Annotated in this window: 42 protein-coding genes and 1 riboswitch; of the genes, 22 read left to right on the forward strand and 20 right to left on the reverse strand. The window is 74.0% G+C overall.

Annotation, left to right across the window (positions count from 1 at the left end; genetic code table 11):
- On the reverse strand, positions 1–2,399 hold a 2,399-nt coding region (locus A949_RS34745; RefSeq protein WP_019359221.1), incomplete at its 3' end, for a SpoIIE family protein phosphatase.
- A gap of 267 nt (positions 2,400–2,666) precedes the next feature.
- Here A949_RS34745 and A949_RS0127245 point away from each other — a divergent pair.
- From A949_RS0127245 to A949_RS0127255, 3 genes are read left to right on the forward strand one after another with little or no spacing between them, the layout of a single operon-like run.
- Positions 2,667–3,188, forward strand: a complete 522-nt coding sequence (locus A949_RS0127245; protein WP_019359222.1) for a (2Fe-2S)-binding protein — start codon at positions 2,667–2,669, stop codon at positions 3,186–3,188.
- Positions 3,189–3,199: 11 nt separating this feature from the next.
- Positions 3,200–4,213 (forward strand): FAD binding domain-containing protein, encoded by a 1,014-nt coding sequence (locus tag A949_RS0127250; protein ID WP_019359223.1) that lies wholly within the window; start codon positions 3,200–3,202, stop codon positions 4,211–4,213.
- Entirely contained in the window at positions 4,210–6,450 is a 2,241-nt protein-coding gene (locus A949_RS0127255; protein WP_019359224.1) for a xanthine dehydrogenase family protein molybdopterin-binding subunit, read from the forward strand. The genes A949_RS0127250 and A949_RS0127255 overlap by 4 nt, the downstream gene beginning before the upstream one ends.
- On the opposite strand, the gene A949_RS0127260 is transcribed toward A949_RS0127255, so the two are convergent.
- Positions 6,428–7,123 carry an ABC transporter ATP-binding protein gene (locus A949_RS0127260; RefSeq protein WP_019359225.1) on the reverse strand — a complete coding sequence of 232 codons (696 nt, stop codon included), beginning with the start codon at positions 7,121–7,123 and terminating at the stop codon, positions 6,428–6,430. The two genes, A949_RS0127255 and A949_RS0127260, sit on opposite strands and share 23 nt — an antisense overlap.
- Positions 7,120–8,211 carry an ABC transporter permease gene (locus A949_RS0127265; protein WP_019359226.1) on the reverse strand — a complete coding sequence of 364 codons (1,092 nt, stop codon included), beginning with the start codon at positions 8,209–8,211 and terminating at the stop codon, positions 7,120–7,122. The genes A949_RS0127260 and A949_RS0127265 overlap by 4 nt, the downstream gene beginning before the upstream one ends.
- A gap of 170 nt (positions 8,212–8,381) precedes the next feature.
- Between A949_RS0127265 and A949_RS0127270 the strand changes: the two genes are divergently transcribed.
- A complete protein-coding gene (locus tag A949_RS0127270) occupies positions 8,382–9,590 on the forward strand; it encodes a sensor histidine kinase (RefSeq protein ID WP_019359227.1) in 1,209 nt (402 codons plus the stop codon).
- Entirely contained in the window at positions 9,587–10,222 is a 636-nt protein-coding gene (locus A949_RS0127275) for a response regulator (RefSeq protein ID WP_019359228.1), read from the forward strand. Before A949_RS0127270 ends, A949_RS0127275 begins: the two co-directional genes overlap by 4 nt.
- Before the next feature lie 96 nt (positions 10,223–10,318).
- On the opposite strand, the gene A949_RS0127280 is transcribed toward A949_RS0127275, so the two are convergent.
- Complete coding sequence (locus A949_RS0127280) at positions 10,319–11,209, reverse strand: LysR family transcriptional regulator (RefSeq protein ID WP_019359229.1); 891 nt, start codon at positions 11,207–11,209, stop codon at positions 10,319–10,321.
- A gap of 112 nt (positions 11,210–11,321) precedes the next feature.
- On the opposite strand from A949_RS0127280, the gene A949_RS0127285 reads away from it, so the two are divergent.
- From A949_RS0127285 to A949_RS0127295, 3 genes are all read left to right on the forward strand, one after another.
- Positions 11,322–12,698, forward strand: a complete 1,377-nt coding sequence (locus A949_RS0127285; RefSeq protein WP_019359230.1) for an MFS transporter — start codon at positions 11,322–11,324, stop codon at positions 12,696–12,698.
- Positions 12,699–12,884: 186 nt separating this feature from the next.
- Complete coding sequence (locus A949_RS34750) at positions 12,885–13,457, forward strand: DUF2165 domain-containing protein (protein ID WP_019359231.1); 573 nt, start codon at positions 12,885–12,887, stop codon at positions 13,455–13,457.
- Between the two features lie 281 nt (positions 13,458–13,738).
- Positions 13,739–14,992, forward strand: coding sequence for a glycosyltransferase family 4 protein (locus A949_RS0127295; RefSeq protein ID WP_019359232.1), 1,254 nt, complete (start codon positions 13,739–13,741; stop codon positions 14,990–14,992).
- 61 nt (positions 14,993–15,053) lie between these two features.
- Here A949_RS0127295 and A949_RS0127300 read toward each other — a convergent pair whose 3' ends face one another.
- The 3 genes from A949_RS0127300 to A949_RS0127310 form a co-directional block, all read right to left on the reverse strand.
- Positions 15,054–15,713 carry a glyoxalase gene (locus tag A949_RS0127300; RefSeq protein WP_175488491.1) on the reverse strand — a complete coding sequence of 220 codons (660 nt, stop codon included), beginning with the start codon at positions 15,711–15,713 and terminating at the stop codon, positions 15,054–15,056.
- 125 nt (positions 15,714–15,838) lie between these two features.
- Positions 15,839–16,222 (reverse strand): winged helix-turn-helix transcriptional regulator, encoded by a 384-nt coding sequence (locus A949_RS0127305; RefSeq protein WP_019359234.1) that lies wholly within the window; start codon positions 16,220–16,222, stop codon positions 15,839–15,841.
- Between the two features lie 148 nt (positions 16,223–16,370).
- Complete coding sequence (locus A949_RS0127310; RefSeq protein ID WP_063826284.1) at positions 16,371–17,129, reverse strand: LysR family substrate-binding domain-containing protein; 759 nt, start codon at positions 17,127–17,129, stop codon at positions 16,371–16,373.
- 58 nt (positions 17,130–17,187) lie between these two features.
- Here A949_RS0127310 and A949_RS0127315 point away from each other — a divergent pair, with 58 nt between their 5' ends.
- The 4 genes from A949_RS0127315 to A949_RS0127330 all read left to right on the forward strand — a co-directional run bounded on the left by A949_RS0127315 (position 17,188) and on the right by A949_RS0127330 (position 20,141).
- Positions 17,188–17,592: a DUF5997 family protein gene (locus tag A949_RS0127315; RefSeq protein WP_175488492.1), complete on the forward strand. Its 405-nt coding sequence runs from the start codon at positions 17,188–17,190 to the stop codon at positions 17,590–17,592.
- Between the two features lie 220 nt (positions 17,593–17,812).
- The gene (locus tag A949_RS34755) at positions 17,813–18,940 is read left to right on the forward strand and encodes a slipin family protein (RefSeq protein ID WP_037707887.1); all 1,128 of its coding nucleotides are present in this window, start codon (positions 17,813–17,815) and stop codon (positions 18,938–18,940) included.
- Between the two features lie 129 nt (positions 18,941–19,069).
- Entirely contained in the window at positions 19,070–19,522 is a 453-nt protein-coding gene (locus A949_RS39675; RefSeq protein WP_019359238.1) for an SGM_3592 family protein, read from the forward strand.
- Between the two features lie 79 nt (positions 19,523–19,601).
- Positions 19,602–20,141 (forward strand): DUF1697 domain-containing protein, encoded by a 540-nt coding sequence (locus A949_RS0127330; RefSeq protein ID WP_019359239.1) that lies wholly within the window; start codon positions 19,602–19,604, stop codon positions 20,139–20,141.
- A 124-nt stretch (positions 20,142–20,265) separates the two neighbouring features.
- Here A949_RS0127330 and A949_RS0127335 read toward each other — a convergent pair whose 3' ends face one another.
- Both A949_RS0127335 and A949_RS0127340 read right to left on the reverse strand, forming a co-directional pair.
- Entirely contained in the window at positions 20,266–21,099 is an 834-nt protein-coding gene (locus A949_RS0127335; RefSeq protein WP_019359240.1) for an MOSC domain-containing protein, read from the reverse strand.
- A gap of 96 nt (positions 21,100–21,195) precedes the next feature.
- A complete protein-coding gene (locus A949_RS0127340) occupies positions 21,196–21,795 on the reverse strand; it encodes a TetR/AcrR family transcriptional regulator (protein ID WP_019359241.1) in 600 nt (199 codons plus the stop codon).
- A gap of 77 nt (positions 21,796–21,872) precedes the next feature.
- On the opposite strand from A949_RS0127340, the gene A949_RS0127345 reads away from it, so the two are divergent.
- Positions 21,873–22,700, forward strand: coding sequence for a class I SAM-dependent methyltransferase (locus A949_RS0127345; RefSeq protein ID WP_019359242.1), 828 nt, complete (start codon positions 21,873–21,875; stop codon positions 22,698–22,700).
- Between the two features lie 163 nt (positions 22,701–22,863).
- On the opposite strand, the gene A949_RS0127350 is transcribed toward A949_RS0127345, so the two are convergent.
- Together A949_RS0127350 and A949_RS0127355 are read right to left on the reverse strand one after the other, a co-directional pair.
- The gene (locus tag A949_RS0127350) at positions 22,864–25,344 is read right to left on the reverse strand and encodes an FtsX-like permease family protein (RefSeq protein ID WP_019359243.1); all 2,481 of its coding nucleotides are present in this window, start codon (positions 25,342–25,344) and stop codon (positions 22,864–22,866) included.
- Entirely contained in the window at positions 25,338–26,075 is a 738-nt protein-coding gene (locus A949_RS0127355; protein WP_019359244.1) for an ABC transporter ATP-binding protein, read from the reverse strand. Before A949_RS0127355 ends, A949_RS0127350 begins: the two co-directional genes overlap by 7 nt.
- Before the next feature lie 199 nt (positions 26,076–26,274).
- Here A949_RS0127355 and A949_RS0127360 point away from each other — a divergent pair, with 199 nt between their 5' ends.
- The 3 genes from A949_RS0127360 (at position 26,275) to A949_RS35770 (ending at position 30,591) form a co-directional block, all read left to right on the forward strand.
- Positions 26,275–26,871 carry a helix-turn-helix domain-containing protein gene (locus tag A949_RS0127360; RefSeq protein ID WP_019359245.1) on the forward strand — a complete coding sequence of 199 codons (597 nt, stop codon included), beginning with the start codon at positions 26,275–26,277 and terminating at the stop codon, positions 26,869–26,871.
- A 531-nt stretch (positions 26,872–27,402) separates the two neighbouring features.
- Positions 27,403–27,579, forward strand: a riboswitch (cyclic di-AMP (ydaO/yuaA leader).
- A 4-nt stretch (positions 27,580–27,583) separates the two neighbouring features.
- The gene (locus A949_RS0127365; RefSeq protein WP_019359246.1) at positions 27,584–28,354 is read left to right on the forward strand and encodes a transglycosylase SLT domain-containing protein; all 771 of its coding nucleotides are present in this window, start codon (positions 27,584–27,586) and stop codon (positions 28,352–28,354) included.
- A gap of 224 nt (positions 28,355–28,578) precedes the next feature.
- Positions 28,579–30,591, forward strand: coding sequence for a glycosyltransferase family A protein (locus A949_RS35770; protein WP_078565543.1), 2,013 nt, complete (start codon positions 28,579–28,581; stop codon positions 30,589–30,591).
- A gap of 70 nt (positions 30,592–30,661) precedes the next feature.
- On the opposite strand, the gene A949_RS0127375 is transcribed toward A949_RS35770, so the two are convergent.
- A complete protein-coding gene (locus tag A949_RS0127375; protein WP_019359248.1) occupies positions 30,662–31,654 on the reverse strand; it encodes an alpha/beta hydrolase family protein in 993 nt (330 codons plus the stop codon).
- 501 nt (positions 31,655–32,155) lie between these two features.
- On the opposite strand from A949_RS0127375, the gene A949_RS0127380 reads away from it, so the two are divergent.
- Positions 32,156–32,974: an NPP1 family protein gene (locus tag A949_RS0127380; RefSeq protein ID WP_019359249.1), complete on the forward strand. Its 819-nt coding sequence runs from the start codon at positions 32,156–32,158 to the stop codon at positions 32,972–32,974.
- A gap of 57 nt (positions 32,975–33,031) precedes the next feature.
- Here the strand turns inward: A949_RS0127380 and A949_RS0127385 are convergent, their stop codons facing one another.
- From A949_RS0127385 to A949_RS0127405, 5 genes are all read right to left on the reverse strand, one after another.
- Positions 33,032–33,406 (reverse strand): hypothetical protein, encoded by a 375-nt coding sequence (locus tag A949_RS0127385; RefSeq protein WP_019359250.1) that lies wholly within the window; start codon positions 33,404–33,406, stop codon positions 33,032–33,034.
- Positions 33,407–33,536: 130 nt separating this feature from the next.
- Positions 33,537–34,085 carry a roadblock/LC7 domain-containing protein gene (locus A949_RS34770; RefSeq protein WP_019359251.1) on the reverse strand — a complete coding sequence of 183 codons (549 nt, stop codon included), beginning with the start codon at positions 34,083–34,085 and terminating at the stop codon, positions 33,537–33,539.
- Positions 34,082–35,041 (reverse strand): hypothetical protein, encoded by a 960-nt coding sequence (locus tag A949_RS0127395; protein WP_026005088.1) that lies wholly within the window; start codon positions 35,039–35,041, stop codon positions 34,082–34,084. The genes A949_RS34770 and A949_RS0127395 overlap by 4 nt, the downstream gene beginning before the upstream one ends.
- 212 nt (positions 35,042–35,253) lie before the next feature.
- Complete coding sequence (locus A949_RS0127400) at positions 35,254–35,811, reverse strand: hypothetical protein (RefSeq protein ID WP_019359253.1); 558 nt, start codon at positions 35,809–35,811, stop codon at positions 35,254–35,256.
- Positions 35,812–36,112: 301 nt separating this feature from the next.
- The gene (locus A949_RS0127405) at positions 36,113–37,288 is read right to left on the reverse strand and encodes an MFS transporter (protein WP_019359254.1); all 1,176 of its coding nucleotides are present in this window, start codon (positions 37,286–37,288) and stop codon (positions 36,113–36,115) included.
- A gap of 344 nt (positions 37,289–37,632) precedes the next feature.
- Here A949_RS0127405 and A949_RS0127410 point away from each other — a divergent pair, with 344 nt between their 5' ends.
- Positions 37,633–38,004 carry a hypothetical protein gene (locus A949_RS0127410; RefSeq protein ID WP_019359255.1) on the forward strand — a complete coding sequence of 124 codons (372 nt, stop codon included), beginning with the start codon at positions 37,633–37,635 and terminating at the stop codon, positions 38,002–38,004.
- A 173-nt stretch (positions 38,005–38,177) separates the two neighbouring features.
- On the opposite strand, the gene A949_RS0127415 is transcribed toward A949_RS0127410, so the two are convergent.
- Positions 38,178–39,077, reverse strand: coding sequence for an FAD-dependent oxidoreductase (locus A949_RS0127415; protein WP_019359256.1), 900 nt, complete (start codon positions 39,075–39,077; stop codon positions 38,178–38,180).
- Between the two features lie 244 nt (positions 39,078–39,321).
- Between A949_RS0127415 and A949_RS0127420 the strand changes: the two genes are divergently transcribed.
- Positions 39,322–41,370, forward strand: coding sequence for a prolyl oligopeptidase family serine peptidase (locus tag A949_RS0127420; RefSeq protein ID WP_019359257.1), 2,049 nt, complete (start codon positions 39,322–39,324; stop codon positions 41,368–41,370).
- Between the two features lie 15 nt (positions 41,371–41,385).
- Here A949_RS0127420 and A949_RS0127425 read toward each other — a convergent pair whose 3' ends face one another.
- Positions 41,386–42,855, reverse strand: coding sequence for an FAD-dependent monooxygenase (locus tag A949_RS0127425; RefSeq protein WP_019359258.1), 1,470 nt, complete (start codon positions 42,853–42,855; stop codon positions 41,386–41,388).
- 111 nt (positions 42,856–42,966) lie between these two features.
- On the opposite strand from A949_RS0127425, the gene A949_RS0127430 reads away from it, so the two are divergent.
- Entirely contained in the window at positions 42,967–43,563 is a 597-nt protein-coding gene (locus A949_RS0127430) for a TetR/AcrR family transcriptional regulator (protein WP_019359259.1), read from the forward strand.
- A gap of 107 nt (positions 43,564–43,670) precedes the next feature.
- Here A949_RS0127430 and A949_RS0127435 read toward each other — a convergent pair whose 3' ends face one another.
- A complete protein-coding gene (locus A949_RS0127435; protein ID WP_019359260.1) occupies positions 43,671–45,254 on the reverse strand; it encodes a glycoside hydrolase family 3 protein in 1,584 nt (527 codons plus the stop codon).
- A 532-nt stretch (positions 45,255–45,786) separates the two neighbouring features.
- Between A949_RS0127435 and A949_RS0127440 the strand changes: the two genes are divergently transcribed.
- Positions 45,787–46,887, forward strand: coding sequence for a phytanoyl-CoA dioxygenase family protein (locus A949_RS0127440; RefSeq protein ID WP_019359261.1), 1,101 nt, complete (start codon positions 45,787–45,789; stop codon positions 46,885–46,887).
- Positions 46,869–48,012 (forward strand): DUF6271 family protein (locus A949_RS0127445; protein ID WP_019359262.1); only part of this gene is annotated, 1,144 nt, incomplete at its 3' end. The genes A949_RS0127440 and A949_RS0127445, both read left to right, overlap by 19 nt.

The following is a 48,012-nucleotide window of genomic DNA, read 5'->3' on the forward strand; positions in this document are numbered from 1 at the left end:
TTGCCTGCCTCGGTGTAGCGGGTACCCCACCGACGGCTGAGCTGGGCGACGAGGAAGAGGCCGCGCCCGCCCTCGTCGGTGGTCCGGGGGTGGCGCAGCCGCGGGGAGGTGCTGCTGCTGTCGGTGACCTCGCAGACGAGGACGGTGTGCCGGATCAACCGCAACCGGATCGGTCCGGCGCCGTGCCGGATGGCGTTGGTCACCAGTTCACTGGCCATCAGCTCCGTGGTCAGGATCAGCCCGTCCAGACCCCAGTCCCGCAGTTGGCCGGCGACCAGGGAGCGGGCCCGCGCGACGACGGCGGGTTCGGAGGGCAGCTCCCAGGAGACGACATGGTCGGCGGTCAGCACATGGGTACGGGCGAGGAGCAGGGCCGCGTCGTCGGCCGGCGGTGCGGACAGCAGAGTGTCGATCACGGCCGAGCTCAGGCTCTCCAGCGGCAGCTCCGGATGCGCCAGTACCTCTTCGAGGCGGCTGAGTCCGGCGTCGATGTCCGGGCCGCACTCGCCGACGAGCCCGTCGGTGTAGAGGGCGACGAGGCTGCCCGCGGGGAGTTCCAGCTCGGACGATTCGAAGGGCAGCCCGCCCAGGCCCAGGGGCGGGCCCGCCGGGAGGTCGGCGAAGGTGACGGTGCCGTCCGGGAAGACCAGGGCGGGCGGCGGGTGGCCGGCCCGCGCCATCGTGCAGCGCCGGGTCACCGGGTCGTAGACGGCGTACAGGCAGGTGGCGCCCAGCACGGTGATCGCGCTGGGCTCCGAGCGGGCCTCCTCCTCCGTGAGGCGCATGACCAGGTCGTCGAGGCGGGCGAGCAGTTCGTCCGGGGGCAGTTCCATGTCGGCGAGGGTGTGCACGGCCGTCCGCAGCCGGCCCATGGTCGCCGCCGCGTTGATGCCGTGGCCCACGACGTCGCCGACGACGAGCGCCACCCTGGCCCCCGACAGGGGGATCAGGTCGAACCAGTCGCCGCCCACTCCGTCGTGCGCGCCGGAGGGAAGGTAGCGGGAGGCCACCTCGACGGCGGTGCCGCCCCGCAGCGCGTGCGGCAGCAGGCTGCGCTGGAGGGTGAGCGCCGCGGTGTGCTCGCGGGTGTAGCGGCGCGCGTTGTCCACGCACAGCGCGGCCCTGGAGACCAGGTCCTCGGCGAGGAGCAGGTCGTCCTCCTCGAAGGGGGCCGGGTACCGCGAGCGGACGAACGTCGCGACGCCCATGATGGCGCCGCGCGCCCGCACCGGGACGGCGATCAGCGAGTGCATGCCGAACCGGCGGATCTTCTCGACCCGGTCGGGGTCGCGGTTCAGCCAGCCGCCGCCGTTGCCGTCCAGATCCCGGTCGATCAGGGCCTCGCCGGACCGGAAGGCACGGGCGAACGGCGACGCGGGGTCCACGGTGGTCCGGCCGCCGCGCTCGGACACGGACTCGGGGGTCCCGGCGGTGATCGACCGCAGCCCGGCCCGCCGGAACGCGGGCAGGCTCTCGCGCGGGTCCGGCGCGGGCTCCTCGCCCCGCAGCACCGATTCCACCAGGTCGACGGTGACGAAGTCGGCGAAGCGCGGAACGGCGAAGTCCGCCAGTTCCTGTGCCGTGTGCTCCACGTCGAGCGTGCTGCCGATGCGGGTGCCCGCCTCGTTGATCAGGGTGAGGCGCTCGCGCGCCCGCCATCTCTCGGTGACGTCCATGACCATGTAGCACAGGCCGATCGCGTCGCCGTCCGCGTCGTCGAGCCGGAAGAAGGACGTGGAGTAGGCGTGCTCCCGGTGCGGCTCGGCGGGGGTCCACCCCCGGTACTCGTAGTCGATCACAGGCGCGCCGGTCGCCAGCACCCGCCGCATCTGGGCCTCCAGCGCGCGGGTGTCCAGGCCCGGCAGCGTGTCGCCCAGGCGGCGGCCCAGGCGCTCCTCCCGCGGAACCCCGCCCAGGCGCTCCAGCTCGTCGTTGATCCACACGTACCGCAGATCGGGGCTGAGGACGGCCATGCTCAGCGGCGAGCGGGTCAGGAACGCCTCCAGCACCGGGCCGCCCAGCACCCACGAGGGCGCCCTGCCCAGGTCGACGACCGCGACCAGCCAGGACTTCCGGCCCTCCGCGCCGGACAGCGGGCAGACCCGCAGCCCCACCTCCACCGGGCGGCCGCTGCGGTGCAGCAGCGTGGTCAGGCCGGTCCAACTGCCGCGGGTGCGGCTGTGCTCGACCGCTTCCGCGGCCCGGGAGATGTCCTCGGAGGAGGTCAGCAGGGCCGTGGCGGAGCGGCCCACCACGTCGGCCGCCGGACGGCCGAGCAGGTCCGCGGCGGCCGGGGTCCATCCGGTCACGGTGCCGTGGGTGTCGATCACCGCCATGGCGGGGTCGACCGCTTCGCGCGGTCGGAGCGGCTCGGTCGGAAGGTCTCTCTCGGAAGCCATGGCCGCCTCTCCTGGCGGGTCTCCTGGTCTCGGTCCACGAGTCGTGCCCCGGCGCCCGCGCCGCCGGGCCGGGCCCGGCCCGGCGGCGCGGGCGTGCCCCGGGTGCCGGGCGGGTTCCGGGGCGCGGTCCGCGGCGGGGACGGAATCGCAGGGTGCCGACGGAGGCCCGCGGGTGTCTGACACCATCTGACTCATGCATGAATGTTACATTTCCGTCCCATTTATATAGGTTTTTTCTTCTCCCGATGCGTGCTGTGGAGGCGCGGTATGTCTGCGGATGATCAGGCCCTCGCCCGGCCCGGGGTCGCCCTGGAGGAGCGCGGACCCGGGCCGGTCAGGGTCGCGCTTCCGGTCAACGGCACCGAACGCGCGGTCGAGATCGAACCGCGGGTCAGCCTGCTCGACGCGTTGCGCGAGCAGCTGGGATTGACGGGCGCGAAGAAGGGCTGCGACCAGGGAACCTGCGGAGCCTGCACGGTGTGGGTCGACGGGCGCCGGGTGCTCTCCTGTCTGACCCTCGCCGTCGCCTGCGAGGGCCGTGAGGTGACCACGATCGAGGGGCTGGCCGAGGACGGTGCGCTGCACTCGATGCAGCAGGCGTTCATCGACGAGGACGCCTTCCAGTGCGGATACTGCACCCCCGGTCAGATCATGTCCGCCGTGGCCCTCCTCGAGGAGGGCCGGAGCGGCGACGAGGAGATCAGGGAGGGGATGAGCGGCAACCTCTGCCGCTGCGCCGCCTACCCGAACATCCGGGCGGCGATCCGCGCCGTCCGCGACCGAGCCTAGGGAGCCGCGCCGTGCGCCCCATCACCTACTCCCGGGCGACCGACCCGCAGAGCGCGGTCGCCACCGTCAGCGCCGACCCCACCTGCGACTATCTGGCCGGCGGGACCACCGAGATCGATCTACTGCGGCAGTACGTGCTGCAACCGCGCCGGCTGGTCGACATCAACGATCTGCCGCTCGCCGGGATCGAGACCACCCCCGAGAGGGGTCTGCGCATCGGCGCCACCACCCGGATGAGCGATGTCGCCACCGCTCCGGCGGTCAGGGAGCGCTTCCCGATGCTCTCCGAGGCGCTGGAGAAGGGGGCGTCCCCGCAGTTGCGCCACATGGCGTCGCTGGGCGGGAACCTGCTGCAACGGGTCCGCTGCGCCTACTTCCGCGACCCCCAGGCGCCCTGCAACAAGCGGGAGCCGGGTTCCGGCTGCTCGGCTCTGACCGGCCACAGCCGCGACCACGCCGTACTCGGCACCAGCGAGCACTGCATCGCAGCCCACCCCTCGGACGCGGCCGTCGCCCTGACCGCCCTGGACGCCTCGGTGCACACCCTGGGTCCGGGCGGCGGCGAACGGGCCTACCCGCTGGACGACTTCTTCCTGCTGCCCGGCGACTCCCCGCACCGCGAGCATCCGATGGCCCACGGCGAGCTGATCACCGCGATCGAGGTACCGCCCGCTCCGGTGGCCCGCCGGTCGCTGTACCTGAAGGTGCGGGACCGCGCGTCGTACGAGTTCGCGCTCGTGTCGGTGGCGGCGGCGCTGTCGGTGGTGGACGGCAGGATCGCGGACATCCGGGTGGCGCTCGGGGGCGCGGCCACCAAGCCGTGGCGGGCCCGGCGGGTCGAGGACTTCCTGGTCGGCGAGGTGCCGGAGCGGCGCGCCTTCGCGCAGGCCGCCCAGGTGGAACTGGCCGAGGCGCGGCCGACACCCATGAACGCCTTCAAGGTCGAACTCGCCCAGCGGGCGCTGGTACGTGCGCTCGGCACGCTCGCCGAGGGCACCGGCCTCGAGGCCGGGAGCCACGCATGACCGCGACCGCGAGCACGGGGACGGCAGTCGGACAGGATCTGGCACGTCTGGACGGCCGGCCCAAGGTCACCGGCAGCGCCCGCTACTCCACCGAGGTGCCGGCCCCTGGTGCGGCCCACGCCTGCCTGGTGGGCTCCCGGATCGCCGCGGGCCGGGTGCTGGCCGTCGACGCGGAGGCCGCCCGAGCCGAGGAGGGGGTGCTGGCCGTCCTCACGCACGAGAACCTGCCCGGGATCGCCGAACAGCCGCCTCTCGTGCCCTCCCTGGCCGGCACCGCGGCCCCCGGGCAGACGTTCTTCCCGATGCAGGACGACACCGTCCACTACGCGGGCCAGCACATCGCCCTGGTCGTCGCCGACACCTGGGAGCGGGCGCAGCACGCGGCGCATCTGCTGCGGATCTCCTACGAGGAGACTCCCGCGACGACCACCTTCGAACAGGGCCGGGACCAGGCCTATGTGCCCGAGCGGATCTTCGGCGGCCGGCTGCCCGGACGGGTCTCCCGCGGGGACGCCGACGCCGGACTGGCCGGGGCCGAACTGCGGGTGGACGCCGCGTTCACGTTCGCGGCCAACCACCACAACCCGCTGGAGCCGGCGTGCACCACCGCCTGGTGGGAGGGGGACGGACTCGTCCTCCACGACTCGACCCAGGGAGTGAACGCCACCCAGATCACCGTCGCCCGGCTGCTGGGCATCCCCCGCTCGAGGATCCGCGTGATCGGCCACTACGTGGGCGGCAGCTTCGGCTCCAAGGCGATGATCCACGCTCATCCTGCACTGGCCGCGCTGGCGGCCCGGGCCGTCGGCCGGCCGGTCAGACTCACACTCACCCGCGAACAGATGTTCACCTCCGTCGGGCACCGTGAGGAACAGGAGCAGCGGATCAGCCTCGGGGCGACCCGCGAGGGGCGGCTGACCGCGATCCGGCACCACAAGCTCTCGCCCACCTCGCACTTCGACGACTGGGCCGAGCCCTCGATCGGGGTCTCCGCACAGCTCTACGCCTGCCCCCACTTCGACGGCGTCTACCGCCTCTTCCGGGCCAACACCATGACCCCGACCTTCATGCGGGCGCCGGGCGAGGCCAGCGGGCTGTTCGCGCTCGAGTGCACGATGGACGAACTCGCCCACGAACTCGGCCTGGACCCCGTGGAGCTGCGGCTGCGCAACCACGCCGACGTCAGCCCGATGACGGGGCAGCCCTGGTCCAGCAGCGGACTGCGGGAGTGCTACCGGCGGGGCGCGGAGCGCTTCGGCTGGCAGGACCGCGATCCGCGCCCGGGGGTGCGGCGCGAGGGCGACTGGCTGATCGGCACCGGGATGGCCGCGGCCGGGTATCCCGTCGCCCCGCCGCCCACCCCGCAGCGCGCCCGCGCCCGGCTCTACGACGACGGCACCGCTGTCGTCCAGGCCGCCACACCCGAGTTCGGCACAGGTGTGGTCACGGCCATGACGCAGGTCGCCGCCGACGCCCTCGGCCTGCCGGTGGGGCGCTGCCGGTTCGAGGGCGGGGACACCGCGCTGCCCGACATCGCCGCCGCGGTCGGCTCCGCGGGCGCCGGCATGATCAGCGCCGCGGTGCACAGCGCCGGAACAGCGCTGCGGGAACAGCTCGTCGCCCTGGCGGTGGCCGACCACGGTTCCCCGCTGCACGGCCGGGACCCGGCCGAGGTCGCCGTACGGGACGGCGTCATGCGGGCCGGGAGCGCCGCCGAGTCCTACGCCGGACTGCTGCGGCGCACCGCCCGGCCGGACGCGGAGGCCACCGGGTCGTGGCAGCCGGACAGCGCGGCGCCGTACGCGATGATGACGTTCGGCGCGCAGTTCGCCGAGGTCGCCGTCGACCCGGAGCTGGGCCTGGTGCGGGTGCGCCGGATGACGGGCGCCTTCGCCCCCGGCCGGGTGCTCAACCCCCGCACGGCGCGCAGCCAGTTGATGAGCGGCATGCTGTGGGGCCTGGGCCAGGCGCTGCTGGAGTCCAACCGTATGCGGCCCGGCACCGGCCGCTGGACCCACGCGAGCCTGGGCTCGTATCTGGTCGCCGTCAATGCCGACGCGCCCGAGGTCGAGGTCGAACTGGTGGAGGTCGAGGACACCGTGGTCAATCCGCTCGGGGTCAAGGGCGTCGGCGAGATCGGCCAGGTGGGTGCGGCGGCGGCCATCGCCAACGCCGTCCACCACGCGACCGGGCGCCGGGTGCGTCAGCTGCCGGTCACCGTCGAGGCGCTGCTGTGACCGGGCCGGCCGCGAGGCGTCCGTCGTGGACCTCGGCGAGCCGGTCGACGGCGGACAGCTGCGACCGGTCGTGGGTGACCAGGACGGTGGCCGCGCCCTGCCGACGGGTGAGCCGCACGAGCAGGTCGAGGACCGCGGCTCCCCGCTCGTGGTCGAGGGCGCTGGTGGGTTCGTCGACCAGCAGCACGGTGGGGTCGTTCATCAGGGCGCGGGCGATGTTGACGCGCTGGCGCTGACCGCCGGAGAGCTGGTGGGGGCGCCGCTCCGCCTGCCCGGTCAGGCCGACGGCCGCCAGCAGCTCCAGGGCGCGGGGGCGGGCCCGGGCGGCGGAGCGTCCGCCGAGCTGTGCCATGACCTGGAGTTGCTCGGCCGCGGTGAGCGAGGCCGGCAGGTTGGGCTGCTGGAAGACGATGCCGATGCGCTCCCGGCGCAGCGTGGTCAGCTCCCGGCGGCTCATGGCGGTGGTGTCGGCGCCGTCGACGGTCACCGTGCCGGAGTCGGGCCTGATGAGGGTGGCGGCAACGGCGAGCAGGCTCGACTTGCCGGAGCCGGAGGGGCCGACGACGGCGGTGACGCTCCCCGCGGGCACCCGGAGGCTGACACGGTCCAGCGCGGTCAGCACGCCGTCGCCGTCGGGGTAGGTGAGGGTGATGTCGGTCAACTCGAGGCTCATCGGGCACTCCCCAGTGCGGTCAGCGGGTCCACGGAGGTGATCCGGCGGACGGAGAGGGCGGCCCCCAGCGCACCGAGCAGGACGGTGACGGCGGCGGGGACCAGGACGGTGGCGGGGGTGAGCAGGAACGGCACCGCGGAGCCGGACAGCACCGCACCCGCACCGGCGGCGAGGGCGGTGCCCAGCGCGGTGCCGCCGGCCAGCAGGAGCAGGGCCTGGCCGAGGGCGTCCCGCAGCAGGCGCGCGGTGGAGGCGCCCAGCGCCTTGAGGATGGCGATGTCGCCACTGCGCTGGATGGTCCACACCGTGAAGAAGGCGCCGATGACCAGCGCCGAGATGGCGTACAGGAAGCCGCGCATCAGCTGCAGGGATCCGTTCTCGGAGGTGTAGGAGCCGATCGCGGACAGCGAGTCGTCCTTGGCCAGGGTCCGGGTGCCCGCCGCGCGGTCGGTGGCGGTGATGTCCGCTCCCGCCGCGGTGCGCAGGGCGACGACGGTCGCCGCGGGGCCGTCGGATCCGGCCTCGGCGGGCAGCACGGTCCGCTGCCAGGCACGCAGGCTGGTGAAGATCACCGGAGTGTGGCTGAAGGAGGCGTCCCCGGCGACGGCGGCCGCGGTCAGCCGGTGTCCGGCCAGGGAGAAGCTGTCACCGACGCGGACGCCGAGGGCCTCGGCGGCGCCCTGCGAGAGCACCGCGGAGTTCCCGTCGATGCGGTGGCCGTCCGGGGCGAGCTCGGAGCCGGGGCGCACCCCGAACGCCGAGACCCCGGCGCTCCGGCTCCCGAAGGCGGCTCTGGTGGTGCGGATGCCGAGGGGTTCTGCGCGGGTGACCCCGGGCGCGTCGGCCCAGGTGCGCCACTGGCGGCGGGTGACGGTGGAGTCGGCGTAGGAGGGTTCCTCCCCGGCGCCGGGCGCGTCGAAGGCGATCCGGTCGGCGGCGAGCCCGGTGATCGCGGAGGTGTTCTGCCGGCCGAGGCCCGCGGTCAGGCCGGAGAGCAGCCCGACCAGCAGGGTGAGAAGCACGATGACGGTTCCCATGAGGATGAACCGCCCCTTGGCGAACTTGAGGTCCCTCCAGGCGACGAACACTGCTGCGGCCTGCTTTCATGCGACGGAACGGCTGGGCCCCCAGCGTCGCCGCTCCCCCGTCGCCGCGGCATCGCTCGCGGGAGGGCACTCCGCGGGCCGAAAGCCGGCGGACAGGTTCCATCTTTCGACAGAGGCGGCGCAGCGGCAGCTGCTCGTACGCTGGAGTGGCCGTGAATACGCTGACTCCCACCACCCGGGCCCTGGCCTGGTGCCTGCATCTGCTCGTCGCCGGGCTCCTGGCCCTGGCCGCCGGCCGTGCCGTGGCCGGCCACCGGCCGGGGGCGGTGGCCGTCGTCGCCGTCGCCCTGCTGCTCGGCGCGGCGTACGCGGCGGGGCCACTGCTGCCCGCCGTCGGGCGCTCCCGGCGGGCCGCCGCCGGATGGCTCGCCGCGCTGGGGGTGATCTGGCTGGGGCTGCTGGCCCTGTCGTCGGACGGGGTGTGGGTGGCCTTCCCGCTGTACTTCCTCCAGCTCCACCTGCTGCCCCGGCGCGGCGGCCTCGTCGCGGTGGCCGCCACCACCGCCGCCGCGATCGGTGCCTTCGCGGCGCACCAGGGTGCCTTCACCGTGGCGACAGCGCTGGGGCCGGCCCTGGGCGCGGCGGTCGCGGTGGTTGTCGTCCGGGGCTACCAGGCGCTGTACCGGGAGAGCGAGCAGCGCCGCCGGCTGATCGAGGAGCTGACGGCGACCCGGGCCGACCTGGCCGCCGCCCAGCACGCGGCGGGGGTGCTGGAGGAGCGGGAACGCCTCGCCCGGGAGATCCACGACACGCTCGCCCAGGGCCTCTCCAGCATCCAGTTGCTGCTGCGGGCGGCCGAGCGGGCCCTGCCCGGCCGTCCGCGGGCCGCCGGCGCGTACGTCGACCAGGCCCGGAAGGCCGCCGTGGACAATCTCGCCGAAGCCCGCCGGTTCGTCGCCGCGCTCGCTCCGCCCGCGCTGGAGGGCGGCACGCTGGCCGGCGCGCTGGAGCGGCTGTGCGCGACCGTCTCGGCGCGCCATCCGCTGTCCGTCGGCTTCCATCTCACCGGCCGCCCGGTTCTCCTGCCCGCTCCGCACGAGGCCGCCCTGCTGCGCGTCGTCCAGTCCGCGCTGTCGAACACGGCGTCCCACGCCGGTGCCACCCGCGCGGAGGTCACGCTCAGCTACCTCGGGGAGCAGGTGGCCGTGGACGTCGTGGACGACGGGGCGGGCTTCGATCCGGGCGGGCTGCCCGCCCGCGACCCGGGTACCGGCGGCTTCGGCCTGCCGGCCATGCGGGCCCGGCTGGCCGGGCTGGGCGGCAGCCTCATCGTCGAGTCGGCACCGGGCAGCGGCACCGCGCTGGCGGCCCAGCTTCCGGTACCGGCCGCGCACCGGTCCGACGCGGAGGTTCGCCGGTGACCGGCGATGCCGTCCGGCTGCTGCTGGCCGACGATCACCCCGTGGTGCGCGCCGGGCTGCGCGCCGTCCTGGAGACCGAACCGGGGCTCGCCGTCGTGGCCGAAGCCGCCACGGCCGAGGAAGCCGTCGCCCGCGCCGCCGGGGGCGGGATCGACGTGGTGCTGATGGATCTGCAGTTCGGTGCCGGTATGACCGGTTCGGAGGCCACTGCCGCCATCACCGCGCGTCCCGGCGCGCCGCGGGTCCTGATCGTCACCACCTACGGCACCGACGCCGACGCGCTGCCGGCCATCGAGGCGGGCGCCACCGGCTACCTCCTCAAGGACGCGCCGCCGGACGAACTGGCCGAGGCCGTACGCACCGCTGCCACGGGCCGCACCACCCTCGCGCCCGCGGTCGCCGACCGCATCATGCGGCGGCTGCGCGCCCCGGGAACCGCCCTGACCCAGCGGGAGACCGAGGTGCTGACCCTGGTCGCCGCAGGGCTGTCCAACAAGGACGTCGGCCGGCGGCTGCACCTCACCGAGGGCACGGTCAAGTCCCATCTGGCGCGCATCTACGCCAAGCTCGACGTCGACTCCCGCACCGCGGCCGTGGCCGCCGCCACGGAGCTCGGGTTCATCCGCCGCTGACCGGCCGCCGCACCGGGTCCCGGCCTGGCCTCGCGACGCTCTCCCCCGGTCCCGCCGCCGGGGCGGTGGGCGCCGGGCCGGTCGGGCACCGCGCTCTCAGGCGGCGCCGCGGCTGCCGCTCGCCGCGTACAGCAGTTCGCGCACCTCGGGCAGCGCCTCCTCGGCGGTGCTCCACACCAGCCGCAGCGCGAGGTCGGGGGCGGGCAGCCCGAGCCGGACCAGACGGCCCTGTTCCAGCCCGTCCTCGACCGCGAACCGGGGCAGCAGCGCGATGCCCAGGCCCTGTTCCGCCCAGGCCCGCATCACCGGCACCCCACCGGCTTCCACCCGCTCGACCTCGGGACCCAGCAGGTGGTCGGCGACCATCCGGAAAGAGCACTGCGCCACGTTGACCAGCAGCCGCTCGCCCGCCAGCCCGGCCGCCTCCAGCGGGCGGCCGGCCAGCGGATGCCCGGGAGCGGCCACCAGGTCCAGCGGGACGGCACCCACGTCCAGGCTCGAGAGCGGCGCCGCCGGGAGGGGGAAGCCCAGCCCGCCCAGGCTCTCGCCGCGGTCCAGGAGCAGCGCGGCGGTCAGGCTCCCCGCGGCGACCTCGTCGAGCAGCACGCCGCGCCCGGTGGCGACCCGCACCTCGACTCCCAGGCGGGGCCGCCGGCTGGCGAACCGGCGCAGCACCGCGGGTACGCAGGTGGCCGCGATGGTCTCCAGCGCGCCGAGCCGCAGCGGCCGGACCGCGCCCCGCACCTCGCCGACCGCCTGCTCGGACTGGCGCAGCAGCCGGGCCGCCCAGTCCACCAACCGGTCGCCCGCGGCCGTCGTGCGCATGCCGTGCGCGGTACGCGCGAACAGGGCGACCCCCATCGCCTCCTCCAGCGCGCGGATGTGCGCCGAGACCGACGAGGGGGCGAGATCGAGCGCGTGGGCGGCCTCGGTGACCGTGCCGTGCTTCACCACCGCCTCGAAGGTGCGGAGTTGTCGCAGCTCCATGCCCCCGCCTCTCCCCCGTGGCCGTGCCGATTCGTGGCCGTGCGGATCTCCCGAACGGAGTGTACGGCTGCGCCGGTGGAGGGCGGAGCGCGCCGGGCGCACAGTGCCCCGTATGACGCTCGACAAACACCTTCCGCCGGCGAGCACGGCCGGTCGTCCGCGCTCCCCGCTCCGGCACCGGGGAACCGTGCTGGCGGGAATCTCGCTCGGCTACTTCATGGTCCTGCTCGACACCACCGTGCTGTCGGTCGCCGAGCCGGACCTGGCGGCCTCCCTGCACACGTCGGTGGCCGGTCTCCAATGGGCGGCCAACAGCTACACGGTGGTCTTCGCGGCGCTGCTGCTGTCGGCCGGGGCGCTCGCCGACCGGCTCGGCGCGCACCGGGTCTTCCGTGCCGGTGCGGCGCTGTTCGCGCTGGGGTCGGCGCTGTGCGCGCTCGCCCCCACCGTCGGCGCCCTGGTCGGGATGCGCGCGCTGCTGGGTGCCGCGGCCGCCGCCTGCGTGCCCTCGTCGCTCGCGCTGATCGGCCGCCTCTACCCGGACCGGGGTCAGCACGCGCGGGCCGTCGCGACCTGGGCGGCGATCAGCGGCGCCGCGGTGGCCACCGGACCGCTGGCGGGCGGCGCGCTGGTCGGCGCCGCCGGCTGGCGGGCCGTCTTCCTGATCAACGTCCCGCTCGGCGCGGCGGTTCTGGTGCTGACGGCCACCCGGAGCCTGCACTGCCCGCGGGGGGACCGAAAAGTGGACTGGCCCGCCCAATTGGCGGCGTGCGCCTGTCTGGCACTGGTCACGGACGGGCTCATCGCCGCAGGCGCGGCAGCCTGGCCGCACACCGCCGCGGCGCTGGGCGGCGCCGCGGTCACCGGCGCGGCCTTCGCACGGCTGGAGCGGCGCAGCACGGCGCCGGTGCTGAACCGGGCGCTGCTGGGTGCCGGAGCCGCGCGGGCCGGTCTGGCCGCGGGAGCCGCGGTCAACTTCGCCTTGGCCGGCAGCCTCTTCGTACTGCCCCTGCTGCTGACCGACCGCGGCATGTCGGCGCTGGAGACGGGGCTCGCCTTTCTGCCGCTGACGATCCCGTTCGCCGTGAACCCGCCGCTGACCGGCCGGATCGTGGCCAGGCGGGGCGCTCGGCCGCCGGTGCTCGGCGGGCTCGTGCTGCTCGCCGCCGGGGGCGCCGTGCTCGCAACGGCCGCGTGGGCCAGGGCGCCGTACGGCTGGCTGGCCGCTGGGCTGCTGCTGACCGGTCTCGGCGTCTCGTTCGCCCTGCCCGCGCTGGTCACCGCTGTGGCCGGAGCGGCCCCGCCGGGCGCGGGCGGTGCCGTGGGGGGCATGCTCAACGCGGCACGGCAGACGGGTGCGAGCCTGGGCATCGCCGCCATGGGCGCGCCCCTCGCGGCGGGCATCGGCTCGGCTCCCTGGGCGTTCGCCGTGGCGGCGGTGGTGTGTGCCGGGACGGCCGCCTGGTTCGGCGGCGTACGGCGTCCGTGACCGGGTGCACGGGGCAGCGGTGCCGGGCACCGGTCGGCACCGCTGCCCGGGGACGACCGACGGTGTGCCGGGAGCCCGCCGTCCACGGGCCCGGTCTCCGCAGGGCAGCTGCCCGGGCAGCCCGCGGACGTTCCGTGCGGGGCAGGCGGTCTTCTGCACCCGGGATCCGCGGCCCATAGTCGGATCATGAATGCCTCTTCGGATCAGCACCGCGGCCCGCGCACCGGTCCGGCGGGAGCCGCGGCCCGCCGCTTCCATGACGTACGCGAGGCGGCGGCGGCCGTCCTGACCGGCGTCGTGGCCCTGTACATCGCCCTGGTCGCGTTCGGGAACGTCACCGACTTCGACACGAACCGGGAGTTCGTCCGGCACGTGCTGGCGATGGACACCACGTTCCGGGACGGGGATGTGATGTGGCGGGCGGTCACTTCCCGCGCCTGGCAGGACGCGGCCTACGTCGCGATCGTCGTGTGGGAGTCGGCCGCGGCGCTGGTGCTGATCGCGGCGACCGGGCTGTGGCTGCGCCGCGGGGACCGGCACCGTGCCCGCTCGCTGTCCACCGCGGGCCTGCTGATGCTCCTCGTCCTGTTCGGGGCGGGGTTCATCGCGCTCGGCGGGGAGTGGTTCGCCATGTGGCAGTCGGAGAAGTGGAACGGGCTGGAGGCCGCCACCCGCGTCGTGCTGCTGAGCGGGCTCACGCTGCTGACCGTGCACACCACCCCGGACCGGCCTGGCGCGCCGGGCGGCGGTACGGACTGACCGGCGGCGGCCGGAGCGGGCCGGGGCGGGGGGGATCCCCTCCCCGGCCCGCCGCGTTCCGCCCGCCGGCCGGGCGCCGCGGCCCCCGGGCCGGTGGCCGCGGTCGGAAACCCGGCGCCCGCCGTGAACTTTCCGTGCCGAGCCGGCATCGAACCCCCCGTGCAGAACACCGCAGCAGAGGGACGGACGCGCTCCGCTCCCGCATCGCCACCCGCCCCGCTCGGCACCTCCCGCTCCGCGCGGCCCGCCGTCCCGACCCACAGCACCGGATATGAGGACCCATGCACATCTCGTTTCTGATCTTCAGCGCGTACGGGATGGGCGGGACGGTCCGCACCACCTTCAACCTGGCGGACGCGCTCTCCGAGCAGCACGACGTGGAGGTCGTGTCCGTCTTCCGGTACCGGGACAGGCTGTTCTTCGAGCCGGGCGAGCGCGTACGGCTGAGCTCGCTGGTCGACATGCGGCGGAACCGGCCGACCTATGAAGGCGACGATCCCGAACACGCCCGGCCGGCCCGGGTCTTCCCGGCGGCCGACGGCCAGTACTCGCGGCACAGCGCGCTGACGGACCGCCGGATCGGCGCGTATCTCAGGAGCACCGAGGCGGACGTCGTGATCGGGACCCGGCCCGGACTCAACGTGCACGTGGCCCGGCAGACGCGGCGCGGCCCGGTGCGGCTGGGGCAGGAGCACCTCACCCTCGCCACGCACTCCGTACGGCTCAAGCGTCTGCTGCGGCGCACCTATCCCCGGCTGGACGCGGTCACCACGGTGACCGAGGCGGACGCCCGCGACTACCGCAGCACGCTGCGCCTGCCCGGCGTGCGCGTCGAGGGGCTCCCCAACAGCGTGCCCGAGCCGCAGATCGGTCCGACGGACGGCAGCGGCAAGTGGGTGGTGGCCGCGGGGCGGCTCGCCCCGGCCAAGCGCTACGACGTGCTCATACGCGCCTTCGCCGAGGTGGTCCGGGAACGCCCGGACTGGGGTCTGCGCATCTACGGCCACGGCCGGGAGCACGACAAGCTGCGCCGGCTCATCGACGAACTCGGCCTCTACAACCACGTCTTCCTGATGGGCTCGGCCAACCCCATCGAGGCCGAGTGGGTGAAGGGCGCGATCTGTGCCGTCACCTCGAGCCTCGAATCGTTCGGGATGACCATCGTCGAGGCGATGCGGTGCGGGCTTCCGGTCGTGGCCACCGACTGCCCGCACGGGCCCGGGGAGATCATCCGGCACGGCGAGGACGGGATCCTGGTGCCCACAGGTGATGTGGGCGCGATCTCCGGTGCGCTGTTGCGGCTGATCAACGACGAGGGCCTGCGCACACGTATGGGGCGGGCCGCACTGGCCGCGTCGGCCCGGTTCGACCCGGCGCGCCTGGCCGCCCGGTACGAGGATCTGCTGACCTCGCTGGTGAACCGCCGGTCGGGCACGCTGCACCGAGCCCGCGGCAGCCTGCTCGGCGGGGCGTACACGGCCCGGGAGGCAGCGCGCTCGGGGGCCGGATACGCGCTCCGAGCGGCCCGGAGGTGATCCGGCGGGCCCGGCGTCCCGCAGCGGGGCAGGTTCGGCCGGGGGCCGGCCGGTCCGCGGGTCAGGACGCCTGGGAGGCGGCCGGATCGGCGGCCTCCCAGGCGAATCCGTCCGGGTCGGTGAAGGAGCCGGCGGTGCCGCCGAGGACGATGCGGTGCGAGCCGGTGCCGTCCTCGGGGACGCCGAGGTCCTTGGCCAGGCCTGCGCGCTTGTACAGCGCCAGCTTGACGGGGCTGGATTCGCCGGAGGCGAACTCGGCGTACTTGCCGCCGAAGCTCTTGGCCACGGTCAGTCCCCGGTCCGCGTAGAACTGCCTGGTGGCCTTCACGTCCCGGACGCCCAGGAGGAGGACCATCTCGTCGATCTCGCGGGTGGCCGGGCCGGTGTCCTTCTTCGCGGGGGTCGCGACCTTCCAGATCGTCCCGTCGGGTGCCTGGACGACGCCGCCGTAGCCCCACAGCGACTTCGCCGCGGGCTTGAGCACGGTGGCGCCGGCGTCCACGGCGGCGTCGAGGAAGCTGTCGACGGTGGCCGGACGGGAGACCGTGAGCGCCAGGGTGAAGCCGCGGAATCCGGTGGAGTGCGGCGCGGAGTGCCGCAGACGGATGCGTGATTCCACCCCGAGGGCGGTGTGGAAGTGGCGGGCGGACTCGGGGTCGGCCACCTCGAGGGTGACGGAGGTGAGGGAGATCCGGGCTGCGGTGGAAGCGGTGGTTGCCATGAACTTCACGCTAGGAGGAACCCCGCGACCGGCGCTTCTCGATTCCTGACCGCTTGGATTCCCGCTCCGGACCGCGCCCCGGGCAGGGGCGGAGCCCGCCGGGCCTCGGGCGGCGCGGCGGCGGATCAGGCGTCGAAGCGGCGGCGCGCCTCCTCGATGTCCGCCAGGTACCGGTGGGTCCAGCCGCACATGGCGTCGACCGTGCCGCGCAGGGCCCGGCCCGGTTCGGTCAGGGTGTACTCGACCCGCGGCGGCACGGTCGGATGGACCGTGCGGTCGACCAGGCCGTCCCGCTCCAGTCTGCGCAGGTTCTGGGTGAGCATCTTGTGGCTCACTCCCTCGACCTCCTTGCGCAGCTCGTTGAAGCGCAGGGTGCGCTCGCCGAGAGCCTCGACGATCAGGAGCGCCCACTTGTTGGCGATGTCGGAGAAGATCTCCCGCGCCAGGGAGTCGGCACGCCGCAGGTCGGCGTCCTCGGGCAGATCCCCGAGCCGCTGTTCGGTCACCATCAGGTTCTTCTCCCCGCCGATACGTACGTTCTTCCAGGTCCGCCGCCACTCTCCTACGGCCGGCCGAGCGGCCACAACGCGGTTCGCCGGTGGAGCCAAGTGGCGCCTTGCCGCCGGAGGAGATTCGCCGCCCTGTACGGCCGGCGGGTCAGGAGCGGCGGCGGGGCCTGCCGCGCCTGCCGGCCCTGGCCCCTCCGGCGCCGCTCCGCGGGTTCCTGCCGGTCTGCTTGCCGGCGGCGGGCTTGCGGCGGGCGGACTGTTCCGCGCGGGGCTGCCGGGGCTGCGGCTCGGGCGCCTTGCGGCCCCGGGTGCTGTTGGGGGTGCGGCCGCGCACGATGCCGATGAAGTCCTCGACCATGTCGGTGGTGCGCTCCTCCGGCCAGGAGAGCGCGACCTGCGAGACGGGCGCGTCCGTGACGGGCCGGTAGGTCAGGTCCCGGCGGTGGTGCAGCCGGGCGAGGGACTGGGGGACGACCAGGAGCCCCACTCCGGCGGCCACCAGTTCGACGGCGTCGGCGGTGGTGGCCGGACGCTCCAGGGCGGGCTGCCCGGGCCGCTGCTCCCAGCCCAGGACCTCGTCCAGGGGGTGCAGCACGATCTCGTCGGCCAGCTCGGCGAGGGTCACCTCGTCCGCCGCGGTCACCAGGTGGTCCTTGGGGACGACGACCACCGTCGTCTCGGTGTACAGCGGGATCGCGCTGAAGCGGGAGCGGTCGACGGGCAGCCGCACGAAACCCGCGTCCGCGGCGCCGTCCGCCAGCACGCCCGGGGCGTCTGCGGCGGTCACCGAGACCAGGTCCAGCGGGATGTCCGGCAGTCGCTCTCCCCAGATCCGCACCCATTTCGCGGGTGTCACGCCGGGGACGTACGCGAGGCGGAACGACGGTGGGGTCTCCGAGCCTGTCACGTCGCCAGGTTACCGGGCGCGGTCGAGTGCACCGCAGGTGATCGATACCCTGGACGGCATGACGTCGCACAAGACCACCCAGACCATGAAGCCCGCGACCGCGGCGAAGAAGCTGGGTGTGTACCTCGAAGCCACCCCCGCCGAGTTCCAGGAGGGCGTGGTCTCGCGCGACGAGTTGAACGCCCTGCAGGCCGAGCCTCCCCAGTGGCTCCTGGACCTGCGGCGCGACGGCCCGCACCCGCGGCCCGTGGTCGCGGCGAAGCTGGGGGTCTCCATCTCCGGTCTCGCGCGCGGAGGCGTCACCGAGGCCCTCACCACCGAGCGGATCGAGGCCCTCAAGGCGGAGAACCCCGAGTGGCTGCAGCAGGAGCGGGCCACCCAGGCCGAGGTCCGCAAGGAAGCGGCCCGGCTCAAGGCGAAGAAGGCCGAACGCGCCGCGCAGGAGGACGCACCGCGCCGCTGACCGCGCCCGCGCGCCGGGCGTTGCGGGCCGGCGCCGCGAGGCGGTGACCCGCACCTCCCGGGTGCGCGCGGTCACCGGGTCCGTCACACCGTGTCCCGTCGGCCGGATGCACCCCGGCCGGCGGGAGTCCTCCCTGCTCACGGGCCCGTCCCGCAGGGCTCGCCTGTGGGCCCCGACCGGATCTACGCTGGTATCAACCGTTCTGGACGTAGGTGCGGATATGTCGGAAACAGTGACAACTGTCATCGTCGTCGTGGCGCTGCTGGCAGCGATGGGTCTGCTGTCAGCGGTTCGCATCATCAAACAGTACGAACGCGGCGTGGTGCTGCGTCTCGGCCGCCTGCACAAGGACATCCGCGGCCCCGGACTCACCCTGATCGTTCCCGTCGTCGACCGGATGCGCAAGGTGAGCATGCAGATCATCACCATGCCGGTCCCGGCGCAGGAGGGCATCACCCGCGACAACGTGACCGTGCGGGTGGACGCGGTCGTCTACTTCAAGGTCGTGAAGCCGGCGGACGCGGTGATCCGGGTCGAGGACTACCAGTTCGCCGTCTCCCAGATGGCGCAGACCTCGCTGCGGTCGATCATCGGGAAGAGCGATCTGGACGATCTGCTCTCCAACCGGGAGAAACTCAACCAGGGCCTGGAGCTGATGATCGACAGCCCCGCGGTCGACTGGGGTGTGCAGATCGACCGGGTGGAGATCAAGGACGTGTCCCTGCCCGACACCATGAAGCGGTCCATGGCACGCCAGGCCGAGGCCCACCGGGAGCGGCGGGCGCGCATCATCAACGCGGACGCGGAGCTCCAGGCGTCCAAGCGGCTGGCGGAAGCCGCACAGCAGATGTCCGGGCAGCCCTCGGCCCTGCAACTGCGGCTGCTCCAGACCATCACGGCGGTCGCCGCCGAGAAGAACTCCACGCTCGTGCTGCCCTTCCCCGTCGAGCTGCTGCGCTTCCTGGAGCGCGCGCAGCCGGAGTCCGACCAGGCGGCTCCGTCCGCCGCGGCCGGCACGCCGGCGCCGGCGGGTGGCGGTCCGGCGCGGAGTGCGACCGCGGGAGGGGCGCGGAGCCGGACGGACGGCGATGTCGCCCCGACGTTCCGGTCCGCGGCCCGTGCGGCCCGCTCCGCGGCCGAGGACGAGGAGGAGGCGGGCGCCCCGTTCTCCGGTGCGCTGCCGCCGGACCCCGCGGCGCCCCTGAGGGACCCGGCCATGGTGCTGCCGGAGCTGCAGGTGACCGGGTTGCCCACGGCCGAGTCGGCACGTGAGCGCGCAAGGGGCGGAAGGTCCGAGGAGACCGCGCACAGCGGACACCGGCACAGGCACCACGGCAACCGGGCCTGAGGACCTCCGGGCAACCGAACCGAGGCCGCCCGCAGCCGGGTCCGCGCATTCTCACCGGTTTCTCACCGGGCACGGAAGGCCACCGGGCGCATCCCTCGTAGCCTGGGTAGATGAGGAGGCGCATAGGCCATGAACAACGGCGGCAGCCGGGCCGGGGAACCGGGCGGTGACCACGGCGACGGACCCGACCCCCGGAACGGGGGCGGAGGGGGCGAAGCGGATCCCCGAGCCGATGCCGCACGTCCTCCCGAGGAGTCCGAGCCGTCCGAGGAGCGCGAGCGGCACGAGGAGCCGGAGCCCGGGGAATCCGGGCCGTCCGAGGCGGTCGGCGGGCTCACGAACGAGGAAGCGGAGTCGGTCGAGTTCGGCGAGGCCTTCATCCGGGCAGCGGACGTGACGGAGCCGGCGGCGCGGACCCGGGAGCTGGCGGCCCGCTGGGACCGGGAGGGCTATCCGGAGCGGGAGCCGTGGCGCTCCGACGAGCCGCCCGCGGGCTGGTTCTGGAGCCGGTCCCGGCGCAGCGGCGGTGGACGGCGGCGCGGGCATCGCCGCTGGCCCTGGAAGCGCCGGCCGGAGGAGTGACGCGCCGGGCGCGGAGCGGGCCGGTCGGCGGCGGCCGCCGCGGGACCGGCGGCCGCTATAGGGTGGAGCTGTGCGAACGATGTACGCCGCTCTCCTGCGGGGGATCAATGTGGGCGGCAACCGGAAGGTCCCGATGGCCGAACTGCGGGAGCTGCTGGGCGGTCTGGGCCACGATGCGGTGGGGACCCACCTCAACAGCGGCAACGCGGTCTTCCGCAGTGACGGGTCCGACGAGGACACGCTCGCGGCCGAGTTGGAGGACGCGCTCGAACAGCACTTCGGCTTCCACGTCGCCTGCATGGTGCGCGGTGCGGAGTATCTGCGGGACGTACGCGACGCGTGCCCCTTCCCCACCGACGGTGTCGGGGGAAAGGAGCTGCATGTCGTCTTCTGCTCCCGTGCCGTTCCCGCCGAACGGCTGGCCTCGCTCGACGCCGCGGCCTTCCTGCCCGAGGAGGTACGCGCGGGGGACCGGGCGCTGTATCTGCACACGCCGGGCGGTCTCGGCACCTCCCGCCTCTCTCCCGCACTGCACCGCCCCGCGGTGCTCGGCGGTATCGACGCGACGTCCCGCAACTGGAACACGGTGACCGCGCTCGTCGAGCTGACCCGCGGCTGACTCCCCGCAGACTCCCCGCAGACGGCTCGCGGAGAGGCCCGCCGGAGGGTTCCCGGCCGCCCGGGTCCCGGACCCACGCGGCCGGACGGCAGCGCGTACGGCACCGGAGCAGACGGCCGCCGGTTCAGACCTCGCCCGGCCCCCAGGCCGTGACGTCCACCTCGTCTCCGACCCGTATCCGGCCGGGGCGCAGCACCGCGTACTTCACCCCGAACGCCACCGGCCCCCCGCCGGCCCGCCGGTAGCCGGCGAGGGTGCGCAGCGGCTCCGGGCCGTCCCGCCGGCCGCTGTGCTGGTCGACCATGACCACGGCGCAGCGGGTCGCGGGCTTGGCGTAGCCGAGTTCCGTTTCGGCGATGGCGAGGCGGTGGGCGCCGTCCTCGGCGTGCGGCTCGTCCCAGCCGTCGATGATCAGATTGGCCCGGAAGCGGTCCTCCGGCACGGCGGGGGCGCCGTGCTCGGCGAGCTTCCTGCCGAGGAGGTCGAGCGTGGCGCGGGACAGGACGTGCAGCGCGCAACTGTCGGCGTATCCGGAGGTGCCGGGGGTGCGGCCGTCGGTGACCCTGGCGTGCTCGGGCGGTACCCGGACCAGCCGGCTCGGGGCGCGCAGGGCCTCGGACAGCCACTGGGCGGCGTCCTCTCCCTGGTCGACGCCGTGGAAGGGCTGCCCGAACAGGTCCACCGGGCGGCGGGGGCCGGTGGTGTCGACGGGGATGCCGAGGGGCGGCAGGCCGTCGGCCCGGAGGGTGAGCAGTTCGCCGCCGGGACTGACGGCGGGCCGTACGAGGGCCAGGCGGGGGTGGCGGCGCTGGCTGCGGAAGACGCCGTCCCTGCTGGTGACCATGAAGCTGCGGTCGTGTGCGAGCCCGGCCGGGGTCAGTGCGGCCTCGTCGGGATGCGTACCCGCGGCGCCCTTGACGGGGAAGTACGACAGCGAGGCCACATAGGGCGTGCTCATGTCCGGGTGGTCCGTTCCTGGAGTCGGGCGGGTCGGCTTCGGTCCTGCGGTGCCCGGCGGTTGCCACGCCGTCGGATGGCGGCTGCCGCGGGGTGTTCAGCGCGGCGGTCCCTGCTCGGCACCGGCGACGACCGCGGTGACGGCCCTGCGGACGTCCTCGGGCTGCGGCGGGGTTCCCTGCCGGTCGGCGCACAGCATATGGGCGGCTCCGACGAGGGTGGGAGCCAGCGTGGCGATGTCGGCGTCCGCGCGGAGGCGGCCCAGTTCGCGCTCGGCGGTGAGGTAGCCGGCCAGCGCGGTGGCCGCGTCGGTCAGGATCGGCAGGCCCGTTGATCCGGCCTCGCGCAGTCGGGCGCGCAGACCGTCGCGCGAGGTGACGAGGCCGACGACGGCCACCGCGACCGGGTCGAGGACCTCCAGCAGCTCCCGGGTGAGGTTCTGGGCGACAGTGCCGGTTCCGGCGGATGCGCGCAGGGCGGCGGCCCGGTCCTCGACCCGGGCGACGCGCTCCAGCACGAGTTCGGCGAGGAAGGCGTCGAAATCGGCGAAGTGCCGGTGCAGGACGCCCTTGGCGCAGTCCGCCTCGGTGGTGACCGCACGGCTGGTGAGCGCGCTCGGTCCGTCCCGGAGCAGGACACGCTCGGCGGCGTCGAGCAGCTGGCCGCGTACGTCGCGGAAGGCGACTCCGGTGGGCACCGCGCTTCTCCTCGTCCTCCCGGTCGGCCGACCCGCCGGGATTGACGAGTGGGCATGTGCCCACACAGAGTGGGCGCATGCCCACTCTACCGCCGGAGCGCGCTGCCCGCTCCGCACCCGCGCCACATGAAGTCCGGGAACTGGCCGAGTCGTTCGGCACGGACGCGGAACGCTACGACCGGGCCCGTCCCGGCTACCCCCGGGCCCTGGTGGAGCGGATCGTCGCCGCCGCCCCCGGACGCGAGGTCCTGGACGTCGGCTGCGGCACCGGCATCGCGGCCCGGCAGTTCGAAGCGGCCGGATGCCGGGTGCTGGGCGTCGACGCCGACGACCGTATGGCCGCGCTGGCGGGACGGTACGGCCTCGACACCGAGGTGGCGGCGTTCGAGAACTGGGAGCCGGCGGGCCGCACATTCGACGCCCTCGTCTCCGGGCAGGCCTGGCACTGGGTCGACCCGGTCGCAGGAGCCGCCAAGGCCGCACAGGTCCTGCGTCCCCGCGGGCTGCTGGCCCTCTTCTGGAACGCCGGCCGGCCGGCACCCGAAGTGGCGGAGGCATTCGCCGAGGTCCACCAGCGGGTGCTGCCCGGCTCGCTCGCCGCCCGTCCGACGACGGAGTCGGCCGTGGCCGGTTACACGGCCCTGTGCACCAAGGCGGCCGACGGGATCCGGGAAGTGGCCGGGTTCACCGAGGCCGAGCGGTGGCGGTGCGACTGGGAACGGGTATACACCCGGGACGAGTGGCTCGACCAGCTCCCCACCCAGGGCGCCTTCACCCGGGTCCCGCAGGCGGCATTGGAGGAAGTGCTGGCCGGAGTCGGCGCCGCCGTCGACGCGGTGGGAGGCAGCTTCACGATGCACTACGCCACCGTGGCCGTCACCGCGCAGCGGACCGGCGCCCGCTGACCCGCGCGCGGGACCGTCCGCTGCGGGCGCCCGTGACCGGGTGCCCCGCCCCCGGACCACCCCGTCGCGGGCGCGCCCGGTGAACCGGCGCCGGGAACCCGGTGAGCCCCGGGCGGCCGGACGCGGGCGGATGGCACGGCTCCCGCCCGGCCGGCCGGCGGCGCTACTCGCGGACGCCCGCGAGTCCGACGGCCCGGTGGCGCAGTGACAGCGCGGCGGGGACCGTGGCGCAGAGCACCGCGATGAGGGCGCAGGCGGCGAGGACCCCGCCGAGCGGCGCCCAGGGGAGCTGGAGGGGCGTCCACACCGAGAGCAGGCCCAGGGCGCACCACATACCGGCCAGCTGGAGCCCGGCGACGGCGGTGCCCAGCAGGCCGCCGACCCCGACCACCAGCAGGGCCTCGGCGGCGACGGTACGCAGCACCTGCCGCCGGGTGGCGCCGGCCAACCGCAGCAGCGCCAGCTCGCGCACCCGGTCCGTGGTCGACATGGCCATGATGTTGGCCAGCGCGATCGCCGTGTACAGCAGCGCGATGCCCAGGACGAGGAACAGGCCCGCGCGCGTCGTGCGTGCGGCCTCGGGCCGTCGCTCGCGTATCCACTCCTCCTTGGTGCGGACCCGGCCGTCCGAGGCGGGCACGGCCTCCCGCAGCGCTGCGGACACCGCGGCGGCGTCGGCTCCCTCCCGCAGCCGCACATCCACCCGGTCGACGGGCGCCCGGGGTGCGTTGCGCGGGGTGACGTAGACGCCGTTGCCGCCGGTCCCCACCGCCATGACCGCGGCGATCCGCAGCGACTTCCTGGTGCCGTCCCCGAGCCAGACCTCCACGCGCCGGCCCACGGTGTGCTGCTCCCACTCCTCGTTGACCACGATCGAGTCGTCGTCGAGATCGGCCAGGCTCCCGGCGACGAGCGGCGGGCGGGCGGTGGCCCGGAGCCCGACGGGGTCCGCGGCGCGGGCGGGCGACTCGACCAGCGCGACTCCGTCCTCCAGCGTGTAGACGGCGCTGGTGGAGGACGCGGAGACCTCGGTGCCGGGCAGCTGCCGCAGCCGCCGCAGCGTCGCCTCCTCGAAGCCCTGCGGCCGGGTGGGCGTCAGGACGAGGTCGGCGGCGGTGCCGGTGCGCAGCTCGGTGGCCTCGGCGCCGCTCAGCGTCGCGGTGGCGCCCAGGAGGGAACCGGTCAGAGCCACGGTGATCAGTACGGGTGCGGCGACCGCCGCGGTGCGGCTGCGCCCGGTGACGGCGTTCTGCCGCAGCAGCATCCCCGCCGCGCCGGGAAGCCGGGCCGGAAGCCAGGCGAGCAGCCGCACCAGCGGGCCGACGAGCAGCGGGGCCAGCAGTGCCACCCCGACGATCAGCAGCATCGGGCGGGTGACGTACGTCTTGCGGTGCAGCAGGTCACTCGGATCGGTCGCCAGTGACACGACCAGGCCGACCGCCGCCGTGAGCAGCAGGGCACCGGCGCACAGGCGGCGGAGCAGCGGCAGGGCACGGCTGTCCGCGGCGGACTCCCGCAGTGCCTCGGCGGGAGCCGTGCGCCCGGCACGCCAGGAGGCCGCCACCGCACCGGCCAGGGCCACCAGCAGCCCGGTCCAGAAGGCCAGGTGGTACGGCCAGACGTGGTCGCCGATCCGGAACCAGCGCGGCGCCAGTTCCCGGTCGACCGCCCACGCGGCCAGCTCCGGCGCCCCCTGCGCGCCCAGCAGACAGCCGGTGGCGGAGGCGAGGGCACCGACGACGAGGGCCTCGCACAGGACGGTGCGGCGCACCTGGGCAGGGGTGGCGCCGGCCATCCGCAGCAGTCCGAACTCGCGGCGCCGCTGGGCCACCGCGAAGGCGAAGGTGGCGGCGACGACGAACACCGAGACGAAGGCGGAGACGCCGCCGGCGGTACCGAACATCGCGTTCATCGCGGTCAGGGCTTCGCGGTCCCGGTCGGGGTCGGCGTCCGCGAGTCTGCGGGCGTCGCCGGTCAGGACGTGCGCGCCGGCGCCGCCATCGCGCACCACCGCCCGCACGGCTGCCGCGTCGTCGGTGTCCACCACCAGTTGGGGGCTTTCCGGCGAGAGCTGCGCGGCGCGCCGGCCGGTGTAGAAGACGGCGTTCTCGAATCCCCGCCCGCCGACGACTCCGACGACGCGCACGGTCCCGCGCGCGGTGCGCAGCCGCTCCCCCGGCCTCACCGGCCCGCCGTCCGCCGACCAGCCGTCGCTGACGGCCACCTCGTCACCGGCCCGGGGCGCGCGGCCCTCCGTGAGGTGGTAGGGCGTGAACGCGGCGGTGGGCCAGGGGTGGCCCACCAGGTCCGGGGGGCCGCCGCGGACCCGGACGCCGAAGGCGCGGTCCTCCACGACCCTCCCCAGCCTGCTCAGCCGGGCCTTCACCTCGTCGGGCACGGCGCGGGGCCGGGACAGCTTCCGCACCCGGTCGCCGGCCGGGGTGGCGACACGGAGGGTGTCCGCGCCCTTGACGAGGACGGGTGCCGCGGCGAACCGTTCGGGCTTCCGTTCCGGCGCGTGCAGCGACGAGGCCAGCGCGAGCCCCATGACGGCCAGCAGCCCCGCTCCGAGGGCGAGCGCGACGAAGCTGCCGACGAAGCCGGTCCAGCGGGTGCGCAGGGTGGCCAGGGCGATGCTCAGCACGGGAGGGCCTCCAGCTTCGCCATGTGCGCGGCGATCCGCGACGCGGACGCGCCGTGCATCTCCCCGTCGAGACGCCCGTCGACGAGAAAGACCACGCGGTCCGCGTAGCCGGCGGCGACCGGGTCGTGGGTGACCATGACGGTGGTCCGCCCCTCCCCGTGGACCATCTCGCGCAGCAGGGTGAGGACCTCGCGGCTGGTCGCCGAGTCCAGCGCGCCGGTGGGCTCGTCGCCGAAGAGCACCTGGGGACGGGTGATCAGCGCGCGGGCCAGGGCGACCCGCTGCTGCTGGCCGCCGGACAGCTCCGCGGGCCGGTGCCGGGCCCGCGACCCGAGTCCGACCTGCTGGAGCGCCTCCGCGGCGCGGGCGGGTGGCGGGCGGCGGCCCGCCAGACGCAGCGGCAGCTCCACGTTCTGCTCGGCGGTCAGGGACGGCAGCAGGTTGAACGCCTGGAAGACGAATCCGATGCGGTCGCGGCGCAGCAGCGTCAGCCGGGTCTCGTCGAGCCCGGTCAGCTCGGTCCCACCCACCGCGACCGACCCGGAGGTGGGGCGGTCCAGGCCCGAGGCGCACTGCAGCAGGGTCGACTTCCCGGACCCCGAGGGGCCCATGACGGCGGTGAACGTGCCGGGGCTGAAGTCGAGGGTGACGTCGTCGAGCGCGGTGACGGCTCCGGCACCGGTGCCGTAGCGGCGGGTGACGTGCCGCATGCGGACGGCTTCATCGGCCATGTGTCTGTCCTGACGTTGCGAAGTGGTCGGCGCGTGGTCGGCGCGGCAGCGGCGCGCGGGTGCGCACCGGTCGCACCGGTCGCACCGGTCGCACCGGGCGGCGAGGCCGGTGCGGGTGCTCCGGTACCTGCCGAGAGCATTGCAGAGAAATCTCTGCAAAGAAAGTTATGCAGAGATTTCTCTGCGGTAGGCTCGGGGTATGACCGAGCCGCCACCCCAGGACCCCACCGCCACCCACCAGGAGCAGCACGCCGCCGGCGACCCCGCGACCCTCAAAGCGCTGGCGCATCCGCTGCGCCTGAAGATCCTGCGCAGGCTGGCCGCCGCGGGCCCGGCGACCGCCACCGCACTCGCCTCGCCCCTCGGCCAGAACACCGGGACGCTCAGCTACCACCTGCGCCAACTGGCGCGGGCCGGACTCATCGAGGACGACCCCGACCACCCGGCGAACGGACGCGAGCGCTGGTGGCGCGGAGTGCGCGGCACGGAGGTGCGGCGCCCCTCCCGGCCGGGCCTGCCGGCCGCGGAGCGCGCCGTGGTCGAGGAGCTGGACCGGGCACACCTGCAGGAGGACCTCGAACTGGTCCGGCGCCACGCGGACCGTCCGGCCGAGGAGGACGAGTGGGTCTCCGGCTCCCGCAGCACCCTCCACCTCACGCAGGAGGAACTGCGGGAGTTCCACGACGCCTACCTGGAACTGCTGCAACGCTTCCGGCGCGAGCGCACCGAAGCCGGGCCGGGCACCCGGCCCATCGCCGTCCGCTGGTTCGGGGTCCCGCTCGACGGCCGGGACTGACACCGCCGCCACGACGCCCCGGAGGCCCCGGGCGCACGGCCCGGCGGCCACCGCCCGGCCGCGCACCCGGCCGTTCCGGACCACGGCCGCACCCTCGCATCGGGACGATGTACGATCGCGCTTAGTAGAATTCCTCCGTGCGGCACCTCCGCTGCCGCGCAGGATCCGGCAACCGGCGGCATTCTGCGGTATTCACCGGCATTGTCCGGATATACAGGACTTGCCCTTCCCGGTCGTACGCTGTGTCGCGAAACACACCATCCGGGCCGAGAAATCATCAAGATCTTCTGGCGCTCCGTCAGGAAGCCTTTCCATAAGCGCCATTCGAAACACCGGCAGTTTGGGCTTTTCACGCACAGAAAATGATCCACAGCATAGCGTTGAAGAATTGCTAGATCATTTCCGGCGACTGCCCCGCAGCGGAATCACGCGCCTTGATCCGGGCAATCCATTGTGTTTCTGTGTCCTGGCTCCGGCCTCCCCGAACGGCCGGAGTTCCGCTGCCGGGGCGCCGAATCCTGCCGCCCGGCTAGGAAATTCGCACCAGTACCGCGCGGCAGGAGCGGGGGACCCACTTACGTGCCGTGCCGCACTTCGCGGCCCGGCTAGGGGTGAAGTCATGGCCGCTGTGCCCCGGCACAGCGGAAATGGCCGGGCAACTCCAGCCCGAATCCGACAGCTCACCTCGCAGGCGCTAGGAGAGGACACCCCCATGTCTCGTGGCCTTCACGCCCGTAATCCGTTCAGCGCCCGCCGCCTCCGGCTCTCGCTCGCCCTCGCCGCCGGCGGTGCGGGCATCGCCGCTCCCCTGCTGGCCGCGGGCAGCGCGCACGCCGCCCCGGCGCAGGTGCAGGAGCAGGCGCAGTCCGCACGGTCCGGCGCCGCCGCGCAGGTGAAGACCGAGCAGGAGCCCAGCTCCTACACCGTCGCCAGCGGCGACACCCTGTACCGGATCGCCCTGGACCACGACATCGAGGGCGGCTGGAACACCCTCTACGAGGCCAACAAGAAGACCGTCGGCGGCGACCCGGACCTGATCCTGCCCGGCCAGAAGCTGACGCTGGACACCGCCTCGAAGCCCGCCGAGAGCAGCGACGACGCCACGCCCGAGCGCGCCGACCGCAGCTCGGCCGAGCGCACCGGCGGCGTGCACAAGACCCAGTCCACCAACCTGGACGGCTGGATCAACGAGGCCCTGGCCATCATGAAGCAGCACGGCATCCCCGGCACCTACGACGGCATCCACCGCAACATCATCCGGGAGTCCGGTGGCGACCCCAACGCCATCAACAACTGGGACATCAACGCCCAGAACGGCACACCCTCCATCGGTCTGCTCCAGGTGATCAAGCCGACCTTCGACTCCTTCCACGTCGAGGGCACCGCCTACGACCAGCGGGACCCGGTCGCCAACATCGTCGCGGCCTGCAACTACGCGGCCAAGACCTACGGTTCGATCGACAACGTGAACGGCCCGTACTGAGCCGGACCACGCACGCGGCGACTGCCCGCCACCCTCGCGGTGGCGGGCAGTCGCCGTCCCGCGGCATCGCCCGGCGGCCGCCGCGGGGCACGCTCCCCCGACCCGGTCGCCGAGCGCACCGGAACGCGCACCCTCCGTCCCGCCCCCCGCCCCGGCGCGGGCCGCATTCACCCGAACGCCGCTTCCCTCTGGCGCGGGTACGCCCGAATGGCCACCGTCGAGCCATGAGCGAGAACAAAAACATGGTGAGCGTGATAACACCCGCTTACAATGCGCTGCCCTGTATAGAGCGCTGCGTCGAATCGGTCGCACACCAGGTTTTCGAACCCGGCGCCACCGAGATGATTGTCGTGGACGACGGTTCGACCGACGGCACCTCGGCCATTGTGGACCGGCTGGCCGCACGGCATCCGAACCTCCTGCGGGTGATCCACCAGGAGAACTCCGGGAGCCCTTCGGGTCCGCGCAACCTCGGTCTGGACCTCGCGAACGGACGCTACGTCTTCTTTCTCGACGCCGACGACTATCTGGCTCCCGAAGCGCTCCGACGGCTTACGGCAGCGGCCGAGGCGAACGAATCCGATGTCGTACTCGGGCGAATGGCCTCGAGGGGGCGCCGGGTGCCGCGCTCCATGTTCCGCGCGAACCAGGCCGATGCCGACCTGTTCACCTCCCGCGTCTACTGGGCGCTTTCCGCACAGAAACTCTTCCGCAAAGAACTGCTCGACCGGCTGCAGTTGCGTTTCGACACCGGTCTGCGGATCGGCGAGGACCAACCCTTCACCGCGCTCGCCTACTTGCGGGCCCGCCGTATCTCGGTGGTCGCCGACTACGACTGCTACTACCTGGTCCGCCGCCCGGACGGCCGGCATCTGACCGCGACAGGCAGCACCGAGCCGGTCCTCGATGCGCTGCACCGCGTCTGCGAACTGCTGCGCGCCGAACTTCCGCCCGGGCAACGGCGCGACGTCCTGCTGGAGCGGCACTTCGCCGTCGAACTCCGGGATGCCTTCCGCTTTCTGGGCCAGGAGGCGGACCCGGCCGTCCGGCAGCGCGAGTTCGCCCGGGTGCAGTGGCTTCTCGCCCGGCATGAGGACGACTCCTTCTGGCACCGGCTGGCTCCCGTCCAGCGTCTGCGCTGCCATCTGGCCCGGCACGGACAGCTCGGGGAACTGCTCACCCACACCCTCTCCGCCGACGCCCATATGCCGTTCAGCGTCCACATCTCGCGGGGGACGGCGCTGGCCCACTACCCGCCGCGCGGGGAGCACCGCGCCGGAGGCCCGGCCGCGAGCTTCGACGTGACGGACCGCCTCACGCTCAGCCACCACGTATCCCACTTCTCCTGCACCGGCACCCGGCTGCGGCTGACCGGACGCGCACGCCTGGAGCAGGCCGGGCCCGCCGGCCGGCAGGCGGTCGAGGTCTTCCTGCAGCACCGGGACGAGCCGTGGCGACGCTCCGCGCGGACCCGTCTGGCCGGCGAGTTCTTCGAGGCCGACCTGGATCTCCTCGGCGGGCCGGACGACGGCGTGCCGCCGGCCGACGGCTGCTGGGACCTGTATCTGAGCCTGACCGTCAACGGGCTGGTCCGGACTGTCCGGCTGGGCAGCCGCCGCGATCAGGACGCCGGACGCTGCCCGTTCACGTACCTGGCCGACGACGGGGCGGGCGGCATCCGGACCGTCCGGCTGTACGCCACCGCGCACGGCAACCTCTCCCTGCGCCTGGAGCACGTCCCGGCGGCACGGCTGGGCAGGGAACTGCGCCTCGATGTGGAAGCACCCGTCTGGTGCGGTTCCGTCCTGCGCCTGCACGGCACCACCAACCTCGTCGCCCCTCCGGCGGGCAGCGTCCTCGTACAGCTGGCCTCCCGCGGCGGCGCCGCCGACTTCCCCCTGGTGATCGAGGAGGACGGCCGGTTCTCGGTGGAACTGCCCCTGGACGTGCTGTCGTCGGGGCGGTGGGCGGCGGCGCTGCGGATAGCCGCGGCCAACTGGCGGCACACCCGGCCGCTGCGGCAGCCTGTCCTGCCGGCCGGCGCGGCACGCTGGCGCCGGAGCCTCATGCCCCGATACGCCAAACCGGTGGCCTGCGATCCGCTGACGCTGCGGGTGGACCGGGTTCGCCCCACCCGCGGTCTGCGCCGCAGGTTCGCACAGCCGGCGGCGCTCCCGGCCGGACCGGCCCCGCACCGGACCGGAGGGGCGGACGCGGGCGGCCGGGAAGCCGCCTGAGCCGGGCGGGTGCGGGCCGCCCGGGTGCCACGGGCGGCCCGCACCCGCCCGCCGGCGGTCGTCCGCCCGGCTACGGCGCGTGGAAGTCCACCTCCGGGTTCTCCGGCGAGGGACCGTCCAGCAGCGGACGCGGAAGCGCCCGCAGCTGCCGGTCGAAGAACGCCGTCACATAGCGGGTGGTGATCTCCCCGGAGCGCTTTCCGGACAGCGGTGCCCCGGGGTCGGTGACCCCGGCCTGCCCGCCCAGGATCGGCAGGTCGATGAAGGTGAAGTGCCCCGAACCGGTCACCGTCAGCCAGCGTTTCCAGCCGTGCAGGCGCTGCCAGGTCCGCGGCCATGTGGTGTCGGCCGCATGCGGGGTGTGGTCCTTGCGGGTGCCGAGCATCAGTGTCGGCCGGCCCAGTCCGGTCCGCGGCACGGAGGCGAAGAAGGTGCCGTCCAGGTTCGCGGCGGCCCGGATCCGGCGGTCGGTGCCCGCTGCCACCGCTGCCGCGTTCCCGCCCAGCGAGTGACCGGCGGCGCCGATGCGGCGGACGTCGATCAGCGCCGCCCAGCGGGCGGACCTGTCTCCCGTACCGCTCCTCGCGTCCCTTCCGGCGCCGGTCAGCCTGTCGACGGTGAACGAGATGTCGGCCGCCCGGTCGCGGGCGGCCCGGGCCAGCCGCCTCTTCTCGCCCGCGTCGGTCGGCGCGTCCTCGACGATCCCGCAGGCGACACAGGTGAGCGTGCGCCGGCCGGCGGGCCCGGTGAAGGCCGTACCGAAGGATTCGTAGGCGTGGTCGAGAAGGGCGACGACATAGCCGTGGGAGGCGAGTTCCTCCGCGAGCGTGGTGAGCGTCGCGCGGTGCAGCGAGAAACCCGGCGAGAGCACGACCAGTGGATGCTTCCCCGGAGCCGGTCGGGCCCCGGTGCGGGCGTTCGTGCGCACCGAGGCGAGCCTGGCCGCCGGGAAGGACGCATCGCGCTTCAGCCCTTTCAGCAGTAGCTCCGCCTCCTCCACCGACAGGTAGCGCGCGGTGTCACCGCGGCCGCCGTGCCGGGCCGGATAGAAGACCGAGGCCATCAGCCGGCGGGGGCCCGCGGACGGTACCCAGGGGTCGCGGCGCTTCTCGTCGGTGAGCCGGAGCGTGTCGCGTCCGACCGCCCAACGACCCGTGGGCTGCGGGACAAACAGCCGGCCGGCGTCGCTCGGGGCCGCGGCGGACGTCCGGCCGATGTGCGCGCCACCCGCCGGGGCCCCTCGGCGGAGGCGCAGGCCGTGGTCGCGGGGGCGAGCAGAGCGGTGGCCAGCAGAGCGGCCGCCGCGCGGTGTGTACGGATCATGTCCGGCAGCGTAGGAGCCCGCCCACCGCGCCCGGCACCGCCGAAAGCCGGTGCCGGGGCTGCACTTTCGGCAGATGCGGCGCGGGCCGGGGGAACCGGCCGCGGCGGGTTGTGCGCACCGTGCCGCGGCGGCTCGGCCCCGAGTGCGGACCCGGGGAATGCGCGCCTGCCCTCTTGGCAGGCGCGGCGCCGCACGGCAGCGTGAACCGCGCCGACTCACCCCCCACTTCGGAGTGCACGCATGAAGACGACGAACAGCGCTCCCCGCGTCCCCGCCGCCCGGCGGCGCCGGACGGCGGGGACGAAGCGCAGCGCCGCGGGCGTCGTGACCGGGGCTTTCGCTCTGGTCGTCGGGCTGCCGGGTACGGCGCTGGCCGTTCCGCCGCAGGCGCTGCCGCTGAACGCGACCGCGCTGGAGAAGACGTTCCAGCCCGCATACGACTACGACACCGACGGCTGCTACGCGACCCCCGCGATCGGCCCGGACGGCACCCTTGCCCCCGGACTGCGGATAGGCGGCGACGTGAACGGGAACTGCCGTGACGAGTCGGACCTGGAGAACACCAACGGATACTCCAGGTCCAAGTGCAACAACGGCTGGTGCGCGGTGGTCTACGCCTCCTACTTCGAGAAGGACCAGGCGGCTCTGGGCGGCGGCAGTGCCGGGCACCGGCACGACTGGGAACACGTGGTGGTCTGGGTGCACGACGACCGGGCCGAGTACGTCGCGACCTCCGAGCACGGGGGATTCACCGTCCACGACCGGGACGCACTGCCCTTCGAGGGCAGTCACCCCAAGGTCGTCTACCACAAGGACGGCATCAGCACCCACTGCTTCCGCGCGGCCAAGGACGACGGTGGCGACGAGCCGCCCGAGAACCACGAGGGAGCCTGGCAGTACCCCACCCTGGTCGGCTGGGACGGCTATCCCGAGGGGCTGCGGGAGACCCTGACCGGAGCCGACTTCGGCAGCGCCACGCTCGGCATCCGGGACGACACCTTCGCCGGCCACCTGGCCGGGGCGAAGCCGGACGGCATCCCCTTCGACCCGAACGGCTGAGCACGGGACCGGGGTTCCGGGCGCGCCCGGAACCCCGGATGCCGCGAGCCGGGCGGGTCAGACCTCCAGGTTCGCCTCGATCCGCCGCAACTGGTGGCGTGCCATGGCGAGGTTGGCCTTGCCGGAGTCCAGCGCGATGTACAGGAAGAGCCCGTTGCCGCTCTTGGCCCGCAGCAGACGGATCAGGTGGTACTGCTTGCTGAGGGTGATCAGGATGTCCTCGATCTCGTCCTTGATGCCCAGGTGCTCCATCGTGCGCAGCTTGGACCGCACGACATCCGTGTTCCCGGCGGCGGCGACCTCGAGGTCGAACTCCTTGCCCCCGCCGATGGTGCCCAGGGCCATCCCGCTGGTGTAGTCGACCAGGGCCACCCCGATCGTGCCGTCGATGCTGCTCATCGCTTCCTTGAGGGAAGCATCGGTGTTCGACATGGTGTCCTGCTGTCCTTTCGTCGGTACGTTGATCGACCCGGTGTGCGCCGTGCGGGCGTCCGGCGGGTCGTCCGGTGCGTGGCGTGCGGGCGGTCCGGTGGAGTGTGCGGTGTGTGCCGTGCCGTGGTCGTCACTCCGGAGCCGGTGCGTTCCGGCGGCGGCGCTCCAGCGGCAGACGACGGCGCTCCAGCGGAGGCCGGTGCTCGGGCGGCGGGCGGTCGCCGACCGGATGCGGAGCCGCCGGGCTCTGCACGGCGGTCACGAGTTCGCCGATCCGCGCGGCCGTACGGCGCCCCTCCAGATGCAGCCGGCCGACATTGATCCGGTCGTCCGCGAGCAGCGTCAGCACCGCGGACGACCCGGCCGCGTACGTGGCGACATATCCGAGTTCCCCGTGGATCAGCAGCTCGCGGAAGGCGCCGCGTGCCGTGGCCTCGTTCATCCGGAAGGCCAGGCCGAGGGCGGCGGCGGTGAGCGCGGCGAGCGGCTCGGCCTCCGGGCGCTCCCCCGTCCGGGCCGGCGCCATGTCCTCGGCCAGGACGAAACCGTCCACGGTCGCCGCCAGCGCACCGGCGACCTGCGGAACCCTGGCCCGCAGCCCCCGCAGTTCCTCGCCCACGCCCTGCTCCGCCGCCATGAGCACTCTCCTCTCGGCCCGCTGCCGGAATCCCTTGATCACAATGCCTCCAGCGCGTCCCGGAGTCGGCGCAGCAGAGCGATGTCCGGCTCCGCGAACACCGGCCCCGGTGGTCCGGCAGGAGGTGCCCCGCCTGTGGCGGCCCCGGGGTCCGCGCCCGCGAGTCCGCCTCCGGGGTGCGGACATCTGTCCGGCACGCCCGCCGCCGGGCGGTCGTGCGGCCCCGGGGTCACCAGGCCGGCCGCGGCCAACCGGCGCAGTTCCACGAGGGTGTGGAAGGCGGGCCGCCCCAGTGCGCGGGCGATGTCCGTCGGAGTGCGGATGCCGTCGGCCAGTTCCAGGATCCGGAGCTGCCGGTCCGGTACGGCACGCAGCCGGCTGCTCTGTCCGGGCGCCGCAGCGGACCGCACCTGTCGCCCGGTGGGGTGGGGTTGGGCGCCCTGCGACGCACCGGTCCGCACCACCGGATCGGCCGGGTGCCCGGGCGGGGCGGCGGCGCCGGCCGGCACGGGCGGCAGGACGTCCAGGCGCGGATCGGGCCAGATGCGGTCCAGGAAGGCCAGCCGGCGCACCGTCTCGCGCTCCACCACCAGCGGCACGACGCCCCCGCGGGCTGCCAGCCAGTGCCGGACACCGTGCCGGAATCTGCCGGGCCCGCCACCGGGCGCGAGCACGAAGAAGGCCGCGTCGTACAGCGCGACGCCCCGGCACAGTTCCAGTACCCCGGCGGTGACGCGACCGGAGGCCACCAGGTGCCGCGTCCCGCCGTCGTCCTGCCCCGCACGGGTCATCGCCGCCTCCCAGCACGCCCGGGAGAGGGCGCAGCCCCGGTTCAGCAGGATCTCCAGCCCCGTGGCCGCCGAACTCTCGGCGTGCACGATGTGGCCGTCGACGAGGAAGAGGGTGCCCCCTGCGCGGGTGAAGGCACCGGTGGCGCGCTCGACGGCGAGCCGGTGCAGCGTCGAGGGGGTGAGGGTCGGGGCGTTGCGGGCCGGCACGGTGCCCGGGTACGCGGCACCCGGACACGCGGTGCCGTGCGGTAGCGGGGCGCCACGCGTCGCGGGCGGGCGCCCGGCCGGGTCGTACGGCGCCGCAGGGGCCGGTAAGGGGCGCGGCAGGCCCTCCGGCGGATGGCCCCGGTGCTCCCCTTCGCTGCCGGCCGGTTCGGTACCGGAGCGCGACCGGGGCTCCGGCGTGGGGACCGCTCCCATCAGAGCACCATCCGGTCTGCGATCTCCGCCAGCCGTATCCGGGCCAGCGCGAGATTGCCCTCGTCCCGGGCGAGCCACAGGTGGAGGAAGAGCGTGCCGTCCAGGGCACCGGTCACGAACCGCAGCAGGTGGTAACTGTCGCTGTTCGTCGCGATGATGTCCTCGACGGCCGGGGCCGTTCCGCCTCGGTGCGGCGCGGAGTCGGAGACGTCCTGGGTGCCGGGAGGGGACGGGTGTCCGGGGGCGGTGTCCGGGCCGCCGGGTCCCGGGCCGGTTCCGCCACCGGGAGGGCCGGTCCGGGGAGCCTGTGGAGCAGCGCCGGGGGGCGCCGCCGCGGGGTCGCCCGGGGCGCCGAGTGAGGAGAGCGGGCCGAGGGAGCGGTACTCGGCCACCATTCTGGCCAGTTCGGCCGTCTCGCAGGCGGCGGCCTCGTGGTCACCGCCGGGCGGCTCCCCGGCGACACCGAGCGCCAGTCCGCTGATCCAGTCCACCACGGCGGCGCAGCGGGCACCGGGCAATCGCATCGCTTCCAGGAGGCACTCGTCGATTCCGGGCACGCTGCACTCCCCTCCCCGGCACACCGCATCACTACCGAAACCGCCCGGCCACGGACAGTGAGGCTCACACTACGCATGTGCACGGCAGAGCAGCGCGTGTTCCGGCATTTTCCCGGGGAACATGCCAAGACCGCCTCGAAGTTGACCGAACCTCGGCAGTAGAGGGTCGCTTGAGTCCTGTTTCTGATCGAATCAGATCGAATTTCTGAGCATGCGAAAACCGGACCCGGCTCACCCCACGGGGCCGCACACCCAGGACATCCGTACGCTCCGCACCAGGCACGCCGTACCGGGCCGGCGCTCAGGCGGTGGCGGTCCGCCGCGGGGTGAAGGAGGCGGCATATGCGACCGTCACCAGAACCAGCGCCATCGGCACCAGCATGGCCGCGCGGTAGCTCCACGCGTCGCCGAGCGCCCCCACCAGAGGCGAACCGATGAGGAATCCGACGTAGTTGAAGATGTTGAGGCGGGCGACAGCGGAGTCCGACGCCCCCGGGAAGAGCCGTCCCGCAGCCGCGAAGGTCTGCGGCACGAGCACACACAGCCCGAGCCCGAGCAGGGTGAAACCGAGCATGCCCGTTCCCGGGCCTTGGGCCGCCGCCACCGTGCCGAACCCGAGCGCCGCCAGCAGCGCTCCCGCGCGGACGACGGTCGCGGCGCCGAATCGTCGTACGCCCAGATCACCGAGAGAGCGGCCGACGAGCGTCGTCGCCATGTAGACGTTGTAGGGGACGGTGGCGAGCTGCTCCGAGCTGCCCAGCACATCCTGGAGGTACTTCGCGCTCCAGTTGGAGACGGTGGAGTCCCCTATGTAGGCGAAGGTCATGACCAGGCACAGCGGCAGCAGCAGCCGGAAGGCGGCCACCTGCTGCCCCGCCCCGGCAGCGCCGGCACCCTCCTCCGGCTCCGGACCGCGGCCGGCGTCCAGGTACCACCGGCTGCCCAGCAGCGCAGCGGGCAGCAGCACGGCGGCCACCGGCAGATACGAGCCGAGGAGCGGCACCTGCCCGTGCGCACCCACCCAGGCCAGCGTCGCGCCCACGATCCCGCCCAGGCTGTACGCGGCGTGGAAGCCCAGCATGATGCTGCGGCCGTAGCGGTGCTGGAGACTCACCCCGAGCATGTTCATCGAGGCGTCCAGCGCCCCGACCCCGACCCCGAAGACCGCGAGCGCCACCGCCAGGTGCAGCACGGCGTCTCCCGCCGCGACGCCCAGCAGCGCCAGCAGCACCACCGGCTGCGACCACCGGAGCACCAGACCGGGCCGTACGCGCTTGACGAGTTGCTCCGCACCCACGCTCCCCGCCCCGGCGAGTACGGGAACAGCCGCGAGAAACGCCGGGAGCAGCGCGTTCGATATGCCGTACCGGTCCTGCACGGCGGGGATGCGCGTCACCAGCAGTGCGAACGCGACGCCCTGTGCGAAGAAGCTGAAGGCGAGCGCGGCCCTGCCGTGCCGCATCCGTGTGTCCACCATGGCCGGACAGCGTATGCCGCACCACTACCGACGGGTAGACCGATCACAGCGTGGATTCCGGCAGTTCTCCCCGTCTTTCGCGGCCGGCTTCGGATGCGGAGCGCGCATCACCGCAACCGGGGGGAGGCGCCCGCGCGCACCGGGGAGCACCGGATCGATCCGCAGGCCTCCCTGCCGTGCGGAAGCGGAGCGAGGAGCCCAGCCTGGAGGAAGCGGAAAGGACGCGCAGCCGGCCGACGGCCACGACCGCCGGGCCGGTCCCGCGCACCGGCAGCGGTCGACAGCCGGATGGGCCCTCGAGCCGACCGGCGGGCCGACGGAAGCGGACGGACGGAGCCGAGGCCATGGCACGGCTGCTGATCGACAGGGACGACCTGGTCGTCCGGCCGGCCTGGTGGCAGAGGGTCGCCACAGGACACCGGGAGATACGGGTACCGCTGTCCGCGGTGGCGCGGGTCGGCGGCGCCTCGGCCTGGTGGCGCCCGCTGCGGGGCCGGGCGCAGCGGACCAGCCATCTGCCCGGGCTCGCGCACCTCGGGGTCTGGCGGCATCCGGACGGGCAGGATTTCGTCGCGGTCCACCCGTGGAAGCCGGTCGTGGTCGTCGAGACGCGGGGACATACCCGGTTCGCCCGTATCGCCGTCTCGGTGCGCGACACCCGGGCGGCGGTCGGAGTCCTCCCCGCCGACCGCCGTCGCGACCGCCCGTTCTGCTGACCGGTGCGGACCGTCCGCCGCGGGGGACGCCGGTCGTGCCCGGCGGTTCCCCGGCCGGTCGCGGTGTGCGTGGGGGTGAGTACTGGGGTGCGGGGGCGGGGGTTTCGCCGGGTGGGTGGTGTGAGGCCGCCCATAGGGTCCACGTCACGTACGGACCAGCCCGTGAGCCGCTTTCAGCCGGCGCCGCCCAGCCCCGCGTAGTAGTGGGTGAGCACCGCCTCGGCTCCGGACCCCTGGGCGGTGACGATCCGTTGGTGGCGGGCCGACCGGAGGTCACCCGCGACCAGGAGGCGGGGATGCTGGGCCGCGGGCGGGCAATAGCCGTCGGGGCCGGGCGCGAGGTCGCCGTCGAGCGGCGCGGCACGGGAGCCGAGGTTGCCGAACAGCGCCCGGGTCCGCACCTCGTGCACCCCGCCGTCGGTGCACCGCGCCGCGACCCGGTAGCCGCTGTCCAGGGACACCACCGTGGCGTGCTCGACCTCGTGGAGCCGTACCCGGGCGTCGTGGGCGGCTTCCGTCGTCTTGTACGCGTCTCCCGCCGGGTGCAGCACCTCCAGTCGCGCGGCGGCTCCGGGGCGGGTGCGCAGCCAGGTGCCGAGCGGGCGGTCGGCGCCCAGCACCACGGCCGGATCTCCCGCCCCGAGGTCCTCGGGCCGGACCCGCCACAGCGGGGGCGGCCGCAGCCCCTCCGGGGCCTCGATCCACGCCGCGTGCCCGGGTGTCAGCGCTGTGGTTCCGGTGGCCACCAGCACGGCGGCCGCGGTGAGCGTGCGGCCGTCCGCGAGGACGGCCTCCGCCCGGTCCCGGTGGGCCCGCACCCGGAGGGCACGCGCCTGCAGGAGGGTGCACCGGCCGGTGTCCCGCACCCGGTCGACGTCCGCGACGAGCGCCCGGGCGAGGGCGGCGCCGTCGCTCCAGCCTCCGGGGACGTTCTCCAGCGCGCCGATGTCCCACACCTTTCCGCCCACCCGGTCGGCCTCGACGAGGACCGTGCGCAGACCCAGTCCGGCCGCCATGAGCACCGCCGCGACCCCCGCCGGTCCGGCGCCGACGACCACCAGTTCCGGCTCCATGCACACTCCTTCGGCCGCGCTCCGCCGCCGGGCCGCTCCCGGCGTGCCCCCACGGTCCCATCCCGGACGCGCCCGGCCCGCGACCGGCTCCATCCGGCCGCCGGCTCGCCCCGGTCCACCCTCGTGTTCCCGGTCCACCGTGCCCCTGGTCCACCGTGCCCCGGTCACCGCTCCGCCGCCGGAGCCAGGTCGCGCCCGGTCCCCGGTCCGCCGGTCGCCGGACGCGGGGGACAATCGTGCGGTGATGGACGACGACCCGTATCTGTGGCTGGAAGAGATCGAGGGCGACGCCGCGCTCGGCTGGGTGCGCGAACGCAACGCGGAGACGGTGGCGGAACTGACCGCCGACCCCGGGTTCGAGACGCTGCGCGGGGAAGTGCGGGAGATCCTGGGCGACCCCGCGCGGATTCCGTACGTCAGGCGCCGCGGGCCGTATCTGTACAACTTCTGGCGCGACACCGACCACCTCCGAGGGGTGTGGCGGCGCACCACCCTGGAGGAGTACCGGCTGCCGGAGCCGCGCTGGGAGACCCTGCTGGACCTGGACGCGCTGGCGGCGGCCGAGAACGTGCCCTGGGTGTGGGCAGGTGCCTCGGTGCGGCGGCCGGACCGGAGGCGGGCGCTGGTGGAGCTGTCCCGGGACGGGGCGGACGCCGCCGTCGTACGGGAGTACGACCTGGAGGCCCGCGCCTTCGTGGAGGACGGGCGAAGCGGCTTCGCGCTGCCGGAGGCGAAGAGCTCGGTCGGCTGGATCGACGAGGACCACCTCTTCGTCGGCACCGACACCGGCCCCGGTTCGCTCACCGCGTCCGGCTATCCCCGCACGGTGCGGCGGTGGCGGCGCGGCACCCCGCTCGCCGAGGCCCCGGTGGTCTTCGAGGGGCGGGAGGAGGACGTGTCGGTCGCCGCCTGGCACGACCCCACCCCGGGGTTCGAGCGGAGTCTGGCTGCCCGGAACCGGGACTTCTGGCACCGCGAGCTCTTTCTGCTGGGTCCGGACGACACCCCGGTGCGGATCGAGGTGCCGGACGACTCCCTGGCCCGGGTGCACCGCCAGTGGCTGCTGGTGCGGCTGCGCTCGCCCTGGCTGGATCGGCCCGCCGGAGCGCTGCTGGCCTTCGGCCTCGACGCGTTCCTGGCCGGGGAGCGGTCGCACGACGTGCTCTTCACGCCCGACGAGCGCACCGTCCTGGACGGCTACGCCACGACCAGGCGCCATATCGTCCTGGAGACCCTCACCGACGCCTCCTCCGCTCTGCACCTGCTCGCCCCGGACGCGGGCGGTGGCTGGTCGCGCAGTCCGCTGGGCGAGGTGCCGCCGCTGTCGACGGCAACCGTGACGGCGACCGCTCCGGACGAGGAGGACGAGAACGCGGAGGAGGTCCTCTTCGACGTCGACGGGTACCTGCAACCGTCCACGCTGTGCCGGGTGGCGGCCGACGCGCCGCAGCCGGAGACGCTGAAGCGGGCGCCGGTCCGCTTTTCCGCCGAGGGGCTGTGCGTACGGCAGCACTTCGCGGTCTCGGCGGACGGGACCCGGGTGCCCTACTTCGTGGTCGGACCGGAGCAGCAGGAGGGTCCGGCACCGACGCTGCTGTACGGCTACGGCGGGTTCGAGGTGTCACTCACCCCGTCCTACTCGGCGGTGACGGGCCGGACATGGCTGGAGCGCGGCGGCACGTACGCGGTGGCGAACATCCGTGGCGGCGGCGAGTACGGTCCCGCGTGGCACCGCGCCGCGCTCGGCGCCGAACGGGACCGGGCCTTCGAGGACTTCGCCGCTGTCGCACGGGACCTGACGGCTCGGGGCGTCACCGTCCCGAAACGGCTCGGTGTCGCCGGAGGCAGCAACGGAGGTCTGCTGACGGGCGTGATGCTCACCCGCTGCCCCGAGCTCTTCGGCGCGGTGGTCGCCGAGGTGCCGCTGCTGGACATGCTGCGCTTCCACAAGCTCCTCGCCGGCAATTCCTGGATCGCCGAGTACGGCGACCCCGAGGACCCCGACGAGCGGGCGCATCTGCGGCGCTGGTCGCCGTATCACAATCTGGCCGCCGGCCGTTCGTACCCGCCGCTGCTGCTGACCACCTCGACCCGCGACGACCGGGTCCACCCGGGCCACGCGCGGAAGATGGCTGCCCGGATGCGCGACCTGGGACTACCGGTCCGGTACTACGAGAACACCGGGGGCGGGCACGCGGGTGCCGCCGACCACGAGCAGGCCGCCTTCGTCGAGGCGCTGGTCCACACCTTCCTCTGGAGGGCCCTGAGCGGCCCGGGCCGGGTCCCGGACTGAACCGGACCCGGCGCCTCAGCCCAGATGCACCCGGAGTGCCTCGCGGACCGTGTCCGGTCCGGGCGCCTCGGCGGCCCACGCCGCGTACCCGTCGGGGCGGACCAGGAGAGCGGTACGACGGTCGCTCGCCCAGTGGCGTACGGCCAGTGGGCCGTTCCCCCCGGCGGCCGGGGGCGTCGCCGCCCTCGGCGCGATCAGGACGAACCGGCCGCCGCGCAGGGCCTCGTGGAGGCGTCCGCCGTCCGCGAGGCGCACGTCGGGCACCCGGCGGCCGGTGAGCCGGTGGGAGCCGCGCGGCGCCGGGTAGCGGTAGCCGATGCCGGTGATCCGTCCGATGACCGCGCGGCGGGCCGGGCCGACGGTGTCGAGGAGGGTGGTCAGAGCCCCGCGCGCGGCACGCGCCCAGGGGGTCTTCGCCATGGCGAGCCGGACGATTCCGCCGCTGCTGCGCAGCACGGAGGTGCCGACGGGGTGCCGTTCCGCGTGGTAGGTGTCGAGCAGTGCGTCGTCGGCGTGGCCGGCGGCGACCCGGGCGAGCTTCCAGCCGAGGTTCGCCGCGTCCTGCAGCCCGGTGTTCATCCCCTGGCCTCCGGCGGGAGTGTGGACGTGGGCGGCGTCGCCCGCCAGGAAGACCCGGCCGACCCGGTAGGCGGGTGCCTGGCGCTCGTCGCTGTGGAAGCGGGACATCCAGCGCGCGTCGTACATCCCGAAGTCCCGTCCGAGTGCGCGGCGGGTGATCTCCTTGACCTCGTCGAGCGCGACCGCCTCGTGGTCGGGGACGGCTCGGCCGCGGTGCCATCCGATGACGCGGTGGTAGCCGTCGCCGAACGGCGCGATGAACGCGAAGGCGTCCCCGACGGCGTTGACGGTGAGGAGCGAGTCGGGCTGCTCGGCCAGTCGCACATCGGCCAGCACCACGGAACTGATGACGGATCGGCCGGGAAAGGGCAGTCCGACCGCCTCGCGTACGGCGCTGCGCATGCCGTCGGTACCGACCACGTAGGAGGCCCGGAGGGTGGCGGGGTCCGCGGCCGGTCCCCGTACGTGGACCGCCACACCATCCGCGTCCTGGGCCAGGCCGGTCAGTTCGGTCTCGTACCGGAAGTCGACACCGGCGTCGACGGCGCGCCGGTGCAGGACCTTCTCGACCTCGTACTGCGGAAGGACCAGGAGGTGGTTGAAGCGGCTGGGGAGGGTGTCCAGGCCGATGGTCAGCCTTCCGAAGAGGCGCAGCCGGTCCAGAGGCCGGCCGGCGGACTCCAGGTCCTCGGCGAGTGCCCGCGCGTCGAGGAGTTCGAGGGTGCGGGCGTGCAGGACGAAGGCGCGGGAGAGGTTGCTGATCCCCGCGCCGCGCTTCTCCAGGAGGGTCACCGGGACGCCCGCCGCGGCCAGGTCACCGGCGAGGAGGAGGCCGGTGGGGCCGGCGCCGACGACGATCACGGTAGGGGTGCCGGGGTTGGTGCCGGATCCGGTCGTGCTGCTCATCAGGACCTCCTGAGCCAACGACTGTTGGCCAACGCTCGTTGACCACGCGACGGCGACACTAGAGGCCGGGAGAACGGTCGTCAACACTTGTTGGCCAACGAGTGTTGGCATATGGTCGCGGACGTGACCCGAAGCAAGCCCCCCGCCCCCGCCGCCCCGCGCCGCTCCGCGACGACCCGGACCGCCATCCTCGAAGCCGCCCGTGAACGCTTCGCCGCCGACGGCTACGAGCGGGCGACGATCCGCGCCATCGCCCGGGACGCCGGTATCGACCCGTCGATGGTGATGCGCTACTACGGCAACAAGGAGGGGCTGTTCGCCGCCGCCGTCGCCGTGGACCTGGACCTGCCGGATCCGGACTCCCTGCCGCGCGAGCGCGTCGGTCACACCCTGGTGGCGCACTTCCTGGCGATATGGGAGGGCGACGGAGAGCTCACGGCACTGCTGCGGGTCGGCACCACCAACGAGGCCGGAGCACAGCGCATGCAGCGCATCTTCCAGGAACAACTCCTCCCCGTCGTGCGGGGGATGCACCCGGACCCGGAGCAGGCACCGGTACGGGCCGCGCTGGTGGCCTCCCAACTGCTGGGCCTCGGGCTGACCCGCTACGTGCTGCGGCTGCCACCGGCCGTGGCACTGGACCGGGAGGAGATCGTGGCATGGCTGGGTCCCACGCTGCAGCGCTATCTGACCGCGGCCCACCCGTAGGCCGGCCGCAGCCAGGGCCCTGCGGTGCCCGTCGGCGCCGACACGTCCGCACCGGGATCGGCGGGCGCCGGAGCGGCGACCCCGAGGGCACCGGGAGGCGTCGCCCCTCAGGCCGCTCCGGACACGCTCCCCGGGACAACGGCCCGGGAGGCCGCCGCATCCGTCCGTCCGGCCACCGGTCCCCGGTCACCTGCCAGCACCTCGGCAGCGGCCACCCCCGAGGCGGCACTGGCGCCGTGGGTGTAGATCTGCGCGGCGCCTCCGGCGGTGGCACCGGGCAGTCCCATCTCCACCACGATCGCGTCGGGCCGCGCGGCGGTGAGTGCGGCGGCGGCCCGGCTCATCCACGCGTGCCGGGAAGCGTCCCGGACCACCACGACCAGCGGTCGCCCCGCGGCGGGCGCCAGCGCGCAGCCCTCCAGCGTGACGGTGCGCTCCCGCAGTTCGTCGCCGCGCACCCGCGCGGACGTCGTACCCGGAAGCCGCTCCTGCAGCGGAGCCGCGACGCCCCACGGGGTCTGCTTGCCGACGGCCATGTTGGTGACCGGCACCAGCTCCACCACGTGCGGGGCGGTGCGCAGGGGCAGGCTCTCCCCGGCCGCGCCACCGAGGCGGACGGCGCGGCGGGCGGCGACGTGACCGATGTCCTCGACCGTTCCCGGGGTGCTCCGGTCCGCGCGCAGCCGCGCCGACCAGTCGGCGAACTCCGCGACCCGGGCCGCCGCTTCGGCCAGCCGCTCCTCGGACAGGCCGCCGTCGGCGACGGCACCGACCAGCGCGTCGACCAGCTGCCCGACAGTGGCCTCCTCGGCGCTCTCCCCGCCCACGCAGATGGCGTCCACCCCGGCCGCGACGGCCCGCACCGTCGCTCCCTCGATCCCGTGGCGCCGGGTGACGGCACCCATTTCGATGGCGTCGCTGACGATCAGGCCGTCGAAGCCCAGCTCCTGCCGCAGCAGCCCCTCGAGCACGGGCCGGCTGAGGGTGGCCGGGAGTTCGGAGTCGTAGGCGGGGACCAGCAGATGACCGCTCATGACGGCTCGGACACCGGCCTGGAGCGCCGCCCGGAACGGGGGCAGCGCCTGAGCGGCGATCTCGGCCGCGTCGGCACCGTAGGTGGGCAGCTCGTGGTGCGAGTCGGCGGCGACGTCGCCGTGCCCGGGGAAGTGCTTGACGCAGGCGGCCACGCCGGACGACTGGAGTCCGCGGATCCATCCGGCGGTGTGCCGGGAGACCAGTTCCGGGGACGCACCGAAGGACCGGACCCCGATGACGGGGTTGTCGGGGTTGGAGTTGACGTCCGCACTGGGGGCGTAGTCCAGGCTCACCCCGGCGGAGCGCAGTTGGCGGCCCAGGTCGGCGGCGACGGCCTCGGTCAGCTCCGGGTCGTCGACGGTGCCGAGGGCGAAGTTGCCCGGGCGCGTCGAGCCGGTCGCCCACTCCATCCTGGTGACGTCGCCCGCCTCCTCGTCGATGGCGACGACGAGCTCGGGGTTCTCCGCGCGGAGTCGGGCGGTCAGCCGGGCGACCTGGTCGGGGGAGGCGATGTTGCGGGAGAAGAGCACGACGGACGCCAGCCCGTCGCCGATCTCGCGCAGGATCCAGTCGGGCGCCTCCGTGCCGACGAATCCCGGTTGCAGGACGGAGAGCGCGAGTCGGCGCAACTCGCTGCTGTGCTTCTTGGCGGACATCGACCGCGCCTTTCGGTGAGACCGGTACGTCGGCGACGGCAGGGAACGGATTCCGCGCCGCCGATCATCTTGGTATAGACCAACGCTGTACGCCCCAGATTAACCACACGCGTCAAGGAGTGCCCCCGCACTCCGGAGGGTCGCGCCCGGGTACCTCCCGGCGCCGCCGCGCCACCGGGCGCCGGGTCGGCGGGAGTTGACATTCGATTTGGTCTAGTCCAACTTTGGTGGGGCGCGAGCCAATGGAGAGACACATGTGGCACGTGTTCCGTTTCACGGCGGAGCGCCCCGCATCGCTGCGCCTCCGGACCGCCGCAAGGTGACCCGCCCGTGGGCCAGGGCACGGTGGCGGGCGCCCGCCGTCCGCGACCGGCGACCGCCGCCGAGCGCCCCGTCGGCCCCGCCCTCCGCGCCGCGACCCGGCCGCGAACCGCACCTGGCACCCGGCCGGTCACCTGCCACCGCACACCCACCGGACGTACGACTGCCACCGCCCCTTCCGGGGGACGGCAGTGAGCACCTGGAGTACCGCATGGCGACGTCTGACCCCTACCTCCATCGAGCCGCATCGAACATCCCCTACTTCAGCGCGGACGGCGACACCTACCTGGCGCGGACGCCGCTGCGCGAACTGAGCAAGAACCGCCCCCTCCGCGTGCTGTCCGAGGAGGACTTCACCTTCTGGCAGACCTACGGCTACATCGTGGTGAAGCAGGCGATCCCCGCCTCGGCAGCACGGCGGCTGCTGGACTTCGCCTGGGACTTCCAAGGACTCGACCCGGACCGTCCGGAGACCTGGTACCGGGAGCGCACCTTCCGTTCCGACCTGGAACGGGAGCTGCACATCTACGGGTTCGTCGAGGCCTACCACCACCAGCTCATCTGGGACAGCCGCCAGACCCGGCGGGTGTACGACGCCTTCGTCGACGTGTGGGACTGCGAGGAGCTGTGGGTCACCCTGGACCGGCTCAACCTCAATCCGCCCAATGTCCGCAACCGCGACCGGGCCCTGATCGAGCGCCGGGACCGGGGCTTCGACATCGAACTCCACTGGGACATCGACACCTCGCTCGGCGTGCCGCCGCAGCGGGTGCAGGGCGTCATCGCGCTCAACGACACCGAACCGGCGCTGGGCGGCTTCCAGTGCTGCCCCGAGCTCTTCCGGCGGTTCGACCGCTGGAAGGCCCTGCAACCGGAGGACCGCGACCCGATCCGGCCCGCGGTGGACCGGCGGGAGATGCCCGTGGTGCGGCCCGAACTCGCGGCCGGCGACCTGCTCATCTGGAACGGCCTGCTCGCGCACGGCGTCGCGCCCAACACCTCCGAGCAGGGAGTGCGTTCGGTCCAGTACCTGTCGATGATGCCCGCACTGGAGAGCCACCGCGGTCTGCGGCAGTCGCGGACCGACTCGTGGCGCCACCTGAGCACCCCGGACTGGAACCCGACCCTGGTGGGTGACCCGGACCGGCACGAGTCCCTGCGGTACGGACCCGCCGAACTCACCGGACTGGGCGCCAGGCTGCTGGGGCTGGAGTCCTGGCACGACCCGGTACGCGACACCGGCACCGCGACCGGCGAAGGCACCGAGACCACCGCGGCCACCGGGGAAGAGACATGCGCCGTATCTGTCTGACCCTGCCCACCAACCGGCCCTGCGCCGCGACGATCGCGGCCGTCGGAGCGGAGGCCGCCTACGCCGCCGCGCACTTCGGCACCGAGGTCCGTCTGCTGGTCCTCGACTCCTGCTCCGCGGCCGTGTACGCCGAACACGCCGCCGCCGTGCGGAACCTGCCGGCCGCCCCAGGAGTCACCGTCCACCACCTGGACGAGGGCCGGCAGGCCGACTTCCTGCGGCGGGTGACCGAGGGCACCGGGTACGCCGAACCCGGCCTGCTGCGCGAACTGCTGCTGCCCGAAGCGCTCTCCTACGGCGCCTGCACCGACCGCGCCTTCCTGCTCGCCGCCGCGCTCGGCTGCGAGTCGGTGCACCGCCGGGACTCCGACAGCCGGTACCAGACCGTGGACGGCTCCCCCGTCTTCCCCGTGCACCAGGAGTTGATGTCGCTGGGCGAGCGGGCCGGTGACGCGGCGGCGCACGTGACCCGGACCGCGCTGCCGGCCGAACACACCGGCAGACGCGTCGCGCTGGTGGGCAGTTCGTTCATCGGGGCGCCGTCGGTGGACCTCGGGGACATGCCGAGCGCCGCTCCGGAGATCCACCACGAGGTCGTCGGCCTGTGGGCGCCCGCGCACTGGTCCCCCCGGCGGAAGCGGGAGCTGGCCCGGGAGTCGTTCCTGGGCGCCGGCACCCGGCCCTTCGAGCGGGACGACTCGCTGCTGACCCTGGTGGACCCGATGCGGGTGGACATGTGCAACGTCAGCTTCCACGGGGTGCACGAAAGGGTGCCGCTGCCGCCGGCCCGGGACACCATCGGCAGCGACTACTTCCTGCTCCACCTCGTCCGGCACGCCGGGCTGCCCGGAGTGCTGCACAACCGGAACATCGTCAATTACCACACCACGGAGCGGCGCACGGACCAGGGCTTTCTCGCCTACCAGCGGCGCTTCGCCAAATTCCTGCTGTCGATGCTCTACTTCCACTCCCTCTACGAGGCGATGGCCGGCGCGGGCGACGCGCTGCTCGACGGCGACGGGCAGGTGCGCGGTTCCACGGTCGCCGCACTCGCCCGCCGAAGCACCGCACTGGACCGGCGGGAGAACATCCAGCGGCTCGACACACTCGAGGCCGCCTACCACA

Origin of the sequence: Streptomyces sp. AA1529 (assembly GCF_000280905.1) — a bacterium.
Classification (GTDB): domain Bacteria; phylum Actinomycetota; class Actinomycetes; order Streptomycetales; family Streptomycetaceae; genus Streptomyces.

What these genes read in the sequence shown, in the direction of transcription:
- A949_RS0127330 (WP_019359239.1), top strand. Translation starts at nt 19,602, where the DNA reads ATGTACGCCGCTCTCCTGCGGGGGATCAATGTGGGCGGCAACCGGAAG.
- A949_RS0127260 (WP_019359225.1), bottom strand. Translation starts at nt 7,123, where the DNA reads ATGAGCCTCGAGTTGACCGACATCACCCTCACCTACCCCGACGGCGAC.
- A949_RS0127345 (WP_019359242.1), top strand. Translation starts at nt 21,873, where the DNA reads ATGCCCACTCTACCGCCGGAGCGCGCTGCCCGCTCCGCACCCGCGCCA.
- A949_RS0127355 (WP_019359244.1), bottom strand. Translation starts at nt 26,075, where the DNA reads ATGGCCGATGAAGCCGTCCGCATGCGGCACGTCACCCGCCGCTACGGC.
- A949_RS0127380 (WP_019359249.1), top strand. Translation starts at nt 32,156, where the DNA reads ATGAAGACGACGAACAGCGCTCCCCGCGTCCCCGCCGCCCGGCGGCGC.
- A949_RS0127430 (WP_019359259.1), top strand. Translation starts at nt 42,967, where the DNA reads ATGGTCGCGGACGTGACCCGAAGCAAGCCCCCCGCCCCCGCCGCCCCG.
- A949_RS34750 (WP_019359231.1), top strand. Translation starts at nt 12,885, where the DNA reads ATGAATGCCTCTTCGGATCAGCACCGCGGCCCGCGCACCGGTCCGGCG.
- A949_RS0127295 (WP_019359232.1), top strand. Translation starts at nt 13,739, where the DNA reads ATGCACATCTCGTTTCTGATCTTCAGCGCGTACGGGATGGGCGGGACG.
- A949_RS0127255 (WP_019359224.1), top strand. Translation starts at nt 4,210, where the DNA reads ATGACCGCGACCGCGAGCACGGGGACGGCAGTCGGACAGGATCTGGCA.
- A949_RS0127385 (WP_019359250.1), bottom strand. Translation starts at nt 33,406, where the DNA reads ATGTCGAACACCGATGCTTCCCTCAAGGAAGCGATGAGCAGCATCGAC.
- A949_RS0127405 (WP_019359254.1), bottom strand. Translation starts at nt 37,288, where the DNA reads ATGGTGGACACACGGATGCGGCACGGCAGGGCCGCGCTCGCCTTCAGC.
- A949_RS34755 (WP_037707887.1), top strand. Translation starts at nt 17,813, where the DNA reads ATGTCGGAAACAGTGACAACTGTCATCGTCGTCGTGGCGCTGCTGGCA.
- A949_RS0127420 (WP_019359257.1), top strand. Translation starts at nt 39,322, where the DNA reads ATGGACGACGACCCGTATCTGTGGCTGGAAGAGATCGAGGGCGACGCC.
- A949_RS0127410 (WP_019359255.1), top strand. Translation starts at nt 37,633, where the DNA reads ATGGCACGGCTGCTGATCGACAGGGACGACCTGGTCGTCCGGCCGGCC.
- A949_RS0127305 (WP_019359234.1), bottom strand. Translation starts at nt 16,222, where the DNA reads ATGGTGACCGAACAGCGGCTCGGGGATCTGCCCGAGGACGCCGACCTG.
- A949_RS0127435 (WP_019359260.1), bottom strand. Translation starts at nt 45,254, where the DNA reads ATGTCCGCCAAGAAGCACAGCAGCGAGTTGCGCCGACTCGCGCTCTCC.
- A949_RS0127285 (WP_019359230.1), top strand. Translation starts at nt 11,322, where the DNA reads ATGACGCTCGACAAACACCTTCCGCCGGCGAGCACGGCCGGTCGTCCG.
- A949_RS0127335 (WP_019359240.1), bottom strand. Translation starts at nt 21,099, where the DNA reads ATGAGCACGCCCTATGTGGCCTCGCTGTCGTACTTCCCCGTCAAGGGC.
- A949_RS0127315 (WP_175488492.1), top strand. Translation starts at nt 17,188, where the DNA reads ATGACGTCGCACAAGACCACCCAGACCATGAAGCCCGCGACCGCGGCG.
- A949_RS0127440 (WP_019359261.1), top strand. Translation starts at nt 45,787, where the DNA reads ATGGCGACGTCTGACCCCTACCTCCATCGAGCCGCATCGAACATCCCC.
- A949_RS0127365 (WP_019359246.1), top strand. Translation starts at nt 27,584, where the DNA reads ATGTCTCGTGGCCTTCACGCCCGTAATCCGTTCAGCGCCCGCCGCCTC.
- A949_RS0127280 (WP_019359229.1), bottom strand. Translation starts at nt 11,209, where the DNA reads ATGGAGCTGCGACAACTCCGCACCTTCGAGGCGGTGGTGAAGCACGGC.
- A949_RS35770 (WP_078565543.1), top strand. Translation starts at nt 28,579, where the DNA reads ATGAGCGAGAACAAAAACATGGTGAGCGTGATAACACCCGCTTACAAT.
- A949_RS0127300 (WP_175488491.1), bottom strand. Translation starts at nt 15,713, where the DNA reads ATGGCAACCACCGCTTCCACCGCAGCCCGGATCTCCCTCACCTCCGTC.
- A949_RS0127245 (WP_019359222.1), top strand. Translation starts at nt 2,667, where the DNA reads ATGTCTGCGGATGATCAGGCCCTCGCCCGGCCCGGGGTCGCCCTGGAG.
- A949_RS0127425 (WP_019359258.1), bottom strand. Translation starts at nt 42,855, where the DNA reads ATGAGCAGCACGACCGGATCCGGCACCAACCCCGGCACCCCTACCGTG.
- A949_RS0127360 (WP_019359245.1), top strand. Translation starts at nt 26,275, where the DNA reads ATGACCGAGCCGCCACCCCAGGACCCCACCGCCACCCACCAGGAGCAG.
- A949_RS0127375 (WP_019359248.1), bottom strand. Translation starts at nt 31,654, where the DNA reads ATGGCCTCGGTCTTCTATCCGGCCCGGCACGGCGGCCGCGGTGACACC.
- A949_RS39675 (WP_019359238.1), top strand. Translation starts at nt 19,070, where the DNA reads ATGAACAACGGCGGCAGCCGGGCCGGGGAACCGGGCGGTGACCACGGC.
- A949_RS0127415 (WP_019359256.1), bottom strand. Translation starts at nt 39,077, where the DNA reads ATGGAGCCGGAACTGGTGGTCGTCGGCGCCGGACCGGCGGGGGTCGCG.